Source organism: Mycolicibacterium monacense, from assembly GCF_010731575.1.
In the GTDB taxonomy this organism is placed as follows: Bacteria; Actinomycetota; Actinomycetes; order Mycobacteriales; family Mycobacteriaceae; genus Mycobacterium; species Mycobacterium monacense.
Genome location: NZ_AP022617.1, coordinates 1 through 57,671, shown reverse-complemented (window position 1 = coordinate 57,671; position 57,671 = coordinate 1). Strand labels below are relative to the sequence as shown.

The 57,671-nt window shown below is 69.3% G+C and carries 42 protein-coding genes and 10 pseudogenes; 18 read left to right on the top strand and 34 right to left on the bottom strand.

Annotated elements, in window-relative coordinates; translation table 11 throughout:
- Nucleotides 1–65 precede the first annotated feature (65 nt).
- From G6N49_RS00240 to G6N49_RS00225, 4 genes and pseudogenes are all read left to right on the top strand, one after another.
- On the top strand, nucleotides 66–2,003 hold the full coding sequence (locus G6N49_RS00240; RefSeq protein WP_083045375.1) for an acetyl/propionyl/methylcrotonyl-CoA carboxylase subunit alpha: 1,938 nt from the start codon (nucleotides 66–68) through the stop codon (nucleotides 2,001–2,003).
- Nucleotides 2,000–3,169 (top strand): acyl-CoA dehydrogenase family protein, encoded by a 1,170-nt coding sequence (locus G6N49_RS00235; protein WP_083045374.1) that lies wholly within the window; start codon nucleotides 2,000–2,002, stop codon nucleotides 3,167–3,169. Before G6N49_RS00240 ends, G6N49_RS00235 begins: the two co-directional genes overlap by 4 nt.
- Complete coding sequence (locus tag G6N49_RS00230; RefSeq protein WP_011561687.1) at nucleotides 3,169–3,936, top strand: enoyl-CoA hydratase family protein; 768 nt, start codon at nucleotides 3,169–3,171, stop codon at nucleotides 3,934–3,936. The genes G6N49_RS00235 and G6N49_RS00230 overlap by 1 nt, the downstream gene beginning before the upstream one ends.
- A gap of 253 nt (nucleotides 3,937–4,189) precedes the next feature.
- Nucleotides 4,190–4,782: pseudogene (locus G6N49_RS00225) on the top strand (DUF1707 SHOCT-like domain-containing protein).
- Here G6N49_RS00225 and G6N49_RS00220 read toward each other — a convergent pair.
- The 6 genes from G6N49_RS00220 to G6N49_RS00195 all read right to left on the bottom strand — a co-directional run bounded on the left by G6N49_RS00220 (nucleotide 4,779) and on the right by G6N49_RS00195 (nucleotide 13,175).
- A complete protein-coding gene (locus tag G6N49_RS00220; RefSeq protein ID WP_235679467.1) occupies nucleotides 4,779–6,083 on the bottom strand; it encodes a PE-PPE domain-containing protein in 1,305 nt (434 codons plus the stop codon). The pseudogene G6N49_RS00225 and the gene G6N49_RS00220 overlap by 4 nt on opposite strands.
- 219 nt (nucleotides 6,084–6,302) lie before the next feature.
- Nucleotides 6,303–7,616 (bottom strand): PE-PPE domain-containing protein, encoded by a 1,314-nt coding sequence (locus tag G6N49_RS00215; RefSeq protein WP_011561690.1) that lies wholly within the window; start codon nucleotides 7,614–7,616, stop codon nucleotides 6,303–6,305.
- Nucleotides 7,617–7,719: 103 nt separating this feature from the next.
- Entirely contained in the window at nucleotides 7,720–9,717 is a 1,998-nt protein-coding gene (locus G6N49_RS00210; RefSeq protein ID WP_011856935.1) for a VWA domain-containing protein, read from the bottom strand.
- Nucleotides 9,710–11,092, bottom strand: coding sequence for a sigma 54-interacting transcriptional regulator (locus G6N49_RS00205; RefSeq protein WP_041310305.1), 1,383 nt, complete (start codon nucleotides 11,090–11,092; stop codon nucleotides 9,710–9,712). Before G6N49_RS00205 ends, G6N49_RS00210 begins: the two co-directional genes overlap by 8 nt.
- Before the next feature lie 68 nt (nucleotides 11,093–11,160).
- Complete coding sequence (locus G6N49_RS00200; RefSeq protein WP_011856936.1) at nucleotides 11,161–12,810, bottom strand: SulP family inorganic anion transporter; 1,650 nt, start codon at nucleotides 12,808–12,810, stop codon at nucleotides 11,161–11,163.
- A complete protein-coding gene (locus tag G6N49_RS00195) occupies nucleotides 12,807–13,175 on the bottom strand; it encodes an ArsR/SmtB family transcription factor (protein ID WP_064916933.1) in 369 nt (122 codons plus the stop codon). Before G6N49_RS00195 ends, G6N49_RS00200 begins: the two co-directional genes overlap by 4 nt.
- A gap of 146 nt (nucleotides 13,176–13,321) precedes the next feature.
- On the opposite strand from G6N49_RS00195, the gene G6N49_RS00190 reads away from it, so the two are divergent.
- Both G6N49_RS00190 and G6N49_RS00185 read left to right on the top strand, forming a co-directional pair.
- Nucleotides 13,322–15,094, top strand: coding sequence for an LpqN/LpqT family lipoprotein (locus G6N49_RS00190; RefSeq protein ID WP_083045372.1), 1,773 nt, complete (start codon nucleotides 13,322–13,324; stop codon nucleotides 15,092–15,094).
- A 100-nt stretch (nucleotides 15,095–15,194) separates the two neighbouring features.
- Nucleotides 15,195–16,313, top strand: coding sequence for a GGDEF domain-containing protein (locus G6N49_RS00185; protein WP_083045371.1), 1,119 nt, complete (start codon nucleotides 15,195–15,197; stop codon nucleotides 16,311–16,313).
- Nucleotides 16,314–16,326: 13 nt separating this feature from the next.
- Here G6N49_RS00185 and purH read toward each other — a convergent pair whose 3' ends face one another.
- From purH to sfnG, 5 genes are all read right to left on the bottom strand, one after another.
- Complete coding sequence (gene purH, locus G6N49_RS00180) at nucleotides 16,327–17,910, bottom strand: bifunctional phosphoribosylaminoimidazolecarboxamide formyltransferase/IMP cyclohydrolase (protein WP_064872369.1); 1,584 nt, start codon at nucleotides 17,908–17,910, stop codon at nucleotides 16,327–16,329.
- Complete coding sequence (gene purN, locus G6N49_RS00175) at nucleotides 17,907–18,536, bottom strand: phosphoribosylglycinamide formyltransferase (RefSeq protein WP_011561698.1); 630 nt, start codon at nucleotides 18,534–18,536, stop codon at nucleotides 17,907–17,909. The genes purH and purN overlap by 4 nt, the downstream gene beginning before the upstream one ends.
- A 19-nt stretch (nucleotides 18,537–18,555) precedes the next feature.
- Entirely contained in the window at nucleotides 18,556–19,944 is a 1,389-nt protein-coding gene (locus G6N49_RS00170) for a cell division protein PerM (protein ID WP_064872367.1), read from the bottom strand.
- Between the two features lie 57 nt (nucleotides 19,945–20,001).
- Complete coding sequence (locus G6N49_RS00165) at nucleotides 20,002–20,883, bottom strand: DUF5336 domain-containing protein (RefSeq protein WP_064872365.1); 882 nt, start codon at nucleotides 20,881–20,883, stop codon at nucleotides 20,002–20,004.
- Nucleotides 20,884–21,028: 145 nt separating this feature from the next.
- Nucleotides 21,029–22,159, bottom strand: coding sequence for a dimethylsulfone monooxygenase SfnG (gene sfnG / locus G6N49_RS00160; RefSeq protein WP_083045370.1), 1,131 nt, complete (start codon nucleotides 22,157–22,159; stop codon nucleotides 21,029–21,031).
- Between the two features lie 100 nt (nucleotides 22,160–22,259).
- Here sfnG and G6N49_RS00155 point away from each other — a divergent pair, with 100 nt between their 5' ends.
- The gene (locus G6N49_RS00155) at nucleotides 22,260–23,108 is read left to right on the top strand and encodes an LLM class F420-dependent oxidoreductase (RefSeq protein WP_011561702.1); all 849 of its coding nucleotides are present in this window, start codon (nucleotides 22,260–22,262) and stop codon (nucleotides 23,106–23,108) included.
- A 71-nt stretch (nucleotides 23,109–23,179) separates the two neighbouring features.
- Here the strand turns inward: G6N49_RS00155 and G6N49_RS00150 are convergent, their stop codons facing one another.
- The 3 genes from G6N49_RS00150 to sucC form a co-directional block, all read right to left on the bottom strand.
- Nucleotides 23,180–24,709, bottom strand: coding sequence for an acetyl-CoA acetyltransferase (locus G6N49_RS00150; RefSeq protein WP_083045369.1), 1,530 nt, complete (start codon nucleotides 24,707–24,709; stop codon nucleotides 23,180–23,182).
- Between the two features lie 145 nt (nucleotides 24,710–24,854).
- Entirely contained in the window at nucleotides 24,855–25,757 is a 903-nt protein-coding gene (gene sucD, locus G6N49_RS00145) for a succinate--CoA ligase subunit alpha (protein WP_011856942.1), read from the bottom strand.
- Between the two features lie 10 nt (nucleotides 25,758–25,767).
- Nucleotides 25,768–26,931, bottom strand: a complete 1,164-nt coding sequence (sucC, locus tag G6N49_RS00140) for an ADP-forming succinate--CoA ligase subunit beta (RefSeq protein WP_011561705.1) — start codon at nucleotides 26,929–26,931, stop codon at nucleotides 25,768–25,770.
- A 262-nt stretch (nucleotides 26,932–27,193) separates the two neighbouring features.
- Here sucC and G6N49_RS00135 point away from each other — a divergent pair, with 262 nt between their 5' ends.
- Both G6N49_RS00135 and G6N49_RS00130 read left to right on the top strand, forming a co-directional pair.
- Nucleotides 27,194–28,276: a M23 family metallopeptidase gene (locus tag G6N49_RS00135; protein ID WP_011856943.1), complete on the top strand. Its 1,083-nt coding sequence runs from the start codon at nucleotides 27,194–27,196 to the stop codon at nucleotides 28,274–28,276.
- Nucleotides 28,277–28,921, top strand: a complete 645-nt coding sequence (locus G6N49_RS00130; RefSeq protein ID WP_011856944.1) for a hypothetical protein — start codon at nucleotides 28,277–28,279, stop codon at nucleotides 28,919–28,921.
- Here G6N49_RS00130 and pcrA read toward each other — a convergent pair.
- Nucleotides 28,918–31,272, bottom strand: coding sequence for a DNA helicase PcrA (pcrA, locus tag G6N49_RS00125; protein ID WP_064872359.1), 2,355 nt, complete (start codon nucleotides 31,270–31,272; stop codon nucleotides 28,918–28,920). The genes G6N49_RS00130 and pcrA overlap by 4 nt on opposite strands.
- Nucleotides 31,273–31,470: 198 nt before the next feature.
- Between pcrA and G6N49_RS00120 the strand changes: the two genes are divergently transcribed.
- Nucleotides 31,471–31,767 carry a chorismate mutase gene (locus G6N49_RS00120; protein WP_011561709.1) on the top strand — a complete coding sequence of 99 codons (297 nt, stop codon included), beginning with the start codon at nucleotides 31,471–31,473 and terminating at the stop codon, nucleotides 31,765–31,767.
- Between the two features lie 52 nt (nucleotides 31,768–31,819).
- Here the strand turns inward: G6N49_RS00120 and G6N49_RS00115 are convergent, their stop codons facing one another.
- Together G6N49_RS00115 and G6N49_RS00110 are read right to left on the bottom strand one after the other, a co-directional pair.
- On the bottom strand, nucleotides 31,820–33,862 hold the full coding sequence (locus tag G6N49_RS00115; protein WP_083045386.1) for an SGNH/GDSL hydrolase family protein: 2,043 nt from the start codon (nucleotides 33,860–33,862) through the stop codon (nucleotides 31,820–31,822).
- A gap of 159 nt (nucleotides 33,863–34,021) precedes the next feature.
- A complete protein-coding gene (locus tag G6N49_RS00110; RefSeq protein WP_011856947.1) occupies nucleotides 34,022–35,470 on the bottom strand; it encodes an NAD-dependent succinate-semialdehyde dehydrogenase in 1,449 nt (482 codons plus the stop codon).
- A 51-nt stretch (nucleotides 35,471–35,521) separates the two neighbouring features.
- Between G6N49_RS00110 and pgi the strand changes: the two genes are divergently transcribed.
- Complete coding sequence (gene pgi, locus G6N49_RS00105; protein ID WP_011856948.1) at nucleotides 35,522–37,186, top strand: glucose-6-phosphate isomerase; 1,665 nt, start codon at nucleotides 35,522–35,524, stop codon at nucleotides 37,184–37,186.
- Between the two features lie 49 nt (nucleotides 37,187–37,235).
- Here pgi and G6N49_RS00100 read toward each other — a convergent pair whose 3' ends face one another.
- From G6N49_RS00100 to G6N49_RS00065, 9 genes and pseudogenes are all read right to left on the bottom strand, one after another.
- A complete protein-coding gene (locus G6N49_RS00100) occupies nucleotides 37,236–37,985 on the bottom strand; it encodes an SDR family oxidoreductase (protein WP_011856949.1) in 750 nt (249 codons plus the stop codon).
- Between the two features lie 73 nt (nucleotides 37,986–38,058).
- Nucleotides 38,059–38,920 (bottom strand): annotated as a pseudogene (locus G6N49_RS00095) (Fpg/Nei family DNA glycosylase).
- A gap of 16 nt (nucleotides 38,921–38,936) precedes the next feature.
- Nucleotides 38,937–39,326, bottom strand: coding sequence for a phage holin family protein (locus G6N49_RS00090; protein WP_011856950.1), 390 nt, complete (start codon nucleotides 39,324–39,326; stop codon nucleotides 38,937–38,939).
- An 18-nt stretch (nucleotides 39,327–39,344) separates the two neighbouring features.
- Entirely contained in the window at nucleotides 39,345–40,109 is a 765-nt protein-coding gene (gene cobF / locus G6N49_RS00085) for a precorrin-6A synthase (deacetylating) (protein WP_011856951.1), read from the bottom strand.
- A 27-nt stretch (nucleotides 40,110–40,136) separates the two neighbouring features.
- Nucleotides 40,137–41,189, bottom strand: a complete 1,053-nt coding sequence (locus tag G6N49_RS00080) for a YihY/virulence factor BrkB family protein (protein WP_011561717.1) — start codon at nucleotides 41,187–41,189, stop codon at nucleotides 40,137–40,139.
- A gap of 87 nt (nucleotides 41,190–41,276) precedes the next feature.
- The gene (locus tag G6N49_RS29355) at nucleotides 41,277–41,951 is read right to left on the bottom strand and encodes a thiamine pyrophosphate-dependent enzyme (protein WP_268949188.1); all 675 of its coding nucleotides are present in this window, start codon (nucleotides 41,949–41,951) and stop codon (nucleotides 41,277–41,279) included.
- Nucleotides 41,952–41,954: 3 nt separating this feature from the next.
- Complete coding sequence (locus G6N49_RS29350) at nucleotides 41,955–42,998, bottom strand: thiamine pyrophosphate-binding protein (RefSeq protein WP_235679465.1); 1,044 nt, start codon at nucleotides 42,996–42,998, stop codon at nucleotides 41,955–41,957.
- Nucleotides 42,999–43,030: 32 nt separating this feature from the next.
- Nucleotides 43,031–44,194, bottom strand: a pseudogene (locus G6N49_RS00070) (MFS transporter).
- Nucleotides 44,195–44,218: 24 nt separating this feature from the next.
- Complete coding sequence (locus tag G6N49_RS00065; protein WP_011561720.1) at nucleotides 44,219–44,488, bottom strand: DUF4235 domain-containing protein; 270 nt, start codon at nucleotides 44,486–44,488, stop codon at nucleotides 44,219–44,221.
- Nucleotides 44,489–44,574: 86 nt separating this feature from the next.
- Here G6N49_RS00065 and G6N49_RS00060 point away from each other — a divergent pair.
- Nucleotides 44,575–45,434: pseudogene (locus tag G6N49_RS00060) on the top strand (LLM class flavin-dependent oxidoreductase).
- Between the two features lie 10 nt (nucleotides 45,435–45,444).
- Here G6N49_RS00060 and G6N49_RS29345 read toward each other — a convergent pair.
- Both G6N49_RS29345 and G6N49_RS00055 read right to left on the bottom strand, forming a co-directional pair.
- Nucleotides 45,445–45,831, bottom strand: a complete 387-nt coding sequence (locus G6N49_RS29345; RefSeq protein ID WP_235679464.1) for a helix-turn-helix transcriptional regulator — start codon at nucleotides 45,829–45,831, stop codon at nucleotides 45,445–45,447.
- On the bottom strand, nucleotides 45,779–46,486 hold the full coding sequence (locus G6N49_RS00055) for a hypothetical protein (protein ID WP_235679463.1): 708 nt from the start codon (nucleotides 46,484–46,486) through the stop codon (nucleotides 45,779–45,781). Before G6N49_RS00055 ends, G6N49_RS29345 begins: the two co-directional genes overlap by 53 nt.
- A 79-nt stretch (nucleotides 46,487–46,565) precedes the next feature.
- On the opposite strand from G6N49_RS00055, the gene G6N49_RS00050 reads away from it, so the two are divergent.
- The 3 genes from G6N49_RS00050 to G6N49_RS00040 all read left to right on the top strand — a co-directional run bounded on the left by G6N49_RS00050 (nucleotide 46,566) and on the right by G6N49_RS00040 (nucleotide 49,117).
- Nucleotides 46,566–47,327, top strand: coding sequence for an SDR family NAD(P)-dependent oxidoreductase (locus G6N49_RS00050; protein ID WP_011856957.1), 762 nt, complete (start codon nucleotides 46,566–46,568; stop codon nucleotides 47,325–47,327).
- A gap of 139 nt (nucleotides 47,328–47,466) precedes the next feature.
- On the top strand, nucleotides 47,467–48,396 hold the full coding sequence (locus G6N49_RS00045; protein WP_083045637.1) for a hypothetical protein: 930 nt from the start codon (nucleotides 47,467–47,469) through the stop codon (nucleotides 48,394–48,396).
- Between the two features lie 106 nt (nucleotides 48,397–48,502).
- The gene (locus G6N49_RS00040) at nucleotides 48,503–49,117 is read left to right on the top strand and encodes an FHA domain-containing protein (RefSeq protein ID WP_083045636.1); all 615 of its coding nucleotides are present in this window, start codon (nucleotides 48,503–48,505) and stop codon (nucleotides 49,115–49,117) included.
- On the opposite strand, the pseudogene G6N49_RS00035 reads toward G6N49_RS00040, so the two are convergent.
- Nucleotides 49,110–52,161, bottom strand: a pseudogene (locus tag G6N49_RS00035) (Kelch repeat-containing protein). The gene G6N49_RS00040 and the pseudogene G6N49_RS00035 sit on opposite strands and share 8 nt — an antisense overlap.
- 175 nt (nucleotides 52,162–52,336) lie before the next feature.
- Here G6N49_RS00035 and G6N49_RS00030 point away from each other — a divergent pair.
- From G6N49_RS00030 to rnhA, 3 genes and pseudogenes are all read left to right on the top strand, one after another.
- On the top strand, nucleotides 52,337–52,972 hold the full coding sequence (locus G6N49_RS00030; protein WP_083045634.1) for a glyoxalase: 636 nt from the start codon (nucleotides 52,337–52,339) through the stop codon (nucleotides 52,970–52,972).
- Nucleotides 52,973–53,006: 34 nt separating this feature from the next.
- Nucleotides 53,007–53,156: a helix-hairpin-helix domain-containing protein gene (locus G6N49_RS29745; protein WP_163647443.1), complete on the top strand. Its 150-nt coding sequence runs from the start codon at nucleotides 53,007–53,009 to the stop codon at nucleotides 53,154–53,156.
- A 4-nt stretch (nucleotides 53,157–53,160) separates the two neighbouring features.
- A pseudogene (gene rnhA, locus G6N49_RS00020) lies at nucleotides 53,161–53,622 on the top strand (ribonuclease HI).
- A gap of 283 nt (nucleotides 53,623–53,905) precedes the next feature.
- Here the strand turns inward: rnhA and G6N49_RS00010 are convergent.
- The 5 genes and pseudogenes from G6N49_RS00010 to ligD all read right to left on the bottom strand — a co-directional run.
- A pseudogene (locus G6N49_RS00010) lies at nucleotides 53,906–55,422 on the bottom strand (DUF222 domain-containing protein).
- Nucleotides 55,377–55,904, bottom strand: a complete 528-nt coding sequence (locus tag G6N49_RS29805; RefSeq protein WP_407665052.1) for an ATP dependent DNA ligase — start codon at nucleotides 55,902–55,904, stop codon at nucleotides 55,377–55,379. The pseudogene G6N49_RS00010 and the gene G6N49_RS29805 overlap by 46 nt, the downstream one beginning before the upstream one ends.
- 145 nt (nucleotides 55,905–56,049) lie before the next feature.
- A pseudogene (locus tag G6N49_RS29800) lies at nucleotides 56,050–56,769 on the bottom strand (DNA polymerase ligase N-terminal domain-containing protein); the annotation flags it as partial.
- Nucleotides 56,766–57,053: pseudogene (locus G6N49_RS29795) on the bottom strand (ATP-dependent DNA ligase); the annotation flags it as partial. The pseudogenes G6N49_RS29795 and G6N49_RS29800, both read right to left, overlap by 4 nt.
- A pseudogene (gene ligD, locus G6N49_RS29790) lies at nucleotides 56,954–57,619 on the bottom strand (non-homologous end-joining DNA ligase LigD); the annotation flags it as partial. The pseudogenes G6N49_RS29795 and ligD, both read right to left, overlap by 100 nt.
- Between the last annotated feature and the right edge of the window lie 52 nt (nucleotides 57,620–57,671).

Sequence of the window (57,671 nt, the reverse complement as noted above, 5' to 3'; positions counted from 1 at the left end):
ATTTCGGCGTGCACGGTCGCGGTGAGCGCAACTGCGCACGCCGAAATCGCCGAGGAGGGGGCACGATGATCACCAGAGTCCTCGTCGCCAACCGCGGGGAGATCGCCCGCCGCGTGTTCTCCACCTGCCGCCGCCTCGGCATCGGCACCGTCGCCGTCTACACCGAACCCGATGCGCAGTCCCCGCATGTCGCCGAGGCCGACGCCCGGGTTCGGCTGCAGGGCAACAACGGCTACCTCGACAGCGCCCAGCTGATCGCCGCCGCACGCGCCGCCGGCGCCGATGCGATACATCCGGGATACGGATTCCTCTCGGAGAACGCCGAATTCGCCGCAGCGGTGTGCGACGCCGGGTTGACGTGGATCGGGCCGCCTGCCGCGGCGGTCGCGGCGATGGGCAGCAAGATCGAGGCCAAGAAGATGATGGCCGCGGCCGGGGTGCCGGTGCTCGACGAACTCGACCCGGCCACCGTGACGGCCGACCGGTTACCGGTCCTGGTGAAGGCCTCCGCCGGTGGCGGCGGGCGCGGGATGCGGGTGGTCCGCGACCTCGGCGCGCTGGCCGGCGAAGTCCAGGCCGCGCAGCGCGAGGCACAATCGGCGTTCGGCGACCCGACGGTGTTCTGCGAGCGGTACCTCGCCGCCGGCCACCACATCGAGGTGCAGGTGATGGCCGACGTCCACGGCACCGTGTGGGCGGTCGGCGAGCGCGAGTGCTCGATCCAGCGCAGGCACCAGAAGATCATCGAGGAGGCGCCGTCGCCTCTGGTCGAGCGCACACCGGGCATGCGCGCCAAGCTGTTCGACGCGGCGAGGCTGGCGGCCGAAGCCATCGGTTACACCGGGGCGGGCACCGTCGAGTTCATGGCGGACGACTCGGGCGAGTTCTTCTTCCTCGAGATGAACACCCGACTGCAGGTCGAGCACCCCGTCACCGAGGCCACCACCGGACTCGACCTCGTCGAGCTGCAACTGCTGGTCGCCGACGGCGGTCGGCTCGACGCCGAACCCCCGCCGTCACGCGGATCGTCCATCGAGGCGAGGCTCTACGCCGAGGACCCCGCGAAGAACTGGCAGCCGCAGGCGGGCACGGTGCACCGCTTCCACGTGCCGCCGACGGTGCGGGTTGACTCCGGCGTCGAAGACGGTTCGGTGGTGTCGATCTTCTACGATCCGATGCTCGCCAAGGTCATCTCGTACGCACCGACCCGCAGACAGGCCGCGGCGATCCTGGCCGACGCACTGGTGCGCACGCGGTTGCACGGGGTCCGGACCAACCGCGACCTGCTGGTCAACGTGCTGCGGCATCCGGCCTTCCTCGACGGGGCGACCGATACGGCGTTCTTCGACACCCACGGCCTGGCCGAACTCGCCGCGCCGATCGGCGACGCCCGGGCGGGCGAACTGTCGGTCCTCGCCGCCGCACTCGCCGATGCCGCCCGGAACCGCAGTGACGCAACGGTGTTCGCGGCCGCACCGAGCGGCTGGCGCAATCTGGCCTCCGGCTACCAGACCAAGCGGTACCGCGACGCCGCGGGCGACGAACACGAGGTGCGCTACCGATTCACCCGCGCGGGTGTGCAATTCGGCGACCACGACGACGTGCGCCTGATGTCCGCGACCCCGCAGCGGGTGGTGCTGGCCTCCGGGGGCGTCGAGTTCCCGTTCGACGTCGCCCGCCACGGTGATGCGGTGTTCGTCGACTCACCGCTCGGGGCCGTGGAATTCGTTGCGCTGCCCCGCTTCCCCGACCCGGAGTCCGCCGTCGCGCAGGGATCGTTGATCGCGCCGATGCCCGGTGCGGTGGTGCGGGTCGGCGCCGCCGTCGGGGACACCGTCAGCGCCGGCCAACCGCTGGTGTGGCTCGAGGCGATGAAGATGGAACACATCCTGACCGCACCCGGTGACGGTGTGCTCGCCGAACTGACCGTCGCACCCGGCCAGCAGGTCGAGGTCGGCACGGTCCTGGCCCGGGTGGAGAGCCCAGAAGGAGACGACACATGACCGGATTCGTGGAGACCGACGAACAACAGGCGCTGCGGCAGGCGGTGGCGGCGATGGCCGCCAACTACGGGCAGGACTACTACCTCGAGAAGGCCCGCGCCGGTGAGCACACCGACGAACTGTGGGCCGAGGCGGGCAAGCTCGGGTTCATCGGGGTCAACCTGCCCGAGGAGTACGGCGGCGGCGGCGCAGGCATGTACGAACTGTCGCTGGTGATGGAGGAGATGGCGGCCGCCGGGTCGGCGCTGCTGATGATGGTGGTCTCCCCCGCCATCAACGGCACGATCATCAGCAAGTTCGGCACCGACGAGCAGAATCGGCGGTGGCTGCCCGGCATCGCGGACGGGTCGATCACCATGGCGTTCGCGATCACCGAACCCGACGCCGGGTCGAATTCGCACAAGATCACCACCACCGCCCGCCGCGACGGTGGCGACTGGATCCTCAACGGCCAGAAGGTCTACATCTCCGGCGTCGACCAGGCGCAGGCGGTGCTCGTCGTGGGCCGCACTTACAGGGAGGGAGTGGCAAAGGCGGAGTCGCTACGACCCGCGCTGTTCGTCGTGCCCACCGATACCCCGGGGCTGACGTGGACCAAGATCGAGATGGAGCTCATCAGCCCGGAGAACCAGTTCCAGGTGTTCCTCGACGACGTCCGCCTGCCCGCCGATGCGCTCGTCGGCTCCGAGGACGCCGCGATCGCGCAACTGTTCGCGGGGCTGAACCCGGAGCGGATCATGGGTGCGGCCAGCGCGGTGGGCATGGGCCGCTTCGCGCTGGGCCGCGCGGTCGACTACGTGAAGACCCGACAGGTGTGGAAGACGCCGATCGGCGCCCATCAGGGTCTGTCACATCCGCTGGCGCAGAACCATATCGAGATCGAACTGGCCAAGCTGATGATGCAGAAGGCCGCCGCGCTCTACGACGGCGGCGACGACGCCGGGGCGGCCGAGGCCGCGAACATGGCGAAGTACGCGGCCGGTGAGGCGTCGGTGCGCGCGGTCGATCAGGCCGTGCAGTCGATGGGTGGCAACGGGTTGACCAAGGAGTACGGCGTCGCGGCGGCGGTGACCGCGTCCCGGCTCGCGCGCATCGCTCCGGTGAGCCGCGAGATGATCCTCAACTTCGTCGCGCAGACCTCGCTCGGCCTGCCCCGCTCGTACTGATGAGCACCCTCGTCCGCTACGCCGTCGACGGCCCCGTCGCCCGGCTGACGCTCGACTCGCCGCAGAACCGCAACGCCCTGTCGACCGTCCTGGTCGAGCAACTGCACGACGGTCTGCGCAGGGCCGCCGCCGACGCCGGGGTGCGGACCGTCGTGCTCGGCCACACCGGGGGCACGTTCTGTGCGGGCGCCGATCTGCGGGAGGCCGCCGGACGGGATCCGGGTGACGTCGCGGTCGACCGCGCGCGGGAACTCACCGGGACGCTGCGGGCGATCCTCGAGTCGCCGGTGCCGGTGATCGCCGCGATCGACGGTCATGTGCGGGCCGGCGGACTCGGCCTCGTCGGCGCCTGCGACATCGTGGTCGCCGGGACGGGCAGCACCTTCGCGCTGACCGAGGCGCGCATCGGCGTCGCGCCGTCGATCATCTCGCTGACGCTGCTGCCGAAGATGACGCCACGGGCGGCGGGCCGGTATTTCGTGACCGGTGAGACGTTCGGCGCGCAGGAGGCCGAGCGGATCGGACTGGCGACTGTCGCGACCGACGACGTCGAGTCAACGGTCGCGGAGCTGGCCGCGCAGATCGGCCGTGGTTCACCGCAGGGGTTGGCGGCCTCGAAGGCGTTGACGACGGCCGCGCTGTTGCAGGCGTTCGACCGCGACGCCGCCGCGCTGACCGAACAGTCCGCCGCGCTGTTCGTCTCCGAAGAGGCGCGCGAGGGCATGCTGGCGTTCCTCGAGAAGCGCCCGCCGAGATGGATCGGCTGACCGGCCACTGCGCGCGGACGGCCCGTCGCGGCGAACAATGTGGTTGAAATCGCAGCAATCCGGAACGGCCGCGGCACATTACACATTCGGCGTCGAATGACGCCATAAGCCCAGCGTACGGCGGCGGACATTTGCCCGGGTCGCGGAGAATCCCCGGAAACTTCGAACAACTACAGGGTTCGCCGTCGCGGGCGAGGGCACAGTTTAGCCAACACTCTTGCATGTGCCAGCGTTCGTCGTAGGCTCATCTCTGATGAGCACACCTGCAACGCCGCGGAACGGTTCGAAGCGCGCTGCCGATACCGATCGGATTCAGGTCGCGCAGTTGCTCACTGATGCCGCGGCGCAGGGTCGCCTCCAGATGACCGAGTACGAAGATCGGTTGACCAAGGCGTACGCCGCCCAGACCTATGACGAACTCGCCTCGTTGAGCGCCGACCTCCCGGGCGCGATGACCACACCGCGCGGCACCGGACCGTGCCGGCCCGCACCGTCGACGATGTTGCTGGCGATCATGAGCGGGTTCGAACGCCGGGCCGGTGGAATGTGCCGCGGCGGCTCACCACCATGGCTCTCTTTGGTGGCGGTGTCGTCGACCTGCGCTACGCGGACTTCACCGCCCCCGAGGTCGAGATCCGGGCGTATTCGGTGTTCGGCGGTCAGACGATCCTGGTGCCGCCGGAGGTCAACGTCGACCTGCGCGGTGTCGCGGTGATGGGCGCGTTCGACCACAGCGTGCCGGGTCAGGGCAGCCCGGGCGCGCCGTGCGTGCGGATCGGCGGCTTCGCGCTGTGGGGCAGCGTCGCCGTCAAGCGCAAGAAGCGCAAGCAGGCCGCCGCCGGTTAATCGGTTTCGTCGCCGCCGGCCGCGTCGCCGGTCTTGTCGGTATTCGCCCCGATCGACGCGCCGGTCACCTTCTTGACCACATCGTTGATCCGCTCGGCGAACCGCTGTCCCGGTCGCTCCTTCGCGGGCGCGTCGCTCTCGTCATCGTCAGACGCGGCGCCGGTGGTGTTCCGCTTCAGATTGGGCAGCAGCGTCTCCGAAGCGTCGTCGGCGAGTGTCGACAGCACGGGCAGCTTGCCGACCTCGTCGACCGGTTTGGTCACGAGCTTGGTCGGCTCGGCGAGATCCTCTTGCGCGGTCTTCGCACCGGCGTCGACTCCGGTTGACGCTGACTCCGGCACACCGTCCAAGGCCGTCAGCGACGAACCCGGCTTCATGGGGCGCTCGACAGTGGGGTCGAGCGGGATCGCCGGGTTGTCCTCCATACCCAGACCGTCGTTGTACCCGGCGTTGACCAGTTCGGTCAGGGTCGGCTCGATGGCATCAGCCACGATGTCACCGCCCGGCAGGAGACGCAGCGGACGGACGAGGGGCAGGCCGTCGGACTCGAACGTCACGTAGGTGGTGGTGCCGGGCACCTCCGTCTTACTGACGATCTCGCCCTCGGAATCCAGGACGTAGTGGTAATGCTTCGCCTCGTCCGACTGGTCCTTCGCCTCTTCGATGATGGCTGGCGGCACTATCGCGGTCTGCTGCGCCCCGTAGCCGTACAGATAGGCGACCAGGCTGTTGCCGAGCGCGAACGGGTTGAGCGGGTCGACCGGGGCGCTCGAGTTGATGTTGTACTCGTACGCCACGTCCAGAACCGGCACACCCAGATCGGTCGGAGTGGGGTCGGCCGACGTCAGCAGCAGCGGCGCGAACGGCGAGTACGTGGTCCAGAAGCCGCCGCCCGCGCGGTTGGTGTTGTTGTCGAGGATGACCAGGTCGATGTTGTCCCGGTCCCCGGGCGACAGCATCCCCAGCGCGGTGCCGGTCTGGCCGGCGCCCCATCCGGACGACAGGACGACGGTGCCCCTTGGATCGTCATCGGCGGCACGTATCGCATCCGCGATGCCCTGCGGACCGAGGAAGAACGGGACGACCTGCTGTTCGCCGTAAAGCGGCGGGTTGGCGTAGTCGGTGCCGTAGTACGTCGTGCCGGCAAAGATCTGCGACGTCGAGTTGGCGGGGGTGATCAGCGCGACCAGGTCGACCGACGGCGCGATGGCGGTCGTCGCGCCGGTCATCAGAGCCGATGACAATCCGGTGGCGCCGACCGCGGCCGCGGCGAGCCCACCGGGTGCCATGAGCCTGGCCATCGACGACCGACGTCCGGATGATTTGCGCACAGTGCGGTGCTTCGCCATCGAATCCCCTCGAGATGTCATTGCGTTCCGTCCGCGTGGGCCTCCCACTTCCGCACCGGACGGCGTGAATTCAGCAAAACGTAGCGCACACCACGTCATGATCAACAGACGCGTGCGCAAACTCGAAACGCGGTCTGCGCGAAGTCAAATACTCGCGGGGTCAGGCGCCGATCAGCCGGTCGCGGCGTCGGCGTCCGCGGCCTGCTCAGACGGCTTGGACGGCTCGGCCTCGTCGGTGGCCTTGTCATCCGTATCCGCGTCCCGCGCGGTCGTCTTCTTCGACGTCCCGGTCGTCAACCGGTTGATCGTGTTCTTGATGACGGTGCCGATGTGGTTCGACCGCCGTGTCCGCGGCGCGGTGGACTCGTCGGCATTGAGCTCAACGGTCTCGTCCTCGGTCGGCTGGACTTCCTGGCGCGGTCTGCGGTTGTTGTCCGGATCGGCGAGATTGCGCAGGAACGTCGCGGTCTCGCGCGGGGTGGGCAGCAGCGCGGCCGGCCGGTAGACGTCCGGATTCGCCAGCGGATCGTTACCGGGATAGCCGAAGTTGACGATGTCGGTCAGCGGATCCTCGATCGCGTCGGCGAACCGGTTGCCGGCCTCGCCGCCGTACGTGCGCAGCGGTTGCAGCAGCGGCAGGCCGTCGCGGCGGTAGCTGATGTAGGTGGTCTGGCCGACCTTCTTGATGACGACCGTCTTGCCGTCGATCTCGGCGGTGATCTGCTGGCCGTCGGTCAGTTCGGTGGGGCATCCGCCCGCGCACTGCGCGCCGCTGAGGTCGAGGTCGCCCTCCGGGTCGACCGGAAGGTTCACCTCGTTCTGGTTCAGCCGGTTGTCGAAGTACGTCGCCAACGAATTCGCCATCGCGAACGGGTTCAGCACGTAGGCCGGGGTGTTGCCGTTGATGTCGTACTCGTAGCCGACGTCGATCACCTGCGCGCCCGGTGACGTCGGTGTCGGCAGCGGGTTGACCCCGATGACCGCGAACACCGGGTAGCGGGTGCCGAACCCGCCGTTGGGGCGGGCGACGCTGTTGTCGAGGACGTAGACGGCGTTGGTGGCGACGGGGTCGTCGCCGCCGGTCGCGTCGAGGTAGGTGAGGAGCAGGCTGACGTTCGCCGCACCCCAACCCGAGGACATCACGATGTTCGCGTCGTCGGTGCGGGAGGTGAGCGCGTCGTACACACCGAACGGGCCGGTGAAGAAGTTCACCGTCACCTGATCGTCCTGGGCGAACTTGCCGCGGTAGAAGTCCTCGATGCCCGCACCGGTCGGATTGGTCGAGCTGCCCTCGGTGATCAGGGCCGACAGGTCGTACATGGTGGAGGCGACGGTCTCCGGGTGCACGACTGCGACACCACCCGCGGCGACGACGCTGGCGACGATGACACTGCTGAACGCGGCGGGCAGCACCGCCCGGCGAAGCCGTCCGCGCGGTGTGCGGTCAGCGGTCGGCCGGCACGGCTCCGCGCGGTGGTTCGCCATCGATTCCCCTCGTACCCGACCGTCCGTCGCGGGTCTCCCCATCCCGACCGGACGCTGTGAATTCAGCAAACAATAGCGCACCGCGCCCGGGTTCGAGGAGAAGTTACCGCCGGCGGCGGGACGTCAGGTAGTCGCCGACAACGGCGGCGCCGAGTCCGTCGAGGTCGGGCACCACCACCCGGCCGCCCACGCGGCGGGCGACCTGGTCGATGAACCGCGCGAGGCCGGGGTCGGTGCCCAACCGGAAGATCGTCACCTGGGCGCCGAGGCGGGCGACCTCGTCGAAGCCGCGCACGGTGTGGGCGATGGTCCGCGGATGCGGCGGGTAATCGAAAAACACCTGTGCGCCGTCACGTCCGCCGAAGTCCTCGAGGTGGGCGGTCGGCTCCCCGTCGGTGACCACGAGGATGACCGGCTGGGCGTTGGGGTGCCGGCGCAGATGCCGGGTGGCCAGCGCCAGCGCGTGGTGCAGGTTGGTGCCCTGTTCGTAGACGCCCTCGAGCCCGGTCAGTTCGGCCGCGGTCACCGTCCTGGCGTACCGGCCGAACGCGACGATCTGCAGTGCGTCCGAACGGAACCGGGTGCTCACCAGATGGTTGAGCGCCAGCGCGGTCCGCTTCATGGGCAGCCACCGGTTCTCCATCACCATCGAGAACGAGGTGTCGACGAGCAGCGCCACCGCGGCCTGCGTCCTGGTCTCGGTCTCGGAGATCTCGACGTCGTCGACGGTGATGCTCACCGGGATCTCGCGTACGCTCGAACCCGCTTGGCGCAGAACGGCGTTGGTGAGCGTGCGGGTGACGTTCCACGGTTCGGTGTCGCCGAACTGCCAGGGCCGGGTGGCTCCCGTCAGCTCGCCGGCGGCGCCCGCCCTGCGGGTGTCGCGTTCACCGTGGCGGCCCGAAAGCTGTTGCGCCACATCGCGTAGCGCGGCCTGCCCGAGCTGACGCATGGCCTTCGGCGACAGCCGCCATTTCCCGTCGGACCCGCGGTCGAGGAAGCCCTGGTTCATCAGGGCGCGTTCGAGTTCGGCCAGCGTCCGCGCGTCGACGGCGGCCTGGTCACCGAGCTGGCGGGCCAGCGCGTCGAGGTCGACGTCGTCCATCGTGGCGCCCGCGTAGCTCTGCGACAGCTGCTCGGCGAGCTGTTCGAGCTCACCGATGTCGGCAAGCGCCTGCGCGCCCTCCCCCATCCCCAGCGGGTTGTCGCCGGAGAACTCCGAGGACCCCGACCAGTCCTCACCTGGGCGCGCCGCCTGTAGATGGGAGTCGAGTTTGTTGAGCGCGTTCATCAGCGACGGCGAGCCGAATGCCTGCTGCGCCAGCGCATCCAGCTCGGCGCGCTGGTCCGGGGAGAGGCTGTTGCGGAAGCGCTGTGCGGCCGCGGCGCGTTTGGCCAGCGAGTCGAGGAGTTCGTCGACGTTGCGCGGATTCTCCGGGAAGAACTCGCCGTGCTTGGCCATGAAATCGTCGAAATCCTGTTGCGAATCCTGGCCGTTCGCATGCTTGTCCAACAGCTCGTTGAGGTCGTCGAGCATGTCGTTGACGCGCTGGCGGTCCTCGTCGGTGGCGTTCTCCAGCGCCTCCTTCATGCCGGCGAACCGCTGGTCGAGCATCTCGCGGCCGAGCAGATCCTTGATCTGGTCGTACTTCTCGCGGGCCTCGGGGCTGCGCCACTGGTAGTCCGACAATTCCTGGACGGCCTTGGCCGGCGACGGGGACAGCGCCTCGATCTGCATCTCGGAGAACCGCGCGTCGTCGTCGAGGGCGCGGGCGAGTTCCTTGCGTTCGGCGAGCACCGCCTCGTCGAGCAGCTTCTTGATCTCCTGCAGGGTGCCGTCGAGGTTGTTGCGCTTCAACAGTTCCCGGCGCCGCCGGTTGGCCTCGGCGGCCAGCCGGTCGGCCCCGCGCATGTTCTTGGTGCCGCGCCGCAGCAGTTCGGACAGCGCCCGCCGCGGCGAGCTGCCCTCCATCACGTCCTCACCGATCTGCTCGAGCGCCTCGCGCAGATCCACCGGCGGGGCAAGCGGATCCGGCCCGCCGGTATAACGGGAGTACCGGGATGACCGGCCGTGTCCCTTGTGCGCGCGGGCATCAGCCATAGACGGTTTCGCCCTCTCCGGAGACCTTGTCGATCCGCTTGGCCAGGTACAGCGCCTCGAGCGCCAGTTCGACGGCGGCGGCGCGTTCACCGTCGGTCTGCGCGCCCAGCCGGGTGGCGATCGCGTCGATCACCGGCAGGTCCGGCAGCGCGGCCAGCACGTCCTTGGCGGACACACGTTCACCCGTCGTCACCGGGGAACCCTCCTCGACCGCCGCGACGAGCGGCCCGACGTCGAGACCACCGAGCAACCGCTGCGCGGTGTCGGCGGTGGCGCGGCGCAGCAGGTGCTCGAGCACCACCTGCTCACGACCCTCTTCACCGGATTCGAACTCGAGCTTGCCGCGCAGCACGTCGACGACGGTGCCGAGGTCGACCACGCGGGCGACCGGCTCCTGCTCCCCGAGGATCGTCGAGCGGTGCCGGGCGGCCGCGGCGACGGTCTCGGCCGCGGCGATCGCGAACCGCGCGGAGACGCCCGAACGCTGATCCACCGAACTCGATTCGCGCAGGTTGCGGGCGAAGCGGGCGAGGATCTGCAGCAGGTGGTCGGGGACGGCCGCCGCGAGCTGCGCCTCCTGGGTGATGACGCCGACCTCCGCGTCGAGCTGCAGCGGATAGTGCGTGCGGATCTCGGCGCCGAACCGGTCCTTGAGCGGGGTGATGATGCGACCGCGGTTGGTGTAGTCCTCCGGGTTCGCGCTGGCGACGACGAGGACGTCGAGCGGCAGCCGCAGCGTGTAGCCGCGGACCTGGATGTCGCGCTCCTCCATCACGTTGAGCATCGACACCTGGATGCGCTCGGCGAGGTCGGGCAGCTCGTTGACCGCGACGATGCCGCGGTGTGCGCGGGGGATCAGGCCGTAGGCGATGGTCTCCGGGTCGCCGAGGCTGCGGCCCTCGGCCACCTTGATCGGGTCGATGTCGCCGACCAGGTCGGCCACGCTGGTGTCCGGGGTGGCGAGTTTCTCGGTGTACCGCTCGCTGCGGTGGCGCCAGGCCACCTTCAGGTCGTCGCCCGAATCGGCAACCCGCCGGATGGATTCGGGGGTGATCGGGGTGTACGGGTGCTCGCCCAGTTCCGACCCCTCGATGACGGGCGTCCACTCGTCGAGCAGTCCGGTCAGCGCGCGCAGCAGCCGGGTCTTGCCCTGGCCGCGCTCACCGAGCAGCACGATGTCGTGTCCGGCGATCAAAGCCCGCTCGAGTTGCGGGATCACCGTGTCCTCGAAACCCAGGATCCCGGGCCACATGTCGCGGCCCTCGGCCAATCCGGCCAGCAGGTTCTCCTGGATTTCCTGTTTGACGCCCCGCTCGCGATGGCCGGAGGCGCGTAGTTCGCCGACGGTCCGGGGCAGATCATGGGGTTGGGTCACCACACCACGCTACGACTGCGCGGCGGATGGGGCACTGCTTCCCCCGTGAGCGAATAATGACGTCGGCCTCAGGACGGGTGCTCCGCCACGTGGGTCCGGGCGTGCGCGATCGCGTCGTCGAGCGAGTCCATCAGGTGGTTCTCGTGGCGGAGCGAGTCCAGCACACCGACGCTGGTGATCATGTTCAGGTGCTCGGGGCGCACCCCCTTGATGATCACCGTGATGCCGCGGGCCTCAAGTTCGGCGGTGATCTCCGCCAGGGTGCGGGCGCCGGTGGCGTCGAGCATGCCCAGCTGCGACATCCGGATGATCACGACGCGGATCCCGGCGGCTGCGGGACCCCCGGGGGTCCCGAAGGCCTCGGCGATCTCGGTGGAGATGCGTTCGGCGGCCCCGAAGAACATCGCCCCGTCGAGCCTCAGCAGCGCGATGTGCTCGTCTCCGTCGCGATTCGGACCCGGCAGCTGCTCGCGGGTGACGCTGCTGCGGCCTGCCACGTTGCGCAGCGCGAAGAAGGCCGCGGCGAGCACGCCGATCATCACCGCCTCGATGAGATCGAAGCTGACCGTGATCACCGCGGTCACCACGAACGTCAATGCGTCCGAACGCCCCGACCGCAGGATCGACCGGACCGTGGCCGCCGAGATCATCCGGAACGAGGTCACCATGAGCACACCCGCCAACGCGGCCAGGGGAATTTGCGACACCGGACCGCTGAGCAGATAGACCACACCGAGCAGGACGACGGAATGCACGATCGCGGCGACCCGGGTGCGCGCACCCGAACGGACGTTGACCGCGGTCCTGGCGATCGCGCCGGTCGCGGGCATCCCACCGAACACCCCGGATGCGACCGACGCCAGACCCTGCCCGAGCAGTTCGCGGTCGGGGTCGTACGGGCCCGTCGGCGACATCGTCGCCGCCACCCGGGCCGACAGCAGCGATTCGATGGCGGCCAGCGCGGCGACGGTGACCGCGGCGCTCAACAGCGTCCGCAGTGAATCGACGTCGACCGTCGGCAGTACCGGTGCGGGCAGGTGCGACGGCAGCTCACCGATCGCCGCCACCGGCACGTGCAGTGCGATCACGCCGATCGTCGCGCCGACGACCGCGAGCAGCGAGGCCGGTGCGCCGGGATGCAGCCGGGGCAGCGCGACCATCACCACGGCGACGAAGCCCACGACCACGAGCGTCTTCGCCGCGGCGGCCCAGTCGGCGTGGGTGAGGACGTGCAGCGCGGTGGTCAGGGTCCGGCCGCCGGCGGGTGCGGAGACGCCGAGGGCCGCGGGCAGTTGCTGCGCGAAGATGATCACCGCGATGCCGAGCGTGAACCCCTCGATCACCGGCCAGGGGATGAAGGTGACCGTCCGGCCCAGGCCCGCGATCCCGCAGCCCGCCACGAGCAGGCCGGCGACCACGGTCACCAGCGCGACACTGCCCAGACCGTGGGCGGCGACGATGGGCGCCAGGACCACCGCCATGGCGCCGGTGGGTCCGGACACCTGGACGTGGGACCCCCCGAACACCGCCGCGACCACCCCGGCGACGACGGCGGTGATAAGTCCGGCCGCCGCGCCGACCCCCGAGCTGATGCCGAACGCCAGTGCCAGCGGCAGGGCGACCACGCCGACGGTGACCCCCGCCAGCACGTCGCGCCGCCAGGAGGTCGGCAGGTCGGCGTAGTCGGACCGGCGGGGCAGCAACCGTGCGGGGTTCACGAGTCGGACCGCAGCGGTGGCAGCGACGCCAGCGTGTCGAGTTGGGCGCGCTGGGCGTCGAGGGTGTCGGCCAGGAACGTCCGCGCGATCACCAGCAGTTCGCGGATCTTCGGGTGAGCGAGCCGGTAGTAGACGGCGTTCCCGCTGCGCTGCGCGCTGACGACGTGGTGGCGTTTGAGCACGGCGAGGTGCTGGGAGAGCACGGTGGGTTCGACGTCGATCGCCGACAGCATCTCGCTGACCGGGGTGGGCTGCTCCCCGGCGCTGAGCACCTCGAGGATGCGGATCCGCGCGGGGTGGGCCAGCGCCTTGAACAGATTCGCCTTGATCTCGTAGAGCGGCTGTTCGGGCGGATCCTCGTGCACTGTGACGCCTTCGGTGTGAATGGATTGACCGATTGATGAATTGCATCAATTCGCAATCCAGCATAGCGGCCGATCGGACCGATTCCCCCGTCGGCGTCGGTGATCATCGTCACGAGCAAACCGCACCGGGCCGGTAGTCTGCGGCCATGCCGTTGGAAACCGGTCAGGTCTTCGCGGGCTACACCATCGTGCGACTGGTCGGCACCGGCGGCATGGGTGAGGTCTATCTGGCGCAGCATCCCCGGCTGCCACGCCAGGACGCGCTCAAGGTGCTGCCCGCGTCGTTCTCGGCCGACGACGAGTACCGGCACCGGTTCAGCCGCGAGGCCGATCTGGCCGCCGCGCTGTGGCACCCGCACATCGTCGGGGTGCACGACCGCGGCGAGTACGACGGCCGGCTGTGGATCTCGATGGATTTCGTCGACGGCCACGACGCCGCCCGCCTGCTCGTCGACCGGCATCCGAACGGGCTGCCCGCCGCCGACGTCATCGAGATCGTCACCGCCGTCGCCGATGCGCTCGACTACGCCCACCAGCGCCAACTGCTGCACCGCGACGTCAAACCGGCCAACATCCTCATCACCGGTCCCGACCGGGCGCGCCGGCGGATCCTGCTCGCCGACTTCGGCATTGCCCGCCACGCCGAGGACAACACCGGCCTGACGTCGTCGAACATCGCGGTCGGGTCGATGAGCTACAGCGCGCCCGAGCAGCTGATGGGCCATCCGATCGACGGCCGCGCCGACCAGTACTCACTGGCCGCGACGGCCTACCGGCTGTTCACCGGCAGCCCGCCGTTCCCGCACAGCAACCCCGCGGTGATCATCAGCCACCACCTCAACACACCGCCGCCGCGCCTCGGCGACACCCGGCCGGAGTTGCGGGCCTTCGACGCGGCGATGACGCGCGCACTGGCGAAGGATCCGGCGGCACGCTTCGGTTCCTGCCACGACTTCGCCGTCGCGCTGGCGCAGGCGACCGGCAGCCCGGCCGCGCCGCCGTCACCGGCCACCGCACCGCCCGGGCCCGTCGGCCCGCCGCCCGGCGTCTCCTATCCGGGGCCGCCGATCTCGGCGCCGCCCGCCCAGCCGCAGATGGGGGCGGCGGGTCCGCCGGTGATGGTCTCGCCGTGGATGCCCAGCGGCGCCCCCTATCCCGGTGCCCAATACGGGCCGGCACAGGGACAGCCGCCGCCGCGCCGCCGCGGCCTGATCGTCGCCGGCGCCATCCTCGCCGTCATCCTGCTGGTCGCCGCGGTGGTCTCGGTGGTCTCGGTGGTCGCGGTGAGCGGATCCGACGACGACAGCACACCGAACCCCGCCACGACAACCACGACCACGAGGTCCCGTACGGCCCCCACCACGACACGGCCCACCGCGACGTCGGCGCGTCCCAACCGGTCGGCGTACACGATCGCCGACTACATCCGGGACAACCGCATCGTCGAGGTGCCGATCCCCCGCGAGACCCCCGACGCGCCGGTCGTCACGCTGCCGATCCCGCCCGGCTGGTCCGACGCGGGTCCGCGCGCGCCGTCGTGGGCGTATTCGGCGATGGTGTTCGACGGGCTGCCCGCCAACGTCGACCCGCCGACGGTGATCTCCCTGATGTCCAGGCTGTCCGGCGACGTCGACCCCGCGCGGATCTTCGAGTACGCGCCCAACGAACTGAAGACGTTGCCCGCCGCCCGCACCGGCATCGCCGGCCCCATCAAGCTCTCCGGATACGACGCGGTCCAGGTCGAGGGCACCTACGAGCGCGACGGCAGACCGCGGGCGACGTGGCAGAAGACCGCCGTCGTCGACACCGCCGACGGGCTGTTCATCCTGCAGGTCAACGGCGACGCGCCCGCGGCCGAAAGCCGGCTCATCACCGACGTGGGTGCGGTCATCGACCAGCAGACGACGATCGCGCCTTGAGCGTTCCCACCCGACAGTTGCGCGGGGACGTTTGCGGGGTCAAGCTGCAATTGTCGATGTCATCACCAAGCCGACGTCGGCCGTCAGTTCGAGGGGGTTCATGACCGGCGCAATGCGCGAATGGTGGCGCCAACCAGACCACTACTACTGGCTCACCGCATTCCTCGCGGCTCGCGGCGCGCAACGCGGTATCTGTCGCATGGTCGCGGGGTCGCTCGTCGGATTCGCTGTCGTCCTGCTGGTGTCGATGTTCAGTCCGGCGGGACCGACGGGCCTGGCCGGGCGCATCGGGACGGCGGTCATCGCGGTGGCCCTCATCGGCATGGCGATCGGCTGGTGGCGCGAGGGCTGGCCCAGCCAACGTCAGTCAGCCGGGTTCGTGGTCGCAGGCGCGCTGGCGATCGGCGTCGGGTGTCTGATCAAAGCCGATCCGTTCAACGGGATGTTCGGCGCGGCGACGTTCGCGGTCCTCGCCGGCTACATCGCGTTCTTCCACACGCCGAAGATGATGGCGTTCAACTTCGTGGTGGCGCTGCTCACCTCGACGGTGCTCGCCGTGCGGGTGGCGCTCGACGGCGATCCGGCGCTGGCGATCTCGACGCTGATCTTCCTGGTCATCCTCTACGTCGCGACCCCGTCGGTGTGTCATGCGCTGGTCCACCTGCTGGGCATCGACGTCCTCAACGCCGACATCGACCCGCTGACCGGCCTCTACAACCGCGATGCCTTCGACCGCGCCGCCGCGGCCTACATCAGCTCGCGCAACCGCGACGACGACCGGTTCTTCGTCCTCGTCGTCGTGGACCTGGACAACTTCGCGCTGCTCACCCAGGCCAAGGGCCGGCAGGCCGGCGAGCGGGCGCGGGTCGCCGCGGCGCAGACCCTGCGGGAGACCACGCGGCAGAACGCGGTGATCGCCCACCTACCCGAGACCGAGTTCCTGATCGCCGACAGCTTCCCGACGACCGACAGTTCAGCGCTCGTCGAGCGGGTGCGCAGTGCGATCCGCACCACCCCGCCGCGGACGTCGGCGAGTATCGGCGTGGTGAGCACGCCGATGCAGGGGCTCGTGGAACGCCCACCGGAGGAGGTCCTCGACGAGTTGCTCGAGCTCGCCCGTTCGGCAGTCGTCGTGGCCCGCCGGGCCGGCGGCAATCAGGCGCACCACATCAACTGCCCACCGCTGCGGGCGCTCGAAGACGACGAACCACCGCTCTAAGCCGTTGCGCCGGTCAGTGCGCGAAGTGCCGCGCGCCGGTCAGGTAGAGCGAGATACCGGCCTTGGCCGCCGCCTCGGTCACCACGTCGTCGCGCATGGATCCGCCGGGGTGCACGATCGCCTTCACCCCAGCCTCGGTGAGCGTCTCCAGCCCGTCGGGGAACGGGAAGAACGCATCCGACGCCGCCACCGCGCCGCGCACCCGGTCACCGGCCCTCTGCACCGCCAGCCGCGCCGCGTCGACGCGGTTGACCTGCCCCATCCCGACGCCCACGGTGGCGCCGTCGGCGACCACGACGATGGCGTTGGACTTCACCGCGCGGCAGCTGCGCCAGGCGAACTTCAAGTTGGCCAGCGTCGCCGGATCGGCGGGCTCACCCGTTGCGAGGATCCAGTTGACCGGGTCGTCGCCGTCGGCGTCGAGCGCATCGCGCTGCTGCAGCAGCAGACCACCGCTGATCGGCCGGAGTTCGGTGCCGGTCGTCGGCGGTTGCGCCGCCACCAGGATGCGGATGTTCTTCTTGCGGGACAGGATCTCGACGGCGCCGGGCTCGTAGGCCGGGGCGACGATGACCTCGGTGAAGATGTCGGCGACGGTCTCGGCCATCTCGACGCTCACGGAGCTGTTCGTCGCGATCACCCCGCCGAACGCCGACAGCGGGTCACACTCGTGGGCCTTGCGGTGCGCGTCGGCGACCGACACCGACGAGATCGCGATACCGCACGGGTTGGCGTGCTTGATGATCGCGACGCAGATCTCCTCGTGGTCGAACGCCGCCCGCCACGCCGCATCGGCGTCGGTGTAGTTGTTGTACGACATCTCCTTGCCGTGCAACTGCTCGGCCTGCGCCAGCCCCGGCCACGCGGTGGCGTCGCGGTAGAGCGCCGCCTGCTGATGGGGGTTCTCGCCGTAGCGCAGCACCGCGGCACGCCGCCAGGTGCCGCCCACCCAGGCGGGCAGCTTCTGCGCGGGCTCCTCGGGCGCCAGCGTCGAACCCATCCACGACGCCACCGCCACGTCGTATTCGGCGGTGTGCCGGAATGCCAACGACGCCAGGATCTTTCGTTCGGCAAGCGTGAAGCCGCCGGTTCGGACCGCGGCCAGCACACCGTCGTAACCGTTCGGTTCGACGACCACCGCCACGCTCGGGTGGTTCTTGGCGGCCGCGCGCACCATCGACGGGCCGCCGATGTCGATCTGCTCCACGCACTCGTCGACCGACGCGCCGGACTCGACAGTCTCGCTGAACGGGTAGAGGTTGACCACCACGAGGTCGAACGGCGCGATGCCGAGTTTCGCCAGCGCCTCGACGTGCTCGGGTTTGCGGGTGTCGGCGAGCAGGCCGGCGTGGATGTGCGGATGGAGCGTCTTGACGCGCCCGTCGAGCACTTCGGGGAACCCGGTCACGAACTCGACCGGTGTGACCGGAATGCCTTTGTCAGCAATGGTTTTCGCGGTGGAGCCGGTCGACACGATGTCGACGCCGGCCTCGTGCAGTCCGCGCGCCAGGTCGATCAGCCCGGTCTTGTCGTAAACGCTGATCAGTGCGCGCCGGATCGGCCTCTTCGCCCCGGCCTGCCCTTGGTCACCGCTCATCCTATGGTCGCCTTTCGTCCGGTCCAGGTCACGCCGCGCTGCGCCATCGCGGCCAGGACATCCACCAGCAGTCGTCGTTCGACCACCTTGATGCGCTCGTGCAGGGTCGCCTCGTCGTCGCCGTCGCGCACCGCGACGGCTTCCTGGGCGAGGATCGGCCCGGTGTCCATCCCCGCGTCGACCAGGTGCACGGTGCAGCCGGTGACCCGGACACCGTAGGCCAGCGAGTCGGCGACGGCGTGGGCGCCGGGGAATGCGGGCAGCAGGGCTGGGTGGGTGTTGACCACCCGGCCGGGGAAGCGGTTGAGGAACTCGGGGCCGAGGATCTTCATGAAGCCGGCGGACACCACAAGGTCGGGTTCGTGTTCTGCGGTCGCCGCGGTGACCGCGGCGTCCCACGCGGTGCGGTCGGGGTACTCCCCGAGCCGGACGGTGTAGGTGGGCACCTGCGCGGCGGCCGCGATGTCGAGCGCGGCGCAGGTCCGGTCGGTCCCGACGGCGACCACCCGCGCCGGATAGTCGTCGACGGTGGATTCGAGCAGCGAGGCGAGCAGCGATCCGGTGCCCGATGCGAGCACGACCAGCCGTGCAGGTGCGCTCGGAGGCACACGAAGCGGTTGCTGCACGCGCAGCAGCCTAGTCGGCTCAGCGCCGCGGCTCGCCGTCGGTAGGTGCACTGTCGGTGGGGGGACTGCCCGCGTCGTCGACGATGAAGTGTTCCTCGGGGTCCAGCGCCGGGTCGGGCTCACCGGGGACCGGTTCTGCCACCGGTTCCGCGGTGACCGGTTCGGGGGCGGCCGCGACGGGGTCGACGATCGGTCCGGTCTCGGCGTCGTCGAGATCCTGCTCGGGCGCGGCTTCGGGTTCGGGTTCCGGCTCGGGTTCGGTCACGCGGACGCGCCGCGGCCGGCGGACGATGCCGCCGGACATCGCCACGGTCAGCCCGCCGATCACCATGAACCAGAGGAAGACCCCCGGCCCGAAAGTGGTCTGGTCGACTCCCACCTGGCCGAAGTTGCCGAGCCGTCCGCCGCCGGCCTCGCCGAGCAGCGCCATGGTCAGCGCCGCGACGGCCGACGCGACGACCAGCTTCGCCGCCGCAATGTGGATGGGTGCCGGTCTGCGGGCGACCTGCTGACCGACCGCGACCGCGGCGGCGGCGCCGACGATCAGCAACGCCACCCAGACCGGTCCCAGTGGCGGTTCCGGAACCGCCGCCAGCACGGGCAGCGCCGGCACGTCCCCGCCGAGGACCGTGAACGAACTGAACGTCGCCAGCCCGATGTGCGCGCTGGAACCGACCGCCACCGCCGCCGCGCCGACGACGACGTTGGGCAGGTACAGCAGCGACAGCACCGTCAGGCTGAACTGCCCGAACACCGAATCGGTGATCGCGAACAGTTCGTGCATGGTCGACCAGTGCACGACCAGCGATCCCGCGATGACCACACCGCACAGACCGGCGAGCGCGAGCACACCGGCGGCGGCCGCCCGGAATGCGTCGGGCAGCCAGTCGGGCAGCGGTGAGGTCAGCACCGTGCGGCGTCCCACCCGCGACGCCACGCCGATCGCGGCGCCGATGAGGTGCACGACCAGCACCCCGCCGAACGCGCGCAGCGCCGACGGGGTCTGCAGTTCGGTGAGCACCGAGGCGGCGTCGTGGATGACGGCCAGCGCGATCGCGGCGATCAGCAGCGGCCCGCCCAGCGCGGAGGCCACCACCCACCGGGTGACGAACCACGAGCCGTGTGGCGGCGTCGCGGCCGCGGTGGTGCGGGCGGTCCCCCACACCATCATCAGCGCGGGCATCAACGGCATCGCGCCGAGCTCACTGCCCCCGATCGAGATCGGTACCAGATGCACGCCCAGCCACATGCTCGCGATGGCGCCGAAGGCACCCGTCATATCGCTGTTGGCGATGAGCAGCTGCAGCAGCGTCACCGCCGCGATGACGACGAGTGCCACGACGGACGGCCCGAACGCGACCCGCAACAGCTCGCGGGCCTGGCGGGTGCCGACCGGCCGGTTGTCCACTAACTGGGCCCCTCGCACAGGCTGGCGTGCGCGTTGGTCACGCACGCGCGGTCGGTTTTACGAGGGGTTCTGGCCGGACTGCTGCGACGTCGGCGGCTGCTGTCCCTGTCCGGAACCGCCCTGGGCGGAACCGCCACCCTGCTGCTGGGGCTGACCGTAGGTCGGGAATCCGGTGGGAGGGGTCGGCGGACCGCTCTGCTGTCCCGAGCTCTGGAAGCCGCCGGTCGACGGTCCACCCGCGCCGGGGTAGCCGCCGCCGTACTGCGACGGGTACCCGGGACGCTGCTGCTGCGGGGCCTGCTGGTGCGAGCCGGTGTGAAGCTGCTGAGGCTGGTGCGCTCCCGAGTGCGGCTGACCGTAGTAGGGGCCCGGGCCGCCGTACTGACCGTACTGCTGCTGGTCGTACTTGGGCCGCGGCGTGGGCGGGGTCAGGACACCGGTGTCGAAGAGCAGTGCGGCGACGGCCGATCCGGCCTGCAGCAGCGACAGCACGATCAGTGCGTAGAGCGCCCAGCCGATCGAGGCCTCGGACGGCTTGTTGATCAGCTCGGCGATGACGAGCAGCAACGCGAGCACCGACAGCACGGCCGCGATGGCGACGTAGGTGCGGCCCTTGGACAGCAGCGTCACACCGGCCAGCAGGCCGGCGGTGAGCGCCGAGATGACCGCGAGCCCGATGCCGAGCGTCGAACCGCTGACGGTGCCACCCTGGCCGAGGAAGTCCGACGCGCTGACCTCGAAGATCGGCCCGAAGTTGCAGAGGTAGACGAGCAGGCCGAGGGCTGCGACCACCATGAGCAGGTAGGCGGGCAGCTTGTTGGGGCCCTCGCCGGCGGCGGGCTGTTCGGGCACCTTGCCGAAATGCTGCGTCGGTGCCGAGAACTGTGTGGTGGGCTGATTGGCCGGTGGAAATCCGGGGCTACCGGGTGAGTAGGTCATGACCTCTCCTGTGCTGATCGGGCGTCTGACGTGGGCAACACGTGCGCATGAACACGGACCACCTGAGCAATTCGCTCTCCCACGCTAGCGCACCCACGCTCGTACCCGGCGCACGACGGTGTCTAACCGCTGTGCCGTTGCGGCGTCACACCGTGGCGAGCGCCGGGGCGTCGGCCGAGGAGGCATCGGATGCTTCGATCTCGCGCACCAGCGGCAGCACCCGGGCACCGAAGTACTCGATCTCCTCCTGGAAGTGCAGGAAGCCGCCGAGGATCAGGTCGACACCGCGTTTGCGGTATGCCGCAATGCGTTCCGCGATCTGCTCGGGCGTGCCGATCAGCTGGGTGCGGAAGCCGTCGTTGTACTGGACCAGATCCTCGAAGGAGGAATCCGCCCACATTCCCTTCTTGTCGGCCGTCGAGTTCCCGGCCTGCTGGACGGCGCTGCGGAAGCCCTCGACGGCCGGCTTGTTGGCCTTCTCAATGATCTCCCGCAGGGTGTCCTTCGCCTCCTTCTCGGTGTCGCGGGCGATGATGAACCCGTTCAGTCCGACCTTGACCTCGCGGCCCACCTCACGGGCGTGGTCACGCACCTCGACGATCTGTTCGGTGATGCCGTCGAAGTCCTTGCCGTTGGAGAAGTACCAGTCGGCGTAGCGGCCGCCGTTGCGCCGCGCGGCGGTGGAGTTGCCGCCCTGGAAGAGCTCCGGGTTGGGCCGCTCGGGGGTGTTGACCGGTTTCGGCTTGAGGGTGAAGTCGTGGATGCGGTAGAAGTCGCCGCGGAAGTCCACGTCGTCCTCGGTCCAGATCTTGCGCAGCACCTGCAGGAACTCGGCGCTGCGGCGGTAGCGCTCGTCGTGTTCGAGCCACGGTTCGCCAAGGTGGGTGAACTCGTGCTTGAACCAGCCGGAGACGACGTTGACGGCAAACCGGCCGCCCGACAGCTGGTCGGCGGTGGCGCCGAGCTTGGCGAGCACCGCGGGCTGCCAGAGGCCCGGGTGCACGGCGGCGATCACCTTGAGCCGCTCGGTGGCCAGCAGCAGCGCCAGGCTGAAGCTGGTCGATTCGTGCTGGTATTCGGCGCCGTAGCTGGCTTCGTAGCGGACCTGGCTCAACGCGTATTCGAAGCCGTTGTTCTCCGCGGTCTGGGCGAGTTTCTTGTTGTACTCGTAGTTCCAGTCGGTGCGCTGTTCGATGGTGCTGGTCACCAGGCCGCCACTGACGTTGGGCACCCAGTAGGCGAACTTGACGTGGTCGGCGATGCGTTCGGTGCTCATGGATCCATGGCAGCAACCGCCGCGACCGCCGTCACCCATATGGATCGCGGTGAACTTATCCGTGCTTGCCCTTCTTACTAGAACACGTTCTAATTCCTGCATGGACTTCGGGCTCGTACTCTTCACCAGTGACCGCGGTATCGCCCCGGCCACGGCCGCCAAGCTGGCCGACGACCACGGCTTCCGCACCTTCTACGTGCCCGAGCACACCCACATCCCGATCAAGCGCGAGGCCGCCCACCCGACGACGGGTGACGAGACCCTGCCCGACGACCGCTACATGCGCACCCTCGACCCGTGGGTGTCGCTGGGCACGGCGTGTGCGGTGACCTCGCGGGTGCGACTGTCGACGGCGGTGGCGCTGCCCGTCGAGCACGACCCGATCACGCTGGCGAAGTCGATCGCCACGCTCGACCACCTGTCCGGTGGCCGGGTCAGCCTCGGTGTCGGATTCGGTTGGAACACAGACGAATTGGCCGACCACAACGTCCCGCCCGGCCGCCGTCGCACGATGCTGCGCGAATACCTCGAGGCGATGCGGGCGCTGTGGACCCAGGAGGAGGCGTCCTACGAGGGCGAGTTCGTGAACTTCGGGCCGAGCTGGGCGTGGCCGAAGCCGGTGCAGGCCCACATCCCGGTGCTGGTCGGCGCGGCCGGCACGGAGAAGAACTTCAAGTGGATCGCGAAGTCCGCCGACGGCTGGATCACCACACCGCGCGACTTCGACATCGACGCCCCGGTCAAGCTGCTGCAGGACACCTGGGCCGGCGCCGGTCGCGACGGCGCACCCCAGATCGTCGCCCTGGACTTCAAGCCGGATCCGGACAAGCTGGCGCGCTGGCGTGAGCTCGGGGTGACCGAGGTGCTGTTCGGACTGCCGGACAAGAGCGAGGCCGAGGTCGCGGCGTACGTCGAGCGGTTGGCAGGCAAGCTCTCCGCGCTGGTGTGAGTTGCGCCGAAACTGCTCAGAGATCGCGTTCGCGGCGCCGGACGTGATCTGGCAGCAGTCTCGGCGCGCGGTTACGCCGACGTCGCGCGGTTCTTGTCCCCGTCGGGCCGCACCTCGATGGCCGCACCCAACGGGTCGCCGTCGCTCATCAGCGCCACCAGGTCGTCGTCCTCGCTGATCGCCAGGAAGCGGCTGCCGTCGGCGTCGAGTCGGCCGATGATGATGCCGGTGCGCACGGGCCAGTCGTAACGCACCGAATACGTCTCGACGGTGCCGCGGCCGTCGGCGTGACGGGTGACCGGCACCTTCGGCAACCCGGCGATGTCGGCCTGCAGTTCCTTGCTCCGGTCGGCGGCCCAGTCGGCGGGTTCGGTCGAGTACACACCGACCGAATACTTGCTCATCACACCGCCGTTCGCGCCGACGAGCCCGTACGAACCCGGGTTGTCGCGCATCGCGGCGACGGTCTCGGCGATCCCGTGCAGCGAGTAACTGTTGCCGGGGCCGCCGAAGTACGGCAGCCCGCCGGTGAGCGTCAGCCCGCGCGGATCGTCTGCGTCCAAACCGAATTCGTCGCACACCGCGAACACCGGGAACGGGAAGCAGCTGTACAGGTCGAAGGTTGCGACGTCGTCGATGCCGATACCCGCGACCCGAAGCGCTTCGGCCACAGCCTGTTTCGCCGACACGCTGACGCCGAGCCGCTCGCGGTCCAGCAGGTCCTGTTCGGTCTGGTCGGCGTGCCCGCGCAGGTACACCCACTTCCCCTCGGGCACCCCGAGCCGGCGCGCCGCCGCCACCGACATGACGATGGCCGCCGCGCCCTGATTCACGGTGTCGCGGGCGACCAGCAGGCGCGGATACGGATCGCAGATCATCCGGTTCTCGTCGGTGACCGTGACGATCTCGTCGACCGAGCGTTCCACCGGCGAGGACGAGTAGGGATTCTTCGCGGCCACCGCCGAGAAGGGGGCGAACAGTTCGGCCATCTCGCGGCGGTATTCGGCGACGCCGAGGCCCTTTGCGGCGCGCCGGGCGTTGTCGAGCAGACCGTACTGGACGGGGGCGCCGGTCAGCCCGTGCGCGACGGTGTAGTCGCTCATGTACTGCTCGAACCCGTAGCCGCGGTCCTCGAGCTGACCGCCCACGCGTTCGGTGAAGTCCGGCTTCTGGTCGCGCTTGGCGAAGTACTTCGCCGTCGACCCCGGTTCGGAGCCGACGACGAGCGCCACCTCGATGTCGCCTGCCGCGATCGCCCCGGCGAACTCCGTCATCAACTTCTGCGGGCCGTTGCCGCCGATCGATTCGAGCACCGCGCGCGCCGGATCGGCGCCCACCCGCTTCGCGACCGAGCGCAGGTAGTTGTCCGAGGCACCGAGTGGCGGATCGGCGAACGGGGTGCAGATCTCGAACTGCCGCAGCCCGGCGAACACCTCGATCGCCTGCGCGACGGCGCCGGTATCGGCGCCGGTGTCACTCAGCGCAGCGCGCGTGGCCTCGGTCGCCAGGTCCACCGCCGACATACCGCGGTAGCCGTCGTCGTCGATGCGTTCGGTGAACTGCCCCACCCCGACGATGACCGGCGTACGCGGATCGACCATGACAAACCTCCTGGCAGGTGTTGCTTCGCCAGGCTAATAGAACGTGTTCCGGTTTGGCGAACCGGCCCACCCGTACAACGAGACTGCGGCCAGATCGGGAATCCCGGAGGATTCGTGATCTGGCCGCAGTCTCGGCGAAAAGTCGCTACTGGTTCTGCAGGATCTCCCGGGCGAGCTGCGCGGTCTCCGACGGGGTCTTGCCGACCTTCACGCCTGCCGCCTCGAGCGCTTCCTTCTTGGCCGCCGCGGTGCCCGACGAACCGGACACGATGGCACCGGCGTGGCCCATCGTCTTGCCCTCCGGAGCGGTGAAGCCCGCGACATAGCCGACGACCGGCTTGGAGACGTTGTCCTTGATGTAATCGGCCGCCCGCTCCTCGGCGTCGCCGCCGATCTCACCGATCATCACGATGACCTTGGTCTCGGGATCCTTCTCGAACGCCTCGATCGCGTCGATGTGCGTGGTGCCGATGACCGGGTCGCCGCCGATGCCGATCGCGGTCGAGAAGCCGAAGTCACGCAGCTCGTACATCATCTGGTAGGTCAGCGTGCCGGACTTCGACACCAGGCCGACCGGGCCGGAGCCGGTGATGTTGGCCGGCGTGATGCCGGCCAGCGCCTCACCGGGGGTGATGATGCCGGGGCAGTTGGGGCCGATGATGCGGGTCTTCTGCCCCTTCTCGACGTTGTAGGCCCACGCGTAGGCGGTGTCCTGCACCGGGATGCCCTCGGTGATCACCACGAGCAGCGGGATCTCGGCGTCGATGGCCTCGATGATCGCGTCCTTGGCGAACTTCGGCGGGACGAAGACCACCGACACGTCGGCGCCGGTCTCCTTCATCGCCTCGCCGACGCTGCCGAACACCGGCAGCTCGACGTCCTTGCCGTCCTTGTCGACGTGGCTGACGGTGGTCCCCGCCTTGCGGGCGTTGACCCCGCCGACCAGCTGGGTGCCGGCCTTGAGCATCAGCGCGGTGTGCTTGGTGCCCTCACCGCCGGTGATGCCCTGGACGATGACCTTGGAGTCCTTGTTCAGAAAGATCGACATTGCAGGTCCCTTACTTGTTCGCCAGCTCGGCGGCCTTGTCGGCGCCCTCGTCCATGGTCTGCGCCAGCACCACCAGCGGGTGGTTGGCGTCGGCGAGGATCTTGCGACCCTCCTCGACGCGGTTGCCGTCGAGGCGCACCACGAGCGGCTTGTTGGCTTCCTCGCCGAGGATCTCGAGCGCCTTGACGATGCCGTTGGCGACGGCGTCGCACGCCGTGATGCCGCCGAAGACGTTGACGAACACACTCTTGACCTGGCTGTCGTTCAGGATGACGTCGAGACCGTTGGCCATCACCTCGGCCGAGGCGCCGCCGCCGATGTCGAGGAAGTTGGCCGGCTTGACGCCGTTGTGCTTCTCACCCGCGTAGGCGACCACGTCGAGCGTCGACATGACCAGGCCCGCGCCGTTGCCGATGATGCCGACCTGCCCGTCGAGTTTGACGTAGTTGAGGTCGTTCTCCTTGGCCTTGAGCTCCAGCGGATCGGTCGCGTCGCGGTCCTCGAACTCGGCGTGCTCCGGATGACGGAAGTCGGCGTTCGCGTCGAGGGTGACCTTGCCGTCGAGCGCCAGGATCTGATCGTCGGGCGTGCGCACCAGGGGGTTGACCTCCACCAGGGTGGCGTCCTCGCCGACGAACACCTCCCACAGCTTGGCGATGGTCACCGCGGCGGCATCGAGCACCTCGGCGGGCAGGTGGCCCTTCTCGGCGATCTCGCGCGCGAAGGCCTCGTCGACACCCTTGGTGGCGTCGACGGGGATGCGGGCCAGGCGGTCGGGCTTGGTGGCGGCGACCTCTTCGATCTCCACACCGCCCTCGACCGAGCACATGGCCAGGTAGGTGCGGTTGGCGCGGTCGAGGAGGAAGGAGATGTAGTACTCCTCCGCGATGTCGCTGGCCTCGGCGACCAGGAGCTTCTTCACGACATGGCCCTTGATGTCGAGGCCGAGGATGTTCTGCGCGTGGGTGAAGGCGTCGTCTGCGGTGGCGGCGTACTTCACGCCACCGGCCTTACCGCGGCCGCCGACCTTGACCTGGGCCTTGACCATCACGGGTTTGCCGATCTCCTCGGCGATCGCCTTGGCGTCTTCGGCGGTGTCGGTCACCCGGCCAGGCGTGGTCGGGACGTTGTGCTTGGCGAACAGCTCCTTCGCCTGGTACTCGAAAAGGTCCATGGACTCACTGTCTGTCTGCGTTGACGGTCACGATATTTCGAAGGTTTGCACCCAGGGGGCTCGTGGGAACCTTATCCACACCGGCTCAGCCGGTCGTCACCGCCCACCGCGGATGTGGGAGATCTCACCGCGCCGCCAACGTGATACACCTCACAAATTCCGCTGGTTCGCTCCCCTGGGTTGCCACGCTCATTGGGATTTGGTTAACGTGCCATCTGGTCTTGATAGGTAACGGTCAGATCACGACAAAGGATTCTTCAGGTTGGCAGCGCATCGTTCGTCCCGGTCCCGCGAGGGAGCCTCGACGAATGCTCGCCAGCGGCAAGGCGTTTCGATCCCCGCTGAGCGCCCCGCAGAAGTCACCGACATCATCCCGTTCAACGAGTTCGGCGATCTGGACGACATCGACTTCCGGGACAGCACCGCCTTCGACCGGGACTCGCAAATAATCCGCGCCCCTGAACTCGACGATCTGCACGACACCGACGACCTGATTCCGCTGCGGCTGGCGATCCCCGCGCAGTTCCGCGCCGAGGGTGACGCCGACACTCCGCGCAGGTCCCGCGCCTACCGCGAAAGCCACACCGACGTCAGCGACGGCGCCGCCGCCACCGACATCATCGACCTCCGTGGACGCCGCGCCGCCCACCGCAAGGAGGCCGAGGGCCCGATCAAGAGCCGTCTGGTGATCGCCGCGATGGCCGCGGGCGCGACCGCCGCCGGCGCCTACTCGATGACGCAGAACACCGCTCCGGCCACCACCGACACGGTGCTGGCGTCGGGTGAGACGACCGTCGAGGGTGCGTCCATCTCCGGATCCGTCGACGGTATGCAGATCGTGTCGGTGGCCTCGACCGCCAACACCGCCGTGCACCACGAGGAGATCCAGAAGGCAGCCGCCTTCGCCCAGGAGCGCGCCGAACGCGAGGCGCGCCAGATGAGGCCCCTCTACGTGATGCCGACGAAGGGTGTCTGGACGTCCGGCTTCGGCTACCGCTGGGGTGTGCTGCACGGCGGCATCGACATCGCCGGGCCGATCGGCACGCCGATCCTCGCCGCCGCCGACGGTGTCGTGATCGACGTCGGCCCGACCGCCGGTTACGGCGCCTGGGTCAAGCTGCGCCACGCCGACGGCACGGTGACGCTCTACGGTCACCTGAACACGTGGTCGGTGAGCATGGGCGAGCAGGTCATGGCCGGTGACCAGATCGCGACGATGGGCAACCGCGGTAACTCGACCGGCCCGCACCTGCACTTCGAGGTGATGGTCGGCGGTTCGAACCGCATCGATCCGGTGGGGTGGCTGTCCAAGCGGGGCATCTCCACCGGCAGCTATGTTGGCTGAGTGAGTTCAGCTGACTCGACTGGCCGACCAGACGACTCGCCTCCTCAGCACGACCCCGAGACGCGCATCATCCGCCGTCACCCGACCGGCGCCCAGCCCGTCGTGCCGAGCGCCCAGCAGACCGGCATCATCCGCCGTCACCCGACCGGCGAACTGCCCGCGGTAGCCCACGACCCGCAGACCAGCTACATCGAACCGCCCGCGGTCGAGGACGGTGCGCAGACGTCGTACATCCCGCGCCCCCGGCCGGTGGAGATCCCCGCTACCACGTTCGTCGCGCATCCGCGCACCGCGATCGCCGCGGCGGTGCTCACGATCGTGTCCGGATGGGCCACCGCCGTCATCGCCACCGATCTGATCGCGGGCTGGTGGCGGACCGACCAATTGTTCTGTGTGGCAATCGGGTTCCTCACGACGATCTCGGCGGCCGCGTCCATCGGCGGGCTCGTCATGTTGCTTCTGCGCCGCCGGATGAGCCGGCTGCTCGTCGTCGTCGGATGCGTCATCGGGCTGCTGATCTTCGGCAGCCTGTTCGTCGCCGGCGCGAAATTCCCCTGGATCGTCTACGCAATCCCGGTGCTGCCGGTGGCGGCGATCGCGCTGACGCTGCTGCCCAGCACGGGCCGGTGGGCCCAGTCCGGTTAGAGCTTCTGCACCGGGGCGTGGTTGTGCATCAGCTTGACGCGTCCGGCGCTGCCGAAGTCGATCAGTGACATCGCGGATTCGCCGACGCCCGAGACCTCTTCGACGCGGCCCAGTCCGTACTTGTCGTGGTTGATGCGGTCACCCGGTTCGAGCACGATCAGCGGCTTCTTACCGCCACCCGAGCGCATCGGCGACGGGCGCGGTGCCCCGAAACCCGTACCGGAGGAGCCCGACGACATCCGGCCGGGCGCGCTGAACGACGGTGTCGGATCGGTGCGCCGCCAGTCGATGAGCTCCTGCGGGATCTCCCGCAGGAACCGCGACTCCGGGTTGAGCATGGGTTGCCCCCACGACGAGCGCACCTTGGCCCGGCTGAGATAGAGCCGTTGCCGGGCCCGGGTGATGCCGACGTAGGCCAGCCGGCGTTCCTCGGACAGTTCGTTGGGATCGCCGAGTGCCCGCATGTGCGGGAACATGCCGTCCTCCCAGCCGGTGACGAACACGACGGGGAACTCCAGTCCCTTGGCGGTGTGCAGCGTCATCATGGTGACGACGCCCGAGCCGTGCTCGGGGATGTCGTCGGCGTCGGCCACCAGCGACACCCGCTCGAGGAACTGCGCCAGCACACCGGTATCGGGGATGTCCTCGTCGACCGGTTCGTCGAGGTCTTCGGCCAGCGCCGCGGCGTTCGCCCGGTCGATGCTGAACTCGTGTGCGACGCTGACCAATTCGTTGAGGTTGTCCAGCCGCGCGAGATCCTGCGGGTCATTGGACGCCTCGAGCTCCGCGCGGTAGCCGGTGCGGTCGAGCACCGCCTCGACGAGTTCGCCGAGTTCGTCACCGAGGCGGCCGCGCAGATCGTCGAGCATCTGCACGAAACTCGCGATGCACTTCTCCGAGCGGGTGTTGAGCATCGGCACCTTGCCCTCGGCGGCGGCCTGCAGCGCGTCGTTGAAGCTGGCACCGGTGTTCTCGGCGTACACCGCCACACACGCCTCGGCCCGGTCGCCGATCCCGCGCCGCGGGGTGTTGAGGATGCGGCGCATGCTCACCGAGTCGCCGGGGTTGTCGAGCACCCGCAGGTAGGCGACGATGTCGCGGATCTCGCGGCGTTCGTAGAACCGGACGCCGCCGACGACCTTGTACGGGATGCCGGCGCGGATGAACACCTCTTCCAACGCACGGGAGTTGTTGTTGGTCCGGTAGAAGACGGCGAAATCGTTATAGCTGTGGCCGTCATCGGCCAGCCGGTCGATCTCCTGCGCGACGAACCGGGCCTCGTCGTGTTCGTTGTCGGCGACGTAGCCGACGATCAGCTCCCCGTGACCGGAGTCGGTCCACAGCCGCTTCTCGCGCCGGCCGGCGTTGCGGGCGATCACCGAGTTGGCGGCGTTGAGGATGGTCTGGGTGGAGCGGTAGTTCTGCTCGAGCAGGATGGTCGTCGCGTTGGGATAGTCGCGTTCGAAGTCCTCGATGTTGCGGATCGTCGCACCGCGGAACGCGTAGATCGACTGGTCGGCGTCGCCCACCACGCAGAGCTCCGCCGGTGCCACGCCATCGTCATCCGTGTCGTGGGCCCCATGTCCTGCGAGTTCGCGCACCAGCACGTACTGGGCGTGGTTGGTGTCCTGGTATTCGTCGACCAGGATGTGCCGGAACCGGCGGCGGTAGTACTGCGCGATCTGCGGAAAACGTTGCAGCACAGCGACCGTCTCGCCGATCAGGTCGTCGAAGTCCAGCGCGTTGGCGGCGCGCAGCCGGCGCTGGTACTCGGCGTAGACGTCGGCGATGATGCGGGCCAGGTCGTCGGCGGCCTCCGACGCCTCGGCGGCGGCCTGTTCGGGCCCGATCAGCTCGTTCTTCAGGTTCGAGATCCCGTTGGACAGCAGGCGGGGCGAGTACTTCTTGGTGTCCAGGCCCATGTCCTTGCCGATCATCAACAGCAGCCGCCGTGAATCGTCGGCGTCGTAGATCGAGAAGTTGGAGTTCAGCCCGGGCAGCAGCGACGCCTGGTTGCGCAGGATCCGCACACACGTCGAGTGGAACGTCGCCACCCACATGCTCCTGGCGCGCGGGCCGATCAGTCCGACGACGCGTTCGCGCATCTCGGCGGCGGCCTTGTTGGTGAACGTGATGGCCAGCACCTGGCCGACGCCGACGTCGCGGGCGGCCAGCAGGTAGGCGATGCGGCGGGTCAGCACCGCGGTCTTACCCGACCCGGCGCCGGCCACGATCAGCAGCGGCGACCCCTCGTGCAGTACCGCCTGGCGCTGCTGCGGGTTGAGGCCGTCGAGGAGTTCCTCGGCCCTGTCGTCAGGCCGGGATCTCGGTTCAGTCACGTTCACACTCATGTCTGTCCCAACTTACCGCCGCACGGTGACACTCTTTGCGCTGGCACGGCCGCAGGTGGCAGACTGACAACCGTGCTTGACCAGTGGCGATTTTTTTACGGGTACCGGCCTGCGGTGCCCGTGGTCTAGCTGCTTCCTTCAGCCCCGCGGTCCGCATCCGGATCCGGGGCTCTTCTCTTGTGTGAGGCCCGAAACCGGATGAGACCAGAACCCCCACACGAGGAGTCAGAGATGAGCATCGAAACGGATCAGTCGCTCGACATCGACGCGCTGCGTCAGGAGATCGACGAACTCGACGCCGCCATCCTCGCCGCCGTACAGCGGCGCACCGAGGTGTCCAAGATCATCGGCAGGGCGCGGATGGCGTCGGGCGGCACCCGCCTGGTGCACAGCCGTGAGATGAAGGTCATCGAGCGCTACAGCGTGCTCGGCCCCGAGGGCAAAGACCTGGCCATGCTGCTGCTGCGCCTGGGCCGCGGCCGCCTCGGCCACTAGTCAGCGATTTCGGCGTGCGCAGTCGCGCCCAGCGCGACCAGCCACGCCGAAATCACTTCTTCGACAGCGCCTCGGTCAGCCACGGCGTAAGCCATTCGACGGCCTCCTTCGTGGGGTGTACGCCGTCGTCACGCATCTGGATGCCCTCCACGCGGTTGGTGTAGTACCCGCGCGGTGAGAGCTTCTTGTTGAGGTCGAGCACCGTGACGTTGGGCCGCTTCGCAGTGGCCTCCCGCAACAACTCGTTCCACGCGTCCGCGCGGTCGGGGTCGTCCTCGGGATACAGGGTGCCGTCGGCCTGTTCCGCGCGCCGGTTGTACGGCGCCGTCGTGACCACCACCCGCGCCCCCGTCGAACCGAGGATGTCGAGCGCCCGGTCCAGTTCGCCGCGCAGGTAGCCGTCGTACGCGTCGTCGCCGACGTGCGTCCACTTGCCCTCGTTGATCCGGTCGACCAGCTCCCACCGGCCGATCATCAACAGCACGACGTCGGGGCGGTCGTGGCCGATGCGCTGCGCCCACCGGGTCGGCCAGGTCTCGCATTCCGGTTTCTGCGTCAGCGTCTGTCCGGTCGTCTTGTACGGGCCGCCGCGGGCGATACCGCAGCCGATGGTCGTGTAGTTCGAGAAGTGCAGGCCCGGGGTCTCCGGCAGGTACCGCATCAGCGTCCACGCCACCGAGTCCCCGAACACCGCGACGCTGCGGGTGCCCGGTGGTCGCTGCGGAGCGACTGCGCCGACGGGGATCGGCCGCTCCGGCAGCACCGCCGCGGCGGAGTTGATGTCGAGCAGGTTGGTAGAAGGGTCCTCGCTTGGCTGCACACCCACCGGAACCACCGAAATCGTCACGACGGCGGCCGTCGCCGCGGTGGCCAACGCCAGGGGAAGCTGCGGGACCGTCGCGGGCCGCCACCGGCGGATCGGCCGTTCCAGCAGCCAGTAGCTCAGCACCGCCACGGCGAGCGTCGCCGCGCAGCGGGCGATCAGCAGCGGCCAACCCGTCCACCCGGTGCGTTCGCCGTTGAGGAACAGGAAGATCGGCCAGTGCCACAGGTAGACGCCGTAGGAGATCGTGCCCAGCCACACCAGCGGGCGCAGCGCGAGCAGACGCGCGACCGGACCGGCCTGGTCGAGCGCCGCGGTGGCGACGACGAGCACGGCCGCGGCCGCCGCCGCGGTGAACAGCCCCATCCGGTATTCGGCCGGCGCACCCGTCGCGTAGTGCGCGAGCACGGCCAGGCCGGCCAGCCCGACCACCGACAGCAGGCGTGCCACCCACCGTCCCCAACGCGCGCGGATCGGGGTGCCCATCGTGACCGTCGACCAGTCCCGCACCAGCAGGGCCGCCGCGGCCGCACCGACGAGCAGGGCCTGTACGCGGGTGTCGGTGCCGAAGTACACCCGGTTGGCGCTCGCCTCGGAGGTCAGCAGCACTGCGGCCGTCGCCGACGCCGCCCCACCGACCACCGCCAGCCCGAACACCCCCCACCGCACCGCCCGCAGCGTGGGCGCGGACCGCCGGATCGCCAACACCCCGACGACGGCGATCAGCAGCAGCGGCCACACCAGGTAGAACTGCTCCTCGACGCCGAGCGACCAGGTGTGCTGCAGCGGTGACGGCGGGCTGCCCTGAGAGAAGTAGTCGGTGTGCTGCGCGACGAACGCCCAGTTGGCCACCCAGAAGAACGCGGCGACGGCGTCGTCGCGCAGCGTGGTGACGGCGTCGGGTGGGAAGAACACCCGCGCGGCGACCACCGCGGCCACCATCGCGAGCAGGGCGGGCAGCAGGCGGCGGGCCCGCCGGATCCAGAACCCGCGCAGGTCGACCCGCCCGGTGCGGCCGAGTTCGTCGAGCAGCAGCGAGGTGATCAGGAATCCGCTCAGGACGAAGAAGACGTCGACGCCGAGGAACCCGCCCGAGACACCGGGCACACCGCCGTGATCGGCCAGCACGAGGGCCACGGCGACGGCGCGGATACCGTCGAGCGCGGGGATCTCGCGGCGCCCGGCCGTTCCGCGGCGCGTCCTGCCCGCGACCGGCGCCACCCAGCGGCGGCGCGCGACAACGCGCACCGGTGCCGCAGTCACGGCAGTCACGTCTCCGGCGCCTCCCATATCGGTTCCGAGCACGGAAGTCTATGGGCGCCGGCCGGTCGAATCGCGGAGGCGCACCGCCCCCTTCGCGAGCAGACACAAAAGTGCCCGAAAACCCCGGGAAATGGGCGCATTTGCGTCTGCTCGCGCAGAGAAGGTGACCTACTTCGTCAGCGCGATGTACTTCGTGTCGAGGTACTCCTCGATGCCCTCGGTGCCGCCCTCGCGGCCGAAGCCGGACTCCTTGACACCGCCGAACGGCGCGGCGGCGTCGCTGATCACGCCGCGGTTGATGCCGACCATCCCGGATTCGATGGCCTCGGCGACGCGCAGCGCACGGTCCAGCGACCGGGTGTACACGTAGGCGGCCAGCCCGTATTCGGTGTCGTTGGCCGCGGCGACGCCCTCCTCCTCGGAGTCGAATCCGGTGATCGGGGCGACGGGCCCGAACACCTCCTCCTTGAGGATGCGGGCGTCGGCCGGCACGTCGGCGAGCACCGTGGCCGGGTAGAAGTTGCCGGGTCCGCCGGGGGCGACGCCGCCGACGGCGACGGTCGCGCCGCGCGAGACCGCGTCGGAGACCAGTTCGGTCACCTTCTGCAGCTGCTTGTTGTTGATCAGCGGGCCGAGCGTGGCGGATTCGTCGAGGCCGTTGCCGAGCGTCACCTCGCTCATCCGCTTGACCAGCTTCTCGGTGAACTCCTCGCGCACGGAGTTGGCCACGTGGAAGCGGTTGGCCGCGGTGCAGGCCTCACCGCCGTTGCGCATCTTGGCCAGCATCGCGCCGTCGACCGCGGCGTCGATGTCGGCGTCGTCGAACACGATGAACGGCGCGTTGCCGCCGAGCTCCATCGACGTGCGCAGCAGCTTGTCGGCGGACTGTTTCACCAGCGACTTGCCCACCCCCGTGGAACCGGTGAAGGTCAGCTTGCGCAGCCGGCCGTCGTCGACGAGCGCCTCGGTGACGGGTCCGGGGCTGCTGGTCGGCAGCACCGACAGCACGCCCTTGGGCAGCCCGGCCTCGGCCATCAGCTTGGCCAGGTACAGCATGGTCAGCGGGGTTTCCTGCGCGGGTTTGACGATCATCGTGCAACCCGCGGCGAACGCCGGGCCCATCTTGCGGGTGCCCATGGCCAGCGGGAAGTTCCACGGGGTGATCGCGTAACACGGCCCGACGGGCTGTTTGGTGACGATGATGCGGCCGGTGCCGGCCGGGCTCGGCGTGTACCTGCCGCCGATGCGGACCGCCTCTTCGGCGAACCAGCGGAAGAACTCGGCGCCGTAGGTGACCTCACCCTTACTCTCGGCGAGCACCTTGCCCATCTCGAGGGTCATCAGCGCGGCGATGTCGTCGGCGCGGTCGGTGAGCGTCTCGAAGACCGACCGCAGGATCTCGCCGCGTTTCCGCGCGGGCGTGGCCGCCCATTCGGCCTGCACCGCGCAGGCGGCGTCGAGCGCGGCGACCGCGTCCTCGGCCGTCGCGTCGCCGACGGCCACCAGCACCTCGTCGCTACTGGGGTCCAACACGTTGAACGTCGACTTCGCCTCGCGTTCTTCACCACCGATCCACAGTCCGGTGGGAACTGACTTCAACAGTGCGGTGGTGTCCATACATCCATCATTTACACCTTCATAACGGCGTCCGCACTAGGGTCGGAACACATGACGGCCGACGACCAGCTCACCGACATATCCGCCACTTCCGCCTGGCAGGCGTTGCAGCGCCATCACGGCGAGATCGCCGGGAGACATCTGCGGGAGCTGTTCGCCGAGGATCCGTCGCGGGGCACCGAGTTGACGGTGTCGGTGGGCGATCTGTACATCGACTACAGCAAACATCGGGTCACCCGGGAGACGCTGCGGCTGCTGGTCGATCTCGCCCGCGCTGCGGGTTTGGAGAAGCGTCGTGACGCGATGTTGTCCGGCGTGCACATCAACACCTCCGAGGACCGGGCGGTGCTGCACACCGCGCTGCGGCTGCCGCGTGACGCGAGCCTGACCGTCGACGGTCAGGATGTGGTCGCCGACGTGCACGAGGTGCTGGACCGGATGGGCGATTTCACCGACCGGCTGCGCAGCGGCGACTGGACGGGTGCGACCGGCGAGCGCATCAGGACCGTCGTCAACATCGGGATCGGCGGCTCGGATCTGGGGCCGGTGATGGTCTACGAGGCGTTGCGGCACTACGCCGACGCCGGCATCTCGGCGCGTTTCGTGTCCAACGTCGACCCGGCCGATCTGGTCGCGAAGCTCGACGGACTCGATCCGGCGACAACGCTTTTCATCGTCGCCTCCAAGACCTTCTCCACCCTGGAGACGCTGACCAACGCCACCGCCGCGCGGCGCTGGCTGACCGACACCCTGGGCGACGCCGCGGTCGCCAGGCATTTCGTCGCGGTCTCCACCAACCAGAAGCTGGTCGACGAGTTCGGCATCGACACCGCCAACATGTTCGGGTTCTGGGACTGGGTCGGCGGGCGTTACTCGGTGGACAGCGCGATCGGGCTCAGCGTGATGGCCGCGATCGGCAGGGAGCGTTTCGCCGAATTCCTGGCCGGGTTCCATCTGGTCGACGAGCACTTCCGCACCGCGCCGCTGGAAGCCAACGCGCCTGCGCTGCTGGGCCTGATCGGGCTGTGGTACTCCAACTTCTTCGGCGCCCAGTCCCGCGCGGTGCTGCCCTACTCCAACGACCTGTCCCGGTTCGCGGCCTATCTGCAGCAGCTCACCATGGAGTCCAACGGCAAGTCGGTGCGCGCCGACGGCACGCCCGTGTCCACGGACACCGGGGAGATCTTCTGGGGTGAGCCGGGCACCAACGGCCAACACGCCTTCTACCAGTTGCTGCACCAGGGCACGCGGCTGGTGCCTGCGGATTTCATCGGGTTCTCCCAGCCCACCGACGACCTGCCGACAGCCGACGGCACCGGCAGCATGCACGACCTGCTGATGAGCAACTTCTTCGCCCAGACGCAGGTGCTGGCGTTCGGTAAGACCGCCGAGGAGATCGCAGCCGAGGACACCCCCGCCGACGTCGTACCGCACAAGGTGATGCCCGGAAATCGGCCCACCACAAGCATTCTCGCGACCAAACTCACTCCGTCGGTGGTCGGCCAGCTCATCGCGCTCTACGAGCATCAGGTGTTCACCGAAGGCGTCGTCTGGGGTGTCGACAGCTTCGACCAGTGGGGCGTGGAACTCGGCAAGACCCAGGCCAAGGCGCTGCTGCCGGTCATCACCGCAGACGACTCCCCCGCCGAACAGTCCGACACCTCGACCGACGCGCTGGTGCGCCGCTACCGAGCGGAGCGGGGTCGCTCGGCCTGAGGGATTTCGGCGTGCTGGGTCGCGGTAGGCGCGACCCAGCACGCCGAAATCACGCGAAGAGTCGCGTGAGCCGCGGCGGTAGGACCCGCATCAGCTGCACCAGCGGCGCCCACGGCCACCACGGCACGGCGGCGCGGCCGGCCTCCTTCTCGATGACGCGAACCATTGCGGCGACGCCGGTATCGGTGTCGGTCATGAGCATCGTCGACGCGGACTTCGAGGTCATCTCCGACTCGATGTAACCGGGTTCGAGGACCGTCACGCGGATCGGACCCTTGGCGTATTCGGCGCGCAGCGACTCCCCCAGCGACGAGACGCCGGCCTTGCTCGCGGCGTAGGCGGCCTTCACCCCGGGCACGCCCTTGTTGCCCAGCACCGACGAGATCAGCACGAGGTGCCCGGCACCGGTGCGCTTGAACATCTCCAGCGCCGTCTCGATCTGCACGAGCGCCGCGACGAGGTTGGTCTCAATGGTCGCCTTGTTGGCCCACAGCTTGCCCGACCCGAGCGGTGCGCCCTTGCCGAGACCGGCGTTGACGATCACACGGTCGAGGCCGCCGAGTTCGTCGGACAGCGCGGCGAACACCTTCGGCACCTGGTCGTGGTCGTTGACGTCGAGTTCGGCCACTGCGACGGTGATCTCCGGATACCGTTGCGTCAGTTCGGCTTTGAGTTCGTCGAGACGGTCGACGCGGCGGGCGCACAGCGCCAGGTCACGCCCCTTGGCGGCGAACGCGCGGGCCATCCCGGCGCCCAGCCCGGAGCTCGCGCCGGTGATCAGGATCCTCTGACGGGTCATACGGGCAGCGTATCGGCGGCGATTTCGGCGTGCTGGGTCGCGCCCAGCGCGACCGCGCACGCCGAAATCGCCACTACTTGAGCAGCCGCGAGAGGCGACGGTCGGCGAGCACCCGGCCGCCGGTCTGGCACGTCGGGCAGTACTGGAACGACTTGTCGGCGAACGACACCTCGCGCACCGTGTCCCCGCAGACCGGGCACGGCAGCCCCGTCCGCGCGTGCACCCGCAGCCCGGACCGCTTCTCCCCCTTGAGCGTCGCGGCCTGCTGGCCCACCGACCGTGACACCGCGTCGGTGAGCACGGAGAGCATCGCGTCGTGCAGGGTGGCCACCTGCTCGGGGTCAGTTTGTTGGCGGTGGCGAACGGGGAAAGCTGCGCCACGTGCAGGATCTCGTCGCTGTAGGCGTTGCCGATCCCGGCCAGCACCTTCTGATCGGTGACGACGGTCTTGATGCGCCCGCTCTGCTTGCTCAGCAGGACCCCCAGCTCGTCGGCGGTCAGCTCCAGGGCATCCGGCCCGAGCGCGGCGATCCCGGGCACGGCGGACGGGTCGGACACCAGCCAGACCGCCAGGCGCTTCTGCGTGCCGGCCTCGGTCAGATCGAACCCGGGTGCCGCGCCGGGGGTGCCGAGATGCACGCGCAGAGCGATCGGCCCCTTACCGGGTTTCAGCGGTGCGGCGGCCAGTTTGTCCGACCAGCGCAGCCACCCGGCGCGGGACAGGTGGGTGATCAGGTAGAGGTCACCGGCCTGCAGCCCAGGTACTTGCCCCAGCGGTGCGCATCGGTGACCTCGCGGCCGTGCAGTGCGGTGATCGGCGGGTCGAACGTCTTGAGCACCGAGAACGCCGACACGTCGACGCGTCCGATGGGCAGTCCGACGGCGTGACGGCGCAGGTGGTCCGCCAGTGCTTCGACCTCGGGCAGTTCCGGCATGGGTCCAGTGTGCCGGTCAGCGCTTGATCAGGTTGCCGCTGAGCACAGACAGCACCCAACTCACGATGGACAGCACGATGCCGGCCCAGACCGCCGTCCACCAGAAGTCGTCGATGTAGAGCCCCCAGTGGGTGGTGTGCTCGGTGATCCAGGCGGTCAGCCACAACATCAACGCGTTGACGACGACGTGGAAGAGCCCGAGCGTGACGACATACAGCGGAATCGACAAGATCTGGACGATCGGTTTGACGATCGCGTTGACCAGGCCGAAGACCACCGCCACGACGAAGATGATGCCGACGCGCTGCAGCGTGTTCTCACCGCCGACGAACTCCATGCCGGAGACCAGTTGCGTGACAAGCCACAGCGCGACCCCGGTGACCGCGGCCCGGAGCAGGAAACCCACGGGCTGATCTTCGCACGCTCAGGGACGAAGCAGGTAGGTGTCCATGATCCAGCCGTGCCGCTCGCGCGCCTCGGCGCGCAGCGCGACGATCCGCTCACCCACCTCGCCGACGGTCCCGGAGACGAGCAGTTCGTCGGCGGTGCCGAGGTAGGCGCCCCACCAGATCCGGGTCTGCGCGGGCGTCCCGGTGAATGCGCAGTCGGCGTCGAGCATCACCACCGCGGCCCCGGTCAGGCCCTGTTCGCGCAGCCGCCGTCCGGTGGTGATGAGCACGGGTTCGCCGACGTCGTTGAGCGGGATCCGGTGCCGTGCGGTGAGCGCCTGGATGGCGGTGACGCCCGGGATGACGTCGTACTCGATGTCGACGTGGGCGGCGACCCGGTCGAGGATCCGCAGCGTGCTGTCATACAGCGAGGGGTCACCCCAGGCGAGGAAGGCGCCGACCCCGTCGTCGTCGAGTTCGCGTTCGATCGCCTCGGCCCACAACCGCGCCCGCGCGGCGTGCCACTCGTCGACGGCCTGGCGATAGTCGCCGCTCTTGGCCCGCACGGGGTCGGGCATCTCGACGAACCGGTAGCCGGGTTCGGTGATGAACCGTTCGCAGATCAGCCGGCGCAATGCGACCAGGTCGTCCTTCGTATCCGCCTGTTGTCCTCCTCGCGTGCGGGACCCCTTGTCCATCGCGAAGAACACGTCGGTGTCGTTGAGTGCCGCGACGGCCTGGGCGGTCACGTAGTCCGGGTCACCCGCACCGATGCCGATGACGTGGATCCGTCGAGTCACGCAGGTGAGTATGCCCGGGTGCGTGGGTCACCCGTCGTCGCGGCCCCGGCTGCGTCGCAGCGCCTTCGCGCGTTCGACGTCCTCTTCGATGGCGGCTTCCTTCTTCTCGATGACCCGGGTGTCGCGCGGGGGCAGCTGAAGTTCCCGCTCGGCGGGCAGGCCGGCCTGCAGCTGGCGGCCCCGTTCGAGTTCGGCGTCCAGTTCGGCGCCGAAGAGCAATGCGAGGTTGGTGATCCACAGCCACAGCAGGAAGATGATCACCCCGGCCAGCGTCCCGTAGGTCTTGTTGTAGCTGCTGAAGTTCGCAACGTAGAACCCGAACCCCACCGACGCCACGATCCAGGTCAGGATCGCCAGCCCGGCGCCGAGGCTGATCCACCGGAACTTGGGTTGCTGCACGTTGGGAGTGGCGTAGTACAGCACCGCGACGGCGACGACGACGAGCAGCAGGATCACCGGCCAACGCCCGATACTCCACGCGGTCACCGCCGCCTCGCCGAGACCGATCGCGTTGCCGAGGGCTTCGGCCACCGGACCGCTCACCGCGAGCATGAACGCCACCAACGCCGCGCCGAGCAGCGCGGCGAAGGTCAGGACGAGTTGCAGCGGCCGCAGCTTCCACACCGGGCGGCCCTCGGCGACCTCGTAGATCCGGTTCATCGCCCGTCCGAACGCGCCGACATACCCGGAGGCCGACCACAGCGCGGTGAGGATGCCGATCACCAGAGCGAAACCGGCAGACGGTGATTCCACGAGTTGCTCGATGGTGGGCCGCAGGGTGTCGACCGTCGAGGCCGGGGCGACGTCCGAGACGATGTCGAGCAGGGCGTCGGTGGTGCGGCGGCCCTGGCCGAAGACGCCGAGCAGCGACACCATCACCAGCACCGCCGGGAACAGCGACAGGACGGCGTAGTAGGTGAGCGCGGCGGCCAGGTCGGTGCACTGATCGTGGCCGAACTCCCGGGCGGTCTTGCGCAGTACGTAGAACGCCGACGGTTTGGTCAGGTCGGTCGGAGACTCCGGTTTGCGCGGATCGTCAGGGTCGGGTGCGCGGTGTTTCGTGGACGCAGCTTCGGCCATGCCTCGGTCGATACCCGGACGGCGGTGTCCCAAACTCGCGCGAACGTGAGCTGTGTTCGAGATTCGGCCGAATTCCCAGGCAAAGGCTCACGTTCGGGCCTCCTGTTCGAGCGCCGCCCGCACCTTGTCGGCCTTGCTGTCCGGCATTAGCGGTGGCAGCAGCGGGGTGGCGGCGTCGACCACCGCCTCGATGACCGTCGGCCGGTCGGCGGAGAACGCCGTCGCCCAGGCGTCGTCGGCCTCCTGCGACGAGGTCACCCGGATACCCCGCAGTCCGAGCAGTTCGGCGTAGCCGGCGTACGGGAACCGCGGCACGTCCTGCGACGGGGCGAAGCGCGGGTTGCCCTCCATCTCCCGCTGCTCCCACGACACCTCGGTCAGGTCGGCGTTGTGCAGCACCAGCACCACGAACCGCGGATCCTGCCACGAGCGCCACCGGTCGGCGATCGTGACGAGTTCGAGCAGTCCGCTCATCTGCATCGCCCCGTCACCGACCAGCGCCACCACCGGCCGTTGCGGCGCATCGAGTTTCGCGGCCACCCCGTAGGGCAGCGCGCAACCCATCGACGCGAGATAGCCCGAGAGGTGGGCCGGTACACCGGCGGCAACCGGAGGTGTCGCGCATACCAGTAGGTCGACGATCCGGTGTCGACGGCGACGCGCGCGTCGGCGGGCAGATGGTCCGACAGTGCCCGCACCACGGCCTCGGGGTTGGCGTCGGAGGTCTCGGCGGCGGCCCGGCGCGCGGCCTCGGCGTGCCACTGCTCACGCCACTGGCGGACCTGCTCCTGCCAGGCCCGGTCCGGTTTGGGTTCGAGCAGCGCTGAGAGCCGAAAGTGCCTGTGCCGCTTGCCCGACGACGGGTGCGTCGACGGGATACTTCGCACCGATGACCCGCGGCTGGATGTCGATCTGCACGGCCTTGGCCTGTCCGGGTGCAGGGTAGAACTCCGTCCAGGGATCGTTGGAGCCGACGATCAGCAGCGTGTCGCAGTTCGCCATCAGCTCGGCGCTCGCGGTGGTGCCGAGGTGACCCATCACGCCGGTGTGCCACGGCTGCCCCTCGTCGAGCACCGGCTTGCCGAGCAGTGACGTCGTCACCCCGGCCCCGAGTGTCTCGACCACGCGGGCGATCTCGTCGGCCGCACCGGCGGCGCCGCGACCCACGAGCAACGCCACCCGCCGGCCGGCGTTGAGTATGTCGGCGGCCGAGCGGATCTGGTCGTCGGGGGCGGTGATCCGGGTCGGTGCGCTGACCGCCGCCGAGGGCACCACGCCGTGGCTATGCGCGAGTTCGTCGGGCATCTCGGCCTGCTGCACGTCGTGCGGGATGATCAGGCAGGTCGGTGTCGACGTCGCGATCGCCGTCCGCATCGCGTTGTCGAGCGCCATCAGCGCCTGCTCGGGTGCGAACACCGTCTGCACGTACTGTCCGCAGACGTCTTTGAAGAGCGTGTGCAGGTCGACCTCCTGCAGGTAGCCGCTGCCCAGCGCGGTCGAGACCACCTGTCCGACGACCGCCACCACGGGTCGTTTGTCGAGTTTGGCGTCGTAGAGGCCGGCCAGCAGATGGATGGCGCCGGGGCCCTGGGTGGCCATGCAGACGCCGACCCGGCCGGTGTACTTGGCGTGTCCGCAGGCCATGAACGCCGCGAGTTCCTCGTGCCGGGTGGAGATGAATTCCGGTGCCCCCGAACGCTGTAACGCACCCAGGAGCGTGTTCACCCCGTCGCCGGCATATCCGAACACCCGGTCGGCGCCCCAGTCGCGCAGCCGGGCCACCAATGCATCCGCAACCAGATCTGTCATCGTCGCGGCATACCCGCCGGGACGATCGCCAATCAGCGGTGACGCACAGCGACCACCGCGACGATCACGGCGAACACCCGCCCGCCAGGCCGGAGATCAGCAGCGGCACCGTCCCGTCGGCGCCCCACAGCAGACCCGCCCACAGCCCGGCCGCCAGGATCGCGAACCCACTTGCGCCCTGGAACACACCCTGGGCGCTGGCCTGCACGTCCGCGCCGACCAGCGATGAGATCCACGCCTTGCCGACCCCGTCGGTGCATGCGGTGAACATCCCGTAGACCCCGATCAGCATCCATGCGGTGAGCGTGTCGGTGGTCAGCCCCAGCCCGGTGTAACCGACGGCGAAGAACCCCAACCCGACGGCGAACACGGCCGGCGTGCCGACGCGGTCGGCCAACGCGCCGGCCGGGTAACTCGCGACCGCGTACACGACGTTGTAGCCGACGTAGGCCAGGATCACCTCGACGACGGAGAAACCGATCTCGTTGAGCCGCAACAGGAGAAGCGCGTCGGGAAGTTCACCACGCCGAAGCCGACCAGCAGCGCGGTCACCCGCCAGTAGCGCCGAGGAGGTCCCTGACCCGCGACAACAGCGGCGGCCGCGCCGCCGTCGGCACCGCCCTGGCCCGTTCGCGCACGCAGAACACCAGCGCCACGGACAGCACCGCGGGAATCACCGCCACCCACAGCAGCGGTGCGATCTGATGGTCGAGCAGTTCATAGCCGGCCAGCCCGAACAGCGGGCCGACCACCGCGCCGAAAGTGTCCATGGCACGGTGGAATCCGAAGACCCGGCCTCGTGCGGCGGGGTCGATACCGTCCACCAGCAGCGCATCGCGCGGGGCGCCGCGCAGACCCTTGCCGAGCCGGTCGGTGACCCGTCCGGCCAGCACGCCAGGCCAGGTCCCGGCGGCGGCCACGATGACCTTGCCCAGCGCCGCCATCCCGTAGCCGGTGGCGATCAGCGGCCGTCTGGCGAACCGGTCCCCCAGCGGTCCGGAGGCCAGCTTGGTCAGCGAGGCCGCCCCCTCGGCGGCACCCTCGACCGCCCCGACCACCGCCGCCGGCGCCCCCAGCACCGAGGTCAGGTAGATCGGCAGCAGCGGGTAGAGCAACTCGCTGGCCGCGTCCTGCAGGAACGACACCGCCGACAACAGTCGGACATTGCGGGTGAGCCAGGCCTGCCGAGTGGGCACCCGGTCATGATGCCTGAGCCGGGGTTACTCCGGGTTCTCGTTCGCCAGCGCGGCGAATCCCTTGGCCTGTCCCCGCGCGAGCGCGGCGCGCACCACGCCGACGATCAAACCCTGGATGGCGGCGGCGACGAAGATCTCTTTCATGGAGCTCTGCAGATCCTCCGGGTCCGGCGGCTCCGTTCCGGCGGGGTTCGCCAACTGCCAGATCTGGGAGAAGATCTTGCCGGCGATCAGGCCGCCCCCGATGCTGCTTGCGAGGGCCAGGGGTTTGTACATGGTTTTCGCGACGCTCACGGGCGTGGCGTTCCCGACCCGCCAATCTTCAAACATCGGACTAGAACACGTTCTAGTATTCGGGCATCCCACAACCAGGAGGCACCGTGCGGTTCACCTATGCCGAGGCGATGACGGACCCGACGTACTACATTCCGTTGGCCAAGGCCGCCGAGGCCGCCGGCTACGACGCGATGACGATTCCCGATAGCATCGCCTACCCGTTCGAATCCGATTCGAAGTACCCTACACCCCGACGGCAGCCGCGATTCCTCGACGGGAAGGCGTTCATCGAGTCGTTCGTGCTCGCGAGCGCGCTGTGCGCGGTCACCACCACGCTGCGGTTCAACTTCTTCGTGCTCAAGCTGCCGATCCGTCCGCCCGCCCTGGTGGCCAAACAGGCCGGGTCGTTGGCGGCACTGTTCGACAACCGCCTCGGCCTCGGCGTCGGCACCAGCCCGTGGCCCGGGACTACGAGTTGATGAACGTGCCGTTCGCCAAGCGGGGCAAGCGAATGGACGAGTGCATCGAGATCATCCGGGTCTCACCACCGGTGAGTACTTCGAGTTCCACGGCGAGTTCTACGACATCCCCAAGACGAAGATGACACCCGCCCCGACGAAGCCGGTGCCGATCCTGGTCGGCGGCCACGCCGACGTCGCACTCAAGCGCGCCGCGCTGCGACGGCTGGATGCACGGCGGCGGCGACCCGGAGGAACTCGACGGCCTGATCGCCAAGCTCAACAGGTTCCGCGAGGAGCAGGGCCAGAGCGGACCGTTCGAGATCCACGTCATCTCGGTCGACGCGTTCACCCTCGACGGCATCAAACGCCTGGAGGACAAGGGCGTCACCGACGTGATCGTCGGGTTCCGCATCCCCTACATCACCGGGGCCGACACCGAACCGCTCGCCGACAAGATCCGCAACCTCGAGTGGTTCGCGGAGAACGTGATCGGCAAGCTGTGACGGCGTCGCGTCACCCGCGAAGGGTGGTGTGCGGGCTCTGCCCGTAGGCCTCGCGGTACATCACCGCGAACCTGCCGGTGTGGGCGAACCCCCACTGGGCGGCGATCCGTGTGACGGTCTCGCGAGCCGGGTCCGCGGCCAGCAGGTCCATGTGCGCGTGGTGCAGGCGCGACCGGCGGAGGTACTGCAGCGGGGTCGTCTCCAGATGGCGGCGGAACATGTACTGCACCGCTCTCGGCGAGACGTGGACGGCCGCGGCGATGTCGGCGAGGGCGATGTCGTTGACGAGGTTCTCCTCGATGAAGCCGATCGCCCGTTGCAGGAGAACGGGTTTGGCATCGCGGTCATGTGCGGTGGACGCGACCGTCGAGGCGCTCGGGAAGGCCGCGAGCGTCACCGCGGCGAGCCGGGCGGCATGGCCGAGCACCAGCGGCGTGGCGAGCGCCTCGTCGGCGAGCACACTCCTTGACGTAGTGGACGGTCTGTTGCCAGAGCTGTCGGGCCGAGTCGTCGACGGGCTGGAACAGGGAGAACCGGATCGGCGAGGCCTCGGCCTCCGGCACACCGGTGGCCAGGCTCGCGACCAGCGCCGGATCGAGCAGCACCGTCGTGAGCGCGACGTCCTCGGCTTCGGCATCGTGCGGGAGGTCCGGCTGGGCCATCAGCGCGACCTCGCCCGCGCGGGCCAGGCCGCCGATACCGGCGCACCGGCCTGCGATCCGGCCCCGGTTCGCCCACACCGCGAGCACCTTGTGCAGCGGGTCGGGTGACGCGGTGAACCCGCCGGCCATCGCCATGTCGTCGATCGTGAAGGAGCCGGCGTCGTGACGGCTGTAGGTCAGCACCGGGCCGCCGGTCGGATTCGCCAGCCGCGACAACCGCAGGCGGGAGCCGTAGGCGTCGTCGAGGAACGCCGCCGCCTCGTCGGAATCGATGATCTTGACCTGGGTCCGTGCCAGGACGCCAAGGGAGTCGAGATGTCTTGCTATGGGAGGTACCTCTGCAGGTGACGCAGTGCGGGGCTGAGGCTGAACCCCCGGATTGGTGCTCACTTTAACCAATTCGTTGCCCACCGCCAGCCGGATGGGCGTCGCGAATTTTGCCGGGAGCGGGTGTGATGGGATGACCCCCATGCCCGTTCTGGACAGATTCCGTCTCGACGACAAGGTCGTCATCGTCACCGGCGCCTCCTCGGGTCTCGGCGTGGCGTTCGCCAAGGCCTGCGCGGAGGCCGGCGCGGACGTCGTACTGGCCGCCCGCCGCGTGGAGAAACTGGAAGGCACCGCCGAGCTGGTGCGCGCGGCGGGACGCCGTGCGCTGTCGGTGGCCACCGACGTCGTCGACCCGGCCCAGTGCCAGGCGATGGTCGACGCGGCGATGGCGGAGTTCGGCCACGTCGACGTGCTGGTGAACAACGCCGGTGTGGGCACCGCCGTCCCGGCCACCCGGGAGACTCCGGACGAATTCCGCGCCGTCGTCGACGTGAACCTCAACGGGGCGTACTGGGCGGCGCAGGCCTGCGGCCGGGTGATGGCCCCGGGCAGTTCGATCGTCAACATCTCGAGCATCCTCGGCATCACCACCGCCGGTCTCCCGCAGGCCGCCTACAGCGCGAGCAAGGCGGCGATCGCCGGGTTGACGCGCGACCTGGCACAGCAGTGGGGCATCCGCAAGGGCATCCGCGTCAACGCGATCGCACCGGGATTCTTCGAGTCGGAGATGACCGATCAGTACAAACCCGGCTACCTCGAGAGCGTCATCGAGCGTGCGGTGCTGGGTCGCACCGGCGACCCGGAGGAGCTCGCGGCCACGCTGGTCTGGCTGGCGTCGGACGCCGGTGGCTACGTGACCGGGCAGACCATCGTCGTCGACGGCGGCGTCACCATCACCTAGCGCCTCCGGGCCTTACCCGGCGGACAGGAAAGCCTTACCCGCCGGCGGAGAACTCTGGCTTCCGCGCGATTACGCCGTCGCAGCCGCGGCCGAGGATGGATGTCGTCCCTCTCCTCATCGAACGACATCGAGGAACCTCATGGTTGCGACAGCTCCGACCACCTCCCCCCGCCGGGGCCACGACGAGACCGTGCGGATGCGCAACGCCGATCTGCTCAGGCCGCTGCCGACCGCCGTCGCCCTCGAGGATCCCGAGACGACACGGCTGGGCGCCGTCGGTAAGACCGTGCGGCTGCCCAGCATCGTCATCGGCAACGTCACCAACACCGTTCGGCAGCGGTACGCCGATCTGAACAGCGTCACAGACGTCCCGCCCAGCCGGTGGCAGATCGCGCGGATCCTGCTCGTGCTGTTGCTGGCCTCGATGCCGATCCTGGGCATCTCGGTCGACGTGTTCGGCCTGGTCCCGCAGTCCATCACCTCGGTGGTGATCATCGCGCTGACCGGGGTGCTGGGAGCGATCGTGGTGTTCGCGCCGCACCGGACCGACATGATCGTCGGACGCGGTCTGGTCGCCGGCATGGTGGCGTGCATCGTCTACGACGCCGCGCGGTTGTTCGCCGTGCACGTGCTGGGCCTGATGGAGGACTTCATCCCCGTGATGGGTTCGTGGGTGACCGGTGAGCCGGACACCACCGGCAGCGCCGCGGTCGGCTACGTGTGGCGCTACATCGGCGACGGCGGCGGCCTGGGGGTGGCGTTCTTCGTGGTCGCGTTCGCGCTGGGCATCGACCGGTGGTCGAAGGTCAGAGCGGTGTCCGCCGCGGTGGCGTTCGCCGTCTTCCCCACCTGGGCCGGGCTGATCGCCACCGTCGCGCTGGCTCCGCGCGGTGAGCAGATGATGTTCCCGCTGACGCCGGCCACGGTGACGATCACGCTGGTGGGCCACCTGATCTTCGGCTTCGTTCTGGGGCTGGCGTTCCTGAAGGCGCCGCGCGGCGGGGCCGGCAGCGAATGGCCGTGGCCGCCGCTCCCGCAGATCCTCACCCGTCGGCGCCGCACCGTGTGACCGGCCAGCGGGCCGCGGGCCGTCGGGATCCCCCCGGCGGCCCGCCTCGCGTTTTCGACCACCGAACCCGCCTCTGGGTGAGAATTGCCTCCGACAGGAGGACCACATGCCTTGCCACCTCGAAGTCTGGAAACCGTCCGGGCGGGAGCTGATCGCGCTCGACGGCCAGCGGGTGACCCTGGGCAAGGCCTCCACCAACGCGGTCCCGCTCGAACACGACGAGACGGTGTCCCGCCTGCACGCCGTCCTCGAGAACCTCGGATCCGCCTGGTCCATCAGGGATCTGGGCAGCCGGAACGGGACCTACCTCAACGGCGAGAAGATCACCGCCGAACGGGTCCTGAGGTCCGGTGACGAGGTGCGGGTCGGCAGGTCGCGGATGATCTTCTGGCAGGGGCACGGCACCGGTGAAGGGCCGGGCGACGAGCAGACGGTGTCCGCGCAACCGTCCGACCTCCCGCCGCGCCTGACCCCGCGCGAAATCGACGTCCTGATGGCGCTGTGCCGCCCGCTGGTCTCCGACGACCTGTTCCCCGAACCCGCCTCCGTGCGCCGGATGGCCGGTGAACTGTTCGTCACCGAGGCCGCCGTCAAGCAGCATCTGCAGAACCTGTACGACAAGTTCGCCGTGCCCGCCGAGGGCGACCGCCGGGTCCGGTTGGCCAACGAGGCCCTGCGCCGCGGGGCGGTCACCATCGCCCAGCTGCGCGACGCTACGTGAAGTCCAGCGCCTCGACGGTCGCGACGGGACCTTCGTGGGTGGGCCGGTCGGCGCCCCCGATGCAGTAGAGGGTCGACCCGACGGCGGCCACCGCCTCACCGTGCAGCGGGGTGCTGATCGGCGTCAGCGTGCTCCACGTGCGGCCGGCGATGTCGTACATCTCGACGGTCGCCAGCACCCGCGTCGGTTCCTCGCCGCCGACCGCCACGATCCGGCCGTCGATGAACGCGGCGCCGTAGCTGCCGCGCGGAGTCGGCATGTCGGGCAACGACTCCCAGGTACCGGATCGCGGGTCGAAGCGTTCGAACGCCGCGGAGTTCTCGTCGGCGCTCAGCAGCCGTCCGCCGACGGTGTAGACGTAGACGCCGTCGGACACCGCGGCGAGGTGTTCGCGCGGTGTGGGCAGGTCCGCGGCCTGGGTCCACGACTGCCCGTCGAACACCTCGGTCTGCGCGACGAGTTGCTTGTCGTCCTGCCCGCCGACGACGACCAGTTGGTCTCCGACCACCGCTGCGGCGCCCGCGACCCGCGCGTGCTGCAGTGGCGGGAGATCCACCCACGCACCGTCGCGGAACGCGAACACCTTGTTCGACGCGTCCGCGATGCTGTCGGTGGCACCGCCGAGGACCACCACCTCGCCGCGGTAGGTCGCCGCCGTCGCGTGGTGCAGCGGTATCGGCAGCGGCGGCTGCGGTTGCCATGTGCCGGTTCGGGTGTCGTAGCTCTCGACTGTCTGGAGGCTCTCGCCGTGGCTCATCCCGCCCGCAACCCAGATCGTGTCGCCGAGCACCGTCCAGGCCATCATCAACCGTGCCGTCGGCGCATCGGGCAGGGTCCGCCACTGCGCCACCGGTTGGGGTCGACGCGCGGCCAGCTTCAACGATTCGGCCGAGGCGGTGACGGCGCCGTCGCCGGTCGCCCCGCCGATCGCGTAAACGGTGCGCCCGACGCCGGCCACCGCCATACCGCGGCGCGGACCCGTCATATCCGGCAGCGGGGACCACGTCCGGGCCACGAAGTCGAGCGCGACGACGCTGCCGAGCTCCTGCCCCGCCGACTCACCGCCCACCGCGACCAACCGCCCGTCAGCGCTCGCGGCCCCGAAGTCGCTGCGCGGCTGCGGAAGTGGGGGCAGATCGGTCCAGGTGTCGGCGGCCGGGTCGTACGCCTCCACCGTGGCCAGATCGGCGGACCCCGTGGTGCCGCCGACGACGTAGACGAGCCGGTCGTCGGATGCCGCAGCCGACATCTGCCGCGGCGTGGGCATCGCGGCGCCGAGTCTCCACCCGGTGCCGTCGAAGATCTCGGTGGTGTCGAGCACCTTGCCGGATGCGTCCACGCCGCCGGTGACGATGATGCGCTCGCCGACCACCGCGGCAGACGCCGCCGCCCGCGGTTGCAGCAGCGGGGGCAGTTCGGCCCAGCGGCTGTTGACCACCCGCCACACCCGGTCCGTGGCCACCTTGGTGTTCGCGCCCTCGGTGCGCCAGCCGCCGAGGACGACCGGAGTGCCCTGCCAGGTCACGGCCATCGCATGCTGCACCGGCACGGGTAGCGGCTCACCGCTCTTCCAGCTGTCGATCGCCGGGTCGCCCCTCGTGCCGTCCGCTGACGCGGCCGCCCTCGCCCAGTCCGCCGAAGACCCAGATCGTGCCGTCGGCCTCGGTGGCCGCCACCGCGTCACGGGCCACGCGGGCATCGGCGATCGTCTGCCACCCGGGCTGGGTTTCCTGGGTGGGTTGCGTCTGCCCCACCGGCCTGGCCGCCTCGCTGCCGGCGTCGTCGCGTGGCGTGACGACCATGTAGACGCCGCTGGCCACGAGCAACAGCACCGCGAGCGCCGCCGCGGCGGCGATGAGTTTCCGGTTGCGCTCCGGCTTCTCGGCCGCACCGTCGGGCGGGGGTCCGGGCGCCGGTGGCGGTGCGGACGGCGAGACCGCCCACGGCAGGCTCGACGCGCTGATCGAGGCGGTGTGGGCGAACATGCCGGGCGTCGGCGGGGGCATCGCGCCGGTGGCGCCAAGGGAGTCAGCGCCGGTGGCGCCAAGGGAGTCAGCGCCGGTGGCGCCAAGGGAGTCAGCGCCGGTGGCGCCAAGGGAGTCAGCGCCGGTGGGTTCGTGCCGTCCGGTGGCGTCCGGCGCTTCGGCGCCGGCGGGCTCCTCCGGCGGAGCGCTCGGGTCGCTGAGCGCCATCGGATCGGCAGTCAGCCCGTTGTGTCGTTGCGCCAGTTGCAGTTCGAGGCCGAACTCTTCGGCCGACGCATACCGGTCGGCGGGTTCGCGCGACATCGCCTTCTCGATCGCGGCGCAGACGTCGACGGGGATCCCCTCGGGACGCAGATCCGGTACCGGTGTCGAGGTGATCCGCAGGTAGTGCGCGATGAGATCCTCGTCGGCCTTGCGCTCGTGCGGGGGGTTGCCGGCGATCAGCGCGTAGATCGTCGCGCCGAGGGAGTACACGTCGGCCGCGACCGTCGGCGGGGTGCCGCTGAGCACCTCGGGTGCGGTGTAGGACAGTGTGCCGGTGAAGAACCCGGTGACGGTCTTGTAGCCACCGACGATGCGAGCAGTCCCGAAGTCGCTCAACTGCGGTTCGCCGTAGTCGTTGACGAGCACGTTGGCCGGTTTGATGTCGCGGTGCAGCGTGCCCGTCCGGTGCGCGGTCTCCAGTGCCCCGCACAGTTTGACGCCGATACGCAGCGCCTCGGGCCACGCGATCCGGCCCTCCCGCCGCACCCGCTGCGCGAGCGAACCCCTTGCGTGATAAGGCATCACGATGAACGGGCGATTGCCGTCGGTGACGCCGACCTGCAGGATGTTGACGATGTTCGGGTGCCCGGACAGCCCGCCCATCGCGTACCCCTCGCGCAGGAAACGCTCGCGGTCGTCCTTGTCGTCGAGGTCGGAGGCGAGAACCTTGATGGCGACGCTGCGCCCGAGGGACTTCTGGTTGCAGCGATACACCACGCCGCCACCACCGCGGCCGATCTCGACGGCGTCGGTGAACCCGGCGGCTGCCAGTTCGGTCGCTATCCCGCCCGCCATGGTCCCACCGTCCTCCGGGGAGTGCGGATTGTTCGCCTAACGGTACCGAGCAAAAGGCTCCCAGACGCCGGAATCGGGCGTTGTCGTCGGAGTTCGTCCGAGCGCGAGCCGCGGTGGCACCGGGGGCAGATGTCGCCGCCCGCGCCGTCGTAGTCTGAGCCGCGTGCCTGCGGCCATGACCGTCACCGTCGACGAGATCCGCGTCGCCGACCCCGCGGACGCGTGGATACGGGCGGGCTTCGATGTCGACCCCGACGACGTCTGCCGGATCGGCGGGGTGCGGATCCGACTGGTCGGCCGCGACCGTGGCACCGGCATCGTCGGCTGGTCGCTGCGGGGTCTGCCGGGCCCGTCAGCCGACCTCGACGGCATCGCGACGAGCGCATCGGAGGCGGCCGGCGCGGTTCCCGCCACGCACGCCAACGGCGTGAGGGCGATCGACCATGTCGTGCTGATGTCCCCCGACCTGAAGCGGACCCTCGCCGCGCTGGCCGCGGTCGGCCTGGCCCCGCGCCGCGAACGCGCCGCCGACCTGGGCGGTCGACCGGTGCGTCAGATCTTCTTCCGGCTCGGGGAGGTGATCCTCGAGGTCGTCGGGTCCCCGGAGACGGCTCGCGAAGGTCCGTCCAGGCTGTGGGGAATCACGTACGTCGTCGCGGATATCGATGCGACCGCGTCGTTCTTCGGTGACCGCACCGCGCCGGTGAAGGATGCGGTGCAACCCGGGCGGCGGATCACCACGCTGCGGCACCGCGATCTCGGAATGTCGGTCCCGACGGCCGTGATCTCCCCACCTATCCTCATGTCATGACCGACCCGCCGACCGCGGCGCAGTATTCGACGGTATCCGGATCGGCAGGCCGGCCACCGGCGCGCTCATCGACGCCGGTTACCGCACCCGCGCTGATCTTCCCGCGGATCTCGAGGAACTGCTGGCCCTGCACGGTGTCGGGCCGAAGGCAGTTGAGCTGCTCCGTCGGGCAGAGGCCGGCTGAGCCCGTGGACACCGAACCCGTGATCATCCACACCGACGGCGGCTGCCGCCCCAACCCGGGTCCCGGCGGCTGGGGCGCGGTGCTGCGCCACCGCAACCACATCCGCGAGATGTGGCGGTGAACCCGGGGCGACGAGCAACAACCGGATGGAACTGACCGCGCCGATCATGGCGCTCGAGGCGCTCACCAGACCGGTCCTGGTGCACCTGCACACCGACAGCACCTATGTCCGCAACGGCATCACCAAATGGGTGCTGGGCTGGGAGCGCAACGGCTGGCTGACCGCCGCCAAGCAGCCGGTGAAGAACGTCGACCTGTGGCAGCGGCTGCAGCCGCCTGCGCGCGGCACCGTGTCGAGTGGTTCTGGGTGAAGGGCCATTCCGGTGTCGCGGACAACGAGTTGGCCGACCAGTTGGCCACCCGCGGCCTGCGGCAGGCGCTCGAAGCCGCCGCGATTGTCCTCTGACCGGCCGTATGCGCTACCAGCCTGCAGGCGTTTGGCTTTCGCGCCGCGGCGGCAGTCCCAGCGGTGAGGTGTGGCCATGGACGTCCGTCAGCGCACCGACGCGATGGCCTGACTGATCACGGCGGTCACCGCGTCGGGGTGTGAGATCAGCGTCAGGTGCGAGCCCCCGTCGAAGACGGTCACCTGGGAGCGCGACACCCTGAAGTGGCGCCTCAGCCGGATCGTCGCCCCACTCGAGGTGGCGTCCGTTGTGACTCGAGGCGCATACGCGGGACGACGGCGATCAGGCCGCACGATTGCCGGGCGGTGCGGGCCCGCCGGGTTCGCCGGTGTCGTCGGCCGACCGCGGAGGACCAGACTCGGCGTCGCCGACCTTCCCACCGTCGGCGGGTTCGATTGCCCCACTGCGGTCCTGGCTCGTAGGCACAGGGTCGTCGGATGGCCGGAGAAGGCGTTCGGGTCGGTGGTAGTGGTTCAACCGGGCTTGGCCTGTGTCCAGCCGTGGCGGCGGGATCCATTCGACTTCGCACTGATCGTTCATGCGGGTGGACCAGCCGTCGTCTTTGTCGACGCTGCGGTTGTCCGGCCCGCACGCGAGGCCGAGTTCGTCGACGTTGGTGTTGCCGCCGTCTGACCAGTCGGCATCCACATGATGCACCTGGCAGCCGTAGGCGCCGACAGTGCAGCCCGGTTTGGTGCATCCGCCATCTCGCGCGATCAGCATGATGCGTTGCGCCGGGGAGGCAGTCCGCTTGGCGCGGAACAGATCAAGAGCAGATCCGGTAGCTCCGTCGAACACCGCCAGGTAGTGGTTGGCGTGGCCGGCCATCCGGATCACATCGGCGATCGGCACGACGGTGCCGCCACCGGTGGTGCCGACCCCGGCCCGCGACTCCAGATCCTCCAGCGTGGTGCGGATGATGATCGAGACCGGCAGTCCATTCAGTTGGCCGAGTTCGCCACTCATCAAGGCGATGCGCCCGATCGCGACCATCGCATCGTGTGGCGCTGGGCCAGGGGCGGTGGTCGTTGTCGATCTGCTCCTGCGACGGGGTCCCCGACGTGCAGGGTTCGGGATCGTCGGGATTGCACATGCCCGGCGCCGCGTACTTCGCGAAGATCGCCTCCCACACCGCCCACGCTTCCGGCGTCAGGTGCCCGGACAGGTCGACCATCCCGTCGGGGCGTTGTTTCGATCGCGACACGCCACGCTTGCGGGCCCGTTCGGTGTCATCGGGCTCGGGACCGTCCTGATCGAGCAGGAACAACGTGAGGTCGGCTGTGTCCTTGAGTTCCTTGGGGCCCACCGACCGCGGTGCGGACCAGGGTGACCTCGAACTGCTCCCGCGTGACGGTGTCGACGAACCCCGGCAACTTGTCGACCGCTCTGCGGATGACCTCGACGTGTTCGCTGTTGATCAACCCGTGCGCCTGTGCTGCCGCCGTTGCGGGTAACACCGGCGGCAGCGAAGGACCGGTCAATGCCTGGCGCGGCGCCAGCAGACCGGCCTCGGTGAGTCGTCGGTTGGCCTCACTGCCCGAGATCCGCCAGCGGACCGTCAGCACCTCTCTCCACGACTTGGCACCCATCTGCTGCGGTGTCGCCTCGGACCGACGGGCCAGCAAGCGGTGGCTCATCGTGGGCAGCCGGCACCCCAGGGCCTCGAGTTCATCCAGCGCCGCAACGAGTTCGGCGCGGTCCAACAAGGCGACATCACAGGAGGCCACCTCATCGAAGGCCGCACGCAGCGCGGTCACCGCGGCCTGGAGGTCGTGCCCTGACATACCTCGAACATACATTCGACCACCGACAAATCCACACCGCTCGATGCGACATCGACCGCACCTACTCCCACGACGTCGTCCGGCGTCTTGTCCGGTCGCAGCCCCCGCCAGGACGGTTGGCGCAACCGGCCGTCGCCGGTACGCTCGCTGTAACGCACCTCGCCGACGAGTTCGGGCCGCACGAACGTCACGCCCTTGGCGTCCTGGGTGGGAAGCCTTGTCGCGAAGGGGGATTCGTAGGTGTGCAGCGGCGCCAACGTCTTCTTGAGACTGCCGAGTTCCTTCTCGGTGAACCCGGTGCCGACTCGGCCGACGAACTGCAGGCCGTCGGGTCCGGGGATGCCGAGCACCAGTGCGCCGATGCCGCTGCTGCGGCCGCCGTTGCCTTCGCGCCACCCGCCGATCACGACCTCCTGGGTGTTCCACAGTTTGTCCTTGATCCACGCCGACGAGCGCCGCCCCGGCTGATAGGTGGAATCCCATTTCTTGGCGACCACACCCTCCCACCTGCGTTTGCGGGCGTCCTCGAGCCTCGAGGCCGTCGCCGTCGAGTAGGGGTTGCACGATCAGTCCGCCCCCACTGGCCAACGTCTCCAACAGCTTTCGGCGGTCTCGGTACTTCGCCTTCAGCAGCCAACGGCCGTCGAGGCGCAGGATGTCGAACGCCCAGAACTCGACACGGGTGGACCGGGCCCGGTTCTGCATATGACCGAAGCTCGGCACGCCCTTGTCATCGAGGGCGACGACCTCCCCGTCGAGCACGACATGGTGGTCGGCGAGATCTGCTGCCAGCGCGCGTAATTGGGGATACTCTGCGGTGACGTCGCGGCCGCTACGGGACTTCAGACACAGCTTGCCATGGTCGGCGTCGACCAGCAGCCGGTAGCCGTCCCACTTGCCTTCGAACGCCCACTGTTTCGCCGTGAGCTTCTCGACCGAGCCGTGGGTGGCCAGCATCGGGGCGAAGTCCTCGAACGTCGGGTTGCCCTGATCCTTCATCCGGTGGGCGAGCCAGTTGCCGTCGGTCTGGATCAACGCGTAACGGCCGTCGATCCTGTTGCCGTGCAGGGTGATGATGACCTCCCCGCCCTTGGCGGGTCCGTCCGGGGCGTGGTCGTTGAACTTCTCGGTCTCATACGTGCCGGTGTCCCAGACGATCATGTCGCCGCCGCCGTACTCACCCTTCGGGATGGTGCCGTGGAAGGTGAGGTACTCCATCGGATGGTCCTCGGTGTGCACGGCGAGGTGGTTCTCCGAGGGCCGGTCGGGCAGGTTCTTCGGCACCGCCCAGCTGACCAGCACACCGTCGCGTTCCAGACGCAGGTCGTAGTGCAGCCGCCGGGCATGGTGTTCCTGGATCACGAAGCGGTCGTTGTTGCGGCCTTCGGCGGTAGCGGCGGCACGGGCTCCGGCGTCCTCGACGGGTCGCGCATGCTGCGGTACTTGGTGAGCCGGTCCTCGACAGGCACGTACTCGTCGAGATCGGCCAGCAGGTCCCGAACTCCTCGATCCGCTCGAGCACTTCGTCGAATCGCAGATGTCTCAGGTCGGGGTCCTCGATCTCCTCCCAGGTGCGTGGCGCCGCAACCGTCGGATGCTCGCGGCCGCAGGGAGTACGGCGCGATCGTGGTCTTGTTGCCGTTGTTCTGGCTCCAGTCGAGGAACACCTTGCCCTCGCGCAGGCTCTGGTCATCGTGGCGGTGACCTGTTTGGGCATGGCCGCTTCGAGCTGTTGGGCGACGCGTTTGGCGAGCACCGACGCGCCCTGGGAGCTGATCGGCTCCTGGAGCGGGACGTAGAGGTGCAGACCCTTGCTGCCGCTGGTCAGCGGATAGGCCGTCAGCCCGATGCCGGTGATCAGGTCGCGGACCTCGTGCGCGACCTCGCACAGCTGACGGAACGTGACGCCCTCGCCGGGGTCGAGGTCGAACACGATCCGGGTGGCCGGGCCGGGAGTCAGGTCGCCACCCGATCCGACGAACCGCCACTGCGGCACGTGCACCTCCAGCGCGGCCTGCTGCGCGATCCACGCCAGACCTTCGCGGGTGTCGATGATCGGGTAGGTGGTGGTGCCCGATTTGTGCACGATCGTGCCGCGCTGGAGCCAGTCAGGTGCGGAGCTGGCCAGCTGCTTCTCGAAGAACTCCAACTCGCCGACGCCGTTGGGCCAGCGCTTACGGGTGACCGCCCGGCCGGCGATGTGCGGCACCATCGCCTCGGCCACGTCGACGTAGTACTCGAACACCTCGGCCTTGGTGGTGCCC

Excerpts from the sequence above, each read along its gene's own strand:
- G6N49_RS00220 (WP_235679467.1), bottom strand. The coding sequence starts at position 6,083 with ATGGCCAGGCTCATGGCACCCGGTGGGCTCGCCGCGGCCGCGGTCGGC.
- G6N49_RS00080 (WP_011561717.1), bottom strand. The coding sequence starts at position 41,189 with ATGGCCGAAGCTGCGTCCACGAAACACCGCGCACCCGACCCTGACGAT.
- G6N49_RS00165 (WP_064872365.1), bottom strand. The coding sequence starts at position 20,883 with ATGACCTACTCACCCGGTAGCCCCGGATTTCCACCGGCCAATCAGCCC.
- G6N49_RS00185 (WP_083045371.1), top strand. The coding sequence starts at position 15,195 with ATGACCGGCGCAATGCGCGAATGGTGGCGCCAACCAGACCACTACTAC.
- G6N49_RS29350 (WP_235679465.1), bottom strand. The coding sequence starts at position 42,998 with ATGACAGATCTGGTTGCGGATGCATTGGTGGCCCGGCTGCGCGACTGG.
- G6N49_RS00040 (WP_083045636.1), top strand. The coding sequence starts at position 48,503 with ATGCCTTGCCACCTCGAAGTCTGGAAACCGTCCGGGCGGGAGCTGATC.
- pgi (WP_011856948.1), top strand. The coding sequence starts at position 35,522 with ATGACGGCCGACGACCAGCTCACCGACATATCCGCCACTTCCGCCTGG.
- G6N49_RS00100 (WP_011856949.1), bottom strand. The coding sequence starts at position 37,985 with ATGACCCGTCAGAGGATCCTGATCACCGGCGCGAGCTCCGGGCTGGGC.
- purH (WP_064872369.1), bottom strand. The coding sequence starts at position 17,910 with ATGAGCGGTGACCAAGGGCAGGCCGGGGCGAAGAGGCCGATCCGGCGC.
- G6N49_RS00120 (WP_011561709.1), top strand. The coding sequence starts at position 31,471 with ATGAGACCAGAACCCCCACACGAGGAGTCAGAGATGAGCATCGAAACG.
- G6N49_RS00210 (WP_011856935.1), bottom strand. The coding sequence starts at position 9,717 with ATGGCTGATGCCCGCGCGCACAAGGGACACGGCCGGTCATCCCGGTAC.
- G6N49_RS00155 (WP_011561702.1), top strand. The coding sequence starts at position 22,260 with ATGGACTTCGGGCTCGTACTCTTCACCAGTGACCGCGGTATCGCCCCG.
- G6N49_RS00235 (WP_083045374.1), top strand. The coding sequence starts at position 2,000 with ATGACCGGATTCGTGGAGACCGACGAACAACAGGCGCTGCGGCAGGCG.
- G6N49_RS00050 (WP_011856957.1), top strand. The coding sequence starts at position 46,566 with ATGCCCGTTCTGGACAGATTCCGTCTCGACGACAAGGTCGTCATCGTC.
- G6N49_RS00110 (WP_011856947.1), bottom strand. The coding sequence starts at position 35,470 with ATGGACACCACCGCACTGTTGAAGTCAGTTCCCACCGGACTGTGGATC.
- G6N49_RS00190 (WP_083045372.1), top strand. The coding sequence starts at position 13,322 with ATGCCGTTGGAAACCGGTCAGGTCTTCGCGGGCTACACCATCGTGCGA.
- G6N49_RS00045 (WP_083045637.1), top strand. The coding sequence starts at position 47,467 with ATGGTTGCGACAGCTCCGACCACCTCCCCCCGCCGGGGCCACGACGAG.
- G6N49_RS00230 (WP_011561687.1), top strand. The coding sequence starts at position 3,169 with ATGAGCACCCTCGTCCGCTACGCCGTCGACGGCCCCGTCGCCCGGCTG.
- pcrA (WP_064872359.1), bottom strand. The coding sequence starts at position 31,272 with ATGAGTGTGAACGTGACTGAACCGAGATCCCGGCCTGACGACAGGGCC.
- G6N49_RS00215 (WP_011561690.1), bottom strand. The coding sequence starts at position 7,616 with ATGGCGAACCACCGCGCGGAGCCGTGCCGGCCGACCGCTGACCGCACA.
- sucD (WP_011856942.1), bottom strand. The coding sequence starts at position 25,757 with ATGTCGATCTTTCTGAACAAGGACTCCAAGGTCATCGTCCAGGGCATC.
- sfnG (WP_083045370.1), bottom strand. The coding sequence starts at position 22,159 with ATGAGCACCGAACGCATCGCCGACCACGTCAAGTTCGCCTACTGGGTG.
- sucC (WP_011561705.1), bottom strand. The coding sequence starts at position 26,931 with ATGGACCTTTTCGAGTACCAGGCGAAGGAGCTGTTCGCCAAGCACAAC.
- G6N49_RS00150 (WP_083045369.1), bottom strand. The coding sequence starts at position 24,709 with ATGGTCGATCCGCGTACGCCGGTCATCGTCGGGGTGGGGCAGTTCACC.
- G6N49_RS00240 (WP_083045375.1), top strand. The coding sequence starts at position 66 with ATGATCACCAGAGTCCTCGTCGCCAACCGCGGGGAGATCGCCCGCCGC.
- G6N49_RS00030 (WP_083045634.1), top strand. The coding sequence starts at position 52,337 with ATGACCGTCACCGTCGACGAGATCCGCGTCGCCGACCCCGCGGACGCG.